Source organism: Candidatus Protochlamydia naegleriophila, assembly GCF_001499655.1.
Taxonomy (GTDB): Bacteria; Chlamydiota; Chlamydiia; order Chlamydiales; family Parachlamydiaceae; genus Protochlamydia; species Protochlamydia naegleriophila.
The window spans coordinates 2,422,195-2,479,865 of record NZ_LN879502.1 but is presented as its reverse complement, the minus strand read 5'-3'; the positions used below and the strand labels follow the sequence as shown (position 1 = coordinate 2,479,865).

The 57,671-nt window shown below is 42.4% G+C and carries 44 protein-coding genes and 3 rRNA genes (2 of these 47 only partly in view); 24 read left to right on the top strand and 23 right to left on the bottom strand.

The window, feature by feature from the left end:
• Both mgtA and PNK_RS10510 read right to left on the bottom strand, forming a co-directional pair.
• Positions 1–657: the beginning of a magnesium-translocating P-type ATPase gene (gene mgtA / locus PNK_RS10515; RefSeq protein WP_059061949.1), read on the bottom strand. The gene continues 1,887 nt to the left of window position 1, outside the view; only the first 657 of its 2,544 coding nucleotides appear in the window; its start codon is at positions 655–657; its stop codon lies beyond the left edge, outside the window.
• A gap of 15 nt (positions 658–672) precedes the next feature.
• A complete protein-coding gene (locus PNK_RS10510; RefSeq protein WP_032124438.1) occupies positions 673–1,203 on the bottom strand; it encodes a hypothetical protein in 531 nt (176 codons plus the stop codon).
• Between PNK_RS10510 and PNK_RS14045 the strand changes: the two genes are divergently transcribed.
• Both PNK_RS14045 and PNK_RS10505 read left to right on the top strand, forming a co-directional pair.
• A complete protein-coding gene (locus PNK_RS14045) occupies positions 1,192–1,347 on the top strand; it encodes a hypothetical protein (RefSeq protein ID WP_158021791.1) in 156 nt (51 codons plus the stop codon). The genes PNK_RS10510 and PNK_RS14045 overlap by 12 nt on opposite strands.
• A 163-nt stretch (positions 1,348–1,510) precedes the next feature.
• On the top strand, positions 1,511–1,870 hold the full coding sequence (locus tag PNK_RS10505) for a hypothetical protein (RefSeq protein WP_032124437.1): 360 nt from the start codon (positions 1,511–1,513) through the stop codon (positions 1,868–1,870).
• A 19-nt stretch (positions 1,871–1,889) separates the two neighbouring features.
• Here PNK_RS10505 and PNK_RS10500 read toward each other — a convergent pair whose 3' ends face one another.
• Positions 1,890–2,804 (bottom strand): hypothetical protein, encoded by a 915-nt coding sequence (locus PNK_RS10500; protein WP_059061948.1) that lies wholly within the window; start codon positions 2,802–2,804, stop codon positions 1,890–1,892.
• A gap of 295 nt (positions 2,805–3,099) precedes the next feature.
• Positions 3,100–3,819: a hypothetical protein gene (locus tag PNK_RS10495; RefSeq protein WP_059061947.1), complete on the bottom strand. Its 720-nt coding sequence runs from the start codon at positions 3,817–3,819 to the stop codon at positions 3,100–3,102.
• Between the two features lie 786 nt (positions 3,820–4,605).
• Here PNK_RS10495 and PNK_RS10490 point away from each other — a divergent pair.
• From PNK_RS10490 to PNK_RS10460, 7 genes are all read left to right on the top strand, one after another.
• Positions 4,606–6,145, top strand: a 16S ribosomal RNA gene (locus PNK_RS10490).
• A gap of 321 nt (positions 6,146–6,466) precedes the next feature.
• Positions 6,467–9,413: ribosomal RNA gene (locus PNK_RS10485) — 23S ribosomal RNA — on the top strand.
• Between the two features lie 156 nt (positions 9,414–9,569).
• Positions 9,570–9,684, top strand: a 5S ribosomal RNA gene (gene rrf, locus PNK_RS10480).
• Together the 16S, 23S and 5S rRNA genes form the textbook arrangement of a ribosomal RNA operon.
• 762 nt (positions 9,685–10,446) lie before the next feature.
• Positions 10,447–12,228, top strand: coding sequence for an ankyrin repeat domain-containing protein (locus PNK_RS10475; RefSeq protein ID WP_059061946.1), 1,782 nt, complete (start codon positions 10,447–10,449; stop codon positions 12,226–12,228).
• A gap of 191 nt (positions 12,229–12,419) precedes the next feature.
• Positions 12,420–12,839: a hypothetical protein gene (locus tag PNK_RS10470; RefSeq protein ID WP_059061945.1), complete on the top strand. Its 420-nt coding sequence runs from the start codon at positions 12,420–12,422 to the stop codon at positions 12,837–12,839.
• 182 nt (positions 12,840–13,021) lie between these two features.
• Entirely contained in the window at positions 13,022–14,413 is a 1,392-nt protein-coding gene (locus PNK_RS10465; protein WP_059061944.1) for a hypothetical protein, read from the top strand.
• A gap of 40 nt (positions 14,414–14,453) precedes the next feature.
• On the top strand, positions 14,454–14,834 hold the full coding sequence (locus PNK_RS10460; protein WP_059061943.1) for a hypothetical protein: 381 nt from the start codon (positions 14,454–14,456) through the stop codon (positions 14,832–14,834).
• A 35-nt stretch (positions 14,835–14,869) separates the two neighbouring features.
• Here the strand turns inward: PNK_RS10460 and PNK_RS10455 are convergent, their stop codons facing one another.
• The 8 genes from PNK_RS10455 to PNK_RS10420 all read right to left on the bottom strand — a co-directional run bounded on the left by PNK_RS10455 (position 14,870) and on the right by PNK_RS10420 (position 22,391).
• Positions 14,870–15,712: a hypothetical protein gene (locus PNK_RS10455; RefSeq protein WP_059061942.1), complete on the bottom strand. Its 843-nt coding sequence runs from the start codon at positions 15,710–15,712 to the stop codon at positions 14,870–14,872.
• A gap of 291 nt (positions 15,713–16,003) precedes the next feature.
• Complete coding sequence (locus tag PNK_RS10450; RefSeq protein WP_032123790.1) at positions 16,004–16,672, bottom strand: DsbA family protein; 669 nt, start codon at positions 16,670–16,672, stop codon at positions 16,004–16,006.
• A gap of 262 nt (positions 16,673–16,934) precedes the next feature.
• Complete coding sequence (locus PNK_RS10445; protein WP_032123791.1) at positions 16,935–17,189, bottom strand: hypothetical protein; 255 nt, start codon at positions 17,187–17,189, stop codon at positions 16,935–16,937.
• A 98-nt stretch (positions 17,190–17,287) separates the two neighbouring features.
• Positions 17,288–17,608, bottom strand: coding sequence for a DMT family transporter (locus tag PNK_RS10440; RefSeq protein WP_032123792.1), 321 nt, complete (start codon positions 17,606–17,608; stop codon positions 17,288–17,290).
• 238 nt (positions 17,609–17,846) lie between these two features.
• Positions 17,847–18,578, bottom strand: a complete 732-nt coding sequence (locus PNK_RS10435) for a hypothetical protein (protein ID WP_059061941.1) — start codon at positions 18,576–18,578, stop codon at positions 17,847–17,849.
• Between the two features lie 3 nt (positions 18,579–18,581).
• Positions 18,582–19,034 (bottom strand): ExbD/TolR family protein, encoded by a 453-nt coding sequence (locus PNK_RS10430; RefSeq protein WP_059061940.1) that lies wholly within the window; start codon positions 19,032–19,034, stop codon positions 18,582–18,584.
• Positions 19,034–19,696, bottom strand: a complete 663-nt coding sequence (locus tag PNK_RS10425; RefSeq protein ID WP_059061939.1) for a MotA/TolQ/ExbB proton channel family protein — start codon at positions 19,694–19,696, stop codon at positions 19,034–19,036. Before PNK_RS10425 ends, PNK_RS10430 begins: the two co-directional genes overlap by 1 nt.
• Positions 19,686–22,391: a tetratricopeptide repeat protein gene (locus PNK_RS10420; protein ID WP_059061938.1), complete on the bottom strand. Its 2,706-nt coding sequence runs from the start codon at positions 22,389–22,391 to the stop codon at positions 19,686–19,688. The genes PNK_RS10425 and PNK_RS10420 overlap by 11 nt, the downstream gene beginning before the upstream one ends.
• Positions 22,392–23,053: 662 nt before the next feature.
• On the opposite strand from PNK_RS10420, the gene hctA reads away from it, so the two are divergent.
• From hctA to PNK_RS10400, 4 genes are all read left to right on the top strand, one after another.
• Positions 23,054–23,461, top strand: coding sequence for a histone H1-like protein HctA (hctA, locus tag PNK_RS10415; RefSeq protein WP_059061936.1), 408 nt, complete (start codon positions 23,054–23,056; stop codon positions 23,459–23,461).
• A gap of 224 nt (positions 23,462–23,685) precedes the next feature.
• On the top strand, positions 23,686–25,107 hold the full coding sequence (gene rlmD, locus PNK_RS10410; RefSeq protein ID WP_059061935.1) for a 23S rRNA (uracil(1939)-C(5))-methyltransferase RlmD: 1,422 nt from the start codon (positions 23,686–23,688) through the stop codon (positions 25,105–25,107).
• Between the two features lie 311 nt (positions 25,108–25,418).
• Positions 25,419–25,817 carry a preprotein translocase subunit YajC gene (gene yajC, locus PNK_RS10405; RefSeq protein ID WP_032123799.1) on the top strand — a complete coding sequence of 133 codons (399 nt, stop codon included), beginning with the start codon at positions 25,419–25,421 and terminating at the stop codon, positions 25,815–25,817.
• Positions 25,818–25,822: 5 nt separating this feature from the next.
• The gene (locus PNK_RS10400; RefSeq protein WP_059061933.1) at positions 25,823–26,500 is read left to right on the top strand and encodes a protein-L-isoaspartate(D-aspartate) O-methyltransferase; all 678 of its coding nucleotides are present in this window, start codon (positions 25,823–25,825) and stop codon (positions 26,498–26,500) included.
• Positions 26,501–26,575: 75 nt separating this feature from the next.
• Here PNK_RS10400 and PNK_RS10395 read toward each other — a convergent pair whose 3' ends face one another.
• The 3 genes from PNK_RS10395 to PNK_RS10385 all read right to left on the bottom strand — a co-directional run bounded on the left by PNK_RS10395 (position 26,576) and on the right by PNK_RS10385 (position 32,146).
• Entirely contained in the window at positions 26,576–28,894 is a 2,319-nt protein-coding gene (locus PNK_RS10395) for a hypothetical protein (RefSeq protein ID WP_059061931.1), read from the bottom strand.
• A gap of 149 nt (positions 28,895–29,043) precedes the next feature.
• A complete protein-coding gene (locus PNK_RS10390; protein WP_059061929.1) occupies positions 29,044–29,586 on the bottom strand; it encodes a hypothetical protein in 543 nt (180 codons plus the stop codon).
• A gap of 19 nt (positions 29,587–29,605) precedes the next feature.
• Positions 29,606–32,146 (bottom strand): hypothetical protein, encoded by a 2,541-nt coding sequence (locus tag PNK_RS10385; protein ID WP_059061927.1) that lies wholly within the window; start codon positions 32,144–32,146, stop codon positions 29,606–29,608.
• Between the two features lie 287 nt (positions 32,147–32,433).
• Here PNK_RS10385 and PNK_RS10380 point away from each other — a divergent pair, with 287 nt between their 5' ends.
• Positions 32,434–35,136, top strand: a complete 2,703-nt coding sequence (locus tag PNK_RS10380; protein WP_059061925.1) for an MGH1-like glycoside hydrolase domain-containing protein — start codon at positions 32,434–32,436, stop codon at positions 35,134–35,136.
• A 110-nt stretch (positions 35,137–35,246) separates the two neighbouring features.
• Here the strand turns inward: PNK_RS10380 and PNK_RS10375 are convergent, their stop codons facing one another.
• The 4 genes from PNK_RS10375 to PNK_RS10360 form a co-directional block, all read right to left on the bottom strand.
• Complete coding sequence (locus PNK_RS10375; RefSeq protein WP_162264043.1) at positions 35,247–37,955, bottom strand: SUMF1/EgtB/PvdO family nonheme iron enzyme; 2,709 nt, start codon at positions 37,953–37,955, stop codon at positions 35,247–35,249.
• Between the two features lie 447 nt (positions 37,956–38,402).
• Complete coding sequence (locus PNK_RS10370) at positions 38,403–39,656, bottom strand: purple acid phosphatase family protein (protein ID WP_059061921.1); 1,254 nt, start codon at positions 39,654–39,656, stop codon at positions 38,403–38,405.
• 172 nt (positions 39,657–39,828) lie between these two features.
• Positions 39,829–41,676 carry a molecular chaperone HtpG gene (gene htpG / locus PNK_RS10365; RefSeq protein ID WP_059061919.1) on the bottom strand — a complete coding sequence of 616 codons (1,848 nt, stop codon included), beginning with the start codon at positions 41,674–41,676 and terminating at the stop codon, positions 39,829–39,831.
• 108 nt (positions 41,677–41,784) lie between these two features.
• Positions 41,785–42,174 carry a Rid family detoxifying hydrolase gene (locus PNK_RS10360; protein ID WP_059061918.1) on the bottom strand — a complete coding sequence of 130 codons (390 nt, stop codon included), beginning with the start codon at positions 42,172–42,174 and terminating at the stop codon, positions 41,785–41,787.
• 247 nt (positions 42,175–42,421) lie between these two features.
• Here PNK_RS10360 and PNK_RS10355 point away from each other — a divergent pair, with 247 nt between their 5' ends.
• From PNK_RS10355 to PNK_RS10330, 6 genes are all read left to right on the top strand, one after another.
• The gene (locus PNK_RS10355) at positions 42,422–42,601 is read left to right on the top strand and encodes a hypothetical protein (protein WP_059061915.1); all 180 of its coding nucleotides are present in this window, start codon (positions 42,422–42,424) and stop codon (positions 42,599–42,601) included.
• A gap of 145 nt (positions 42,602–42,746) precedes the next feature.
• A complete protein-coding gene (gene nqrF / locus PNK_RS10350) occupies positions 42,747–44,087 on the top strand; it encodes an NADH:ubiquinone reductase (Na(+)-transporting) subunit F (protein ID WP_079992903.1) in 1,341 nt (446 codons plus the stop codon).
• Positions 44,088–44,264: 177 nt separating this feature from the next.
• Positions 44,265–45,899 (top strand): NAD+ synthase, encoded by a 1,635-nt coding sequence (locus PNK_RS10345; protein WP_059061912.1) that lies wholly within the window; start codon positions 44,265–44,267, stop codon positions 45,897–45,899.
• Between the two features lie 3 nt (positions 45,900–45,902).
• Positions 45,903–46,466, top strand: coding sequence for a DUF2231 domain-containing protein (locus PNK_RS10340; protein ID WP_059061909.1), 564 nt, complete (start codon positions 45,903–45,905; stop codon positions 46,464–46,466).
• A gap of 205 nt (positions 46,467–46,671) precedes the next feature.
• Positions 46,672–48,234: a hypothetical protein gene (locus tag PNK_RS10335; protein ID WP_059061907.1), complete on the top strand. Its 1,563-nt coding sequence runs from the start codon at positions 46,672–46,674 to the stop codon at positions 48,232–48,234.
• Between the two features lie 330 nt (positions 48,235–48,564).
• Positions 48,565–50,163, top strand: a complete 1,599-nt coding sequence (locus PNK_RS10330) for a hypothetical protein (RefSeq protein WP_059061904.1) — start codon at positions 48,565–48,567, stop codon at positions 50,161–50,163.
• On the opposite strand, the gene epmA is transcribed toward PNK_RS10330, so the two are convergent.
• Positions 50,160–51,113 (bottom strand): EF-P lysine aminoacylase EpmA, encoded by a 954-nt coding sequence (gene epmA, locus PNK_RS10325; RefSeq protein ID WP_032124314.1) that lies wholly within the window; start codon positions 51,111–51,113, stop codon positions 50,160–50,162. The two genes, PNK_RS10330 and epmA, sit on opposite strands and share 4 nt — an antisense overlap.
• Before the next feature lies 1 nt (position 51,114).
• Positions 51,115–51,687 (bottom strand): elongation factor P, encoded by a 573-nt coding sequence (gene efp / locus PNK_RS10320; RefSeq protein ID WP_032123814.1) that lies wholly within the window; start codon positions 51,685–51,687, stop codon positions 51,115–51,117.
• 300 nt (positions 51,688–51,987) lie between these two features.
• Between efp and PNK_RS10315 the strand changes: the two genes are divergently transcribed.
• From PNK_RS10315 to PNK_RS10305, 3 genes are read left to right on the top strand one after another with little or no spacing between them, the layout of a single operon-like run.
• The gene (locus PNK_RS10315; protein WP_032124315.1) at positions 51,988–52,185 is read left to right on the top strand and encodes a hypothetical protein; all 198 of its coding nucleotides are present in this window, start codon (positions 51,988–51,990) and stop codon (positions 52,183–52,185) included.
• Positions 52,178–52,405: an SIR2 family protein gene (locus tag PNK_RS10310; RefSeq protein WP_059061903.1), complete on the top strand. Its 228-nt coding sequence runs from the start codon at positions 52,178–52,180 to the stop codon at positions 52,403–52,405. Before PNK_RS10315 ends, PNK_RS10310 begins: the two co-directional genes overlap by 8 nt.
• Positions 52,406–52,429: 24 nt before the next feature.
• Positions 52,430–53,275: an AMP nucleosidase gene (locus PNK_RS10305; RefSeq protein WP_032123816.1), complete on the top strand. Its 846-nt coding sequence runs from the start codon at positions 52,430–52,432 to the stop codon at positions 53,273–53,275.
• Positions 53,276–53,315: 40 nt separating this feature from the next.
• Here the strand turns inward: PNK_RS10305 and PNK_RS10300 are convergent, their stop codons facing one another.
• Together PNK_RS10300 and PNK_RS10295 are read right to left on the bottom strand one after the other, a co-directional pair.
• Positions 53,316–55,427 carry a hypothetical protein gene (locus tag PNK_RS10300; protein ID WP_059061901.1) on the bottom strand — a complete coding sequence of 704 codons (2,112 nt, stop codon included), beginning with the start codon at positions 55,425–55,427 and terminating at the stop codon, positions 53,316–53,318.
• 79 nt (positions 55,428–55,506) lie between these two features.
• Positions 55,507–56,064, bottom strand: a complete 558-nt coding sequence (locus PNK_RS10295) for a SycD/LcrH family type III secretion system chaperone (RefSeq protein WP_059061899.1) — start codon at positions 56,062–56,064, stop codon at positions 55,507–55,509.
• Between the two features lie 500 nt (positions 56,065–56,564).
• Here PNK_RS10295 and PNK_RS10290 point away from each other — a divergent pair, with 500 nt between their 5' ends.
• Positions 56,565–57,671 carry the 5' portion of a branched-chain amino acid transport system II carrier protein gene (locus PNK_RS10290; protein ID WP_059061898.1) on the top strand. 21 nt of this gene lie beyond the right edge of the window, so 1,107 of the gene's 1,128 nt are visible here — the first part of the coding sequence; it begins with the start codon at positions 56,565–56,567; the stop codon falls past the right edge of the window.

Genomic DNA, 57,671 nt, shown 5'->3' with positions numbered 1-57,671 from the left:
AACTACAACAGCCGTTGCTATTCCGCTTGCAACATGAGTGCTCATGAAGAGAGTATTTGTTCGCTTGGCAATGGGTGCGTCTTCGGCAGTGATTCCGGGGGATTTTTCTGCATAAAAAGTTTCTCCGGTTAAAGTAGCTTCGTCGACGAATAAATTGTTAGATTCAAGGATATAGCAATCTCCTGGAATCACATCGCCAGCACTGAGATAAATAATGTCGCCGGGGATGACTTCCTCGACTGGAATCTCTTTTTTTACTTGATCTCTTAAAACAGTGGCTTTGATCTGAACCAGTTGTAATAACTTGTCGACGGCATCAAGCGCACTTTTTTCCTGAAAGAAGGTTAGCAAGGCGCTTATCACGATGATGCCAAAGATAATGAGGGCATCCGTATTGTCATAGAGCACTAAGGATAGTGCGGCACAAAACAAAAGAAGAAAAATGAGGGGATTATTGAATTGGGAAAGAAATAGCCTGAGCGTGCTTGGATGCTTTTTGACTTTGAGAATGCTTGCTGCGTGTTGTTTTAATCGCTGCTTTGCTTCTTCATTGCTGAGGCCGTTATTCGAATTCGATTGAAGTGCATTGAGAACGTCACTTGAAGAAAGATGCCAAAAGTTTGAAAAGACTTTTGATTTAGCTTCTTGTACGTACATAGACACCTTTAATCATTATTCATCATCTAAGATCCATGCATTCAATTCTTCGAATGAGCGGCGGCTAAAATAAGGGAAAAAGGCATCGGCTTGAGCCTTCTCTGCTTGCTTTTCAAAGGAGCGTAGGTCGAAAGTTGAGCAGGAAATAGTCATTTTAGCTGGCAGGGGACGTTTAAGAGAGACGGCTATTCCAAAGAAACGAGGCTCATCGATAAAACTAAAATGATCGATAGATGAGAGTGTCAGTGATAAAACGGGTTTACCATTTTGATAATACTCGAGCCTCTCAAGTCCAACGCAGTGGAGCTCATTTGGTTTGAATTGCAGGCGTGATAAGCGGCGATAAGGCAGCAGCCCGGCCGTGATAAGGAAAAATCCTCCCAAAAAGATAAGCAATCCCCATGTTTTTAATACGGCGGGCGAGGCAAAGGCGCCTGCATACACGAGAGGAAAAATTCCCAATAAGGCCAAGACAAGCCCTATTTTCAAACTTTGATTCATCCATTGAGTTGGAATGGTCGTACGCAGGATTAAATGCTCTCTCATGAATTTAAGGCTCGTTTCAAAAAAAACTTAATGGAAAAGCTTTTCCTTATTTGGACTTCAGTTGTATACCTTGATACAAGCAAGAATCGACAAGTACTGATTATTTGTGTATACCAATCAACCGACAAAATTTCCATTGATTAAAGTCGATTGGATAAAAGATGAATACTGAGTCGGATAAAGAATGTCTCTAATAGCCCAAAGCAGGCGATCCCCATCTACAAGAGTGCTGGTTTCGCACATGCTGCTTAGAGGATTGCATAAGAGACTATGAAATTGTTTTATCATTATCGAGGAGTTTAAAAATATGGTGTGTCCAGTTTGTCCAACTGCTGGTTTCTTTGGCGGATTGATCGGAGGATATTTGGGAATTCATCCTCCTGCAACATTCAGGGGACGTTGCATTAGTGGTTTGGCTACAGCAGGCTTGGTGAGTGCGACTATTGTGGCGCTTAAAACAATTTTCAAAATTTCACTGTGCTATGGAACGGGCTTTACATTGGCCAATGTATCTGTTGTTTTAGCTAAAACGCTTGCTATGGGGATTGTCTATTCGATAGGAGTGAACTTTTTGCTCAATCGTTTCATTTTTATTGAAAGAACACAGACACAAACCCAGCCAATCCAACCAGCGTCCCAAGAGTGCCCCCACTGCTGCCATCATTAAGGCAAAACTTGTGCCCCACTCATTGAGATGCGGCTTTGCTCATATTTGCCTTTCTCTGCTCAGGCAGAGGAGGGCGATTCATCATCCAGGCAAAGAAGAGATTCCACAGAACATAAAAGGCCAGTAAAATAGGGCTTGCTTTTTCGCGAAAATTGTTCAACCAGGCGGAGCGGGCTTGTCCATGCAAGTGGTGAAGGCGTGCAACCGTGAAAGCAAATTCAGCTTCTTCAGCTTGCTGCTCGAAGCTAAGGCCTGGATTTTTTTGCGGCAGCCAATTCGCAATCAAATAGTGTTCCCAGCCTTTTTTCAATTGAACTTGCTGTTCATCCGGATTGCCATGTAGAGGCTGTTGCAAGTAATCTTTGACGATTATTTCTTCGCTTGGAAATAAGACAAAATCTGGGTTTGACTGAGCCGTAAGGCCTGTCATGCGATTGTCGATTGCATAAGCAAAAGCAATGAGTGGAAGGAGCCAGGCGGCTTGCTTTGCTCCTTCTACTTTTAGTAGAATTAAGATCGAGATCAGGGCTGAAAAAAGCAGCCAGGCTAGTTCGAAAGGGGGGATTCCGACCAGAAGTACACGAAATCCATCAGCAATTTTTATCCAGGCAGATCTTTGCGTATGCTTTTGCAGATTTTTATAATCCTCTGCAATAAGTTGTTTATCGTACACAGGCAAAGAAGCAAATCGCTCGGCCTGCCTTTCCATTTTAGGTATTTGCCCAGGATCTTTCTTTAGCATTTCAGATGTTCCCATGACATATTCATAAATCAGAGAACGGGAGCGCAAGGAAAAATATTCTCCCATAAAGGGTTGAACGGCATACCAGCAGATAAAGCTGAAGGCAAGGCACAGTTGGATGATAGCTAGCAAGCGCTGCGGTGTTGGAATAAATGTTCCTGGAGGAAAAGATTGAGATCGTTTAGAACGCATAGAATTTCGAGGGTTAACTTGCCTTGGGATAATTTAATGCCTTCTTACATTATCACCTTGTCCTATTTAATGAAAATATCTGCGGTAAAAGGATCTGATTCGCCAAATAATTGAGGCTGCTGCAGGTTTCGCCAGCTGGTTTAGCCAGCTGGCGTTTGTTCAAAATCTTTGAATTCGAAATTTTTTTAGAGAAAGTCGATTAATAAGGATCTAGACTTGATACTATTCTTCGATTGGTCTCATTGGTTTCTTGACATTGAACAAGGAATGCCCACATAAGCGGGATTATCCTTGGCTAAAATTGAGTGGAATTCAAGTTCTCAATAATCTTAGCTGGATTGAGGCCAAACACGGTTTGTACCAATCCATCACCCCTCAAAGAAATGAGTAGAACTCCTCTATCATTGAGAGGGCGAAGGGGTGTGTGGCTGCTGTCATTGTGCATTCTTTTATAGGCTGTTTCAATTTCTCTTATACTAGTAGCTGCAAGAGCCAATTTTTTGACGTCAAATGTTTGCTGCCTAGCAATCAATTCATCAATCTCTTCAGAAGAAGTATTGGGAAAAAGATAACCTATCCATTCAGCATTGTCGCGTCTGACTTCCTCTATTTTAACCTTTGCTTTAGGCGCGTATCGAGGAAGCACGAGGCTCGGATTGCCAATAATAGCCGTGTTCGTGGTTGCTAACGCAGAGAAATCTGTCCATGCCGCTTTAAAATGTTCCAAGCCAAGCTTAGAATATTTATTTTTAAGAGCAGGATCGCCGTTTATCAACGCTTTTACCTTATAGATGATCCCTTTCGCAGCATGATAGTTGGTGCCTATAAACCCGACAAAAATAGCCATAGAGGCTTCATTTACTAATCGAGCAACTGCCCTGACTGGCTTGCCAATGAATGTAGAAATAACGCCTTGGCCGCTATTCACTGGATTTAAAAAATCAGCACCGAAAACATACCTATCTAAAGTATAACTAAGAGCAAAAGGCATTTCGTTTAGAGTTAAAACAGTCATTTTTTCTCCATGATTGTAGTTAATTAAAAGTATTATAATAAATTAGTTATAAAAGATCAAACCAAGTATCGTCGTTAACTTTAAAAGATTACTTTCAGCTTTTTTGTAATAGATTTAAAATAATGTAGTTGCAAAAAAATAATTAATATTATAATATTAAGAATAGAGAGCAAGGAGAGGTCATCTCTCCTTCAGCCCTTCAAAGTATCAAACCAGTTAAATGTAATCCCCGTCAAACCAAAATTAATTTTATAAGAGTTGTTGAAGTTTCGAAAACTTCGATTCTTCTTTCATGCCCAAGTCGTCTTGGACTGTTATCCATTCAACTCTTTTTATAAATATATGATCTTTTTCTTTGGAATCGGTTCAGTTTTTGGACCTTTGAAGAAGAGGCGGTGATTTTTTGGGTGCATGTGCTTTTAAGGTGAATTTCAGAATTTGAATTGCATCAATTGTGAATTGAATGCGAAAAAAGAGAAAGAAAAACCAGTTTTGGTGTTGTCTTGAAAGCGAAATTGAAATAAAGCGAAAAAGTATGTTGCGCTAAAAAGCCCATATTTTGTATGTTTGTAGCTTCTTACGAAATGAGCGTAAAAAACGAAACAAAACGTAAGAATAGCAAAAGCCGATGAGCTTATGCGTGAGTGTTTTGACAGTATAAGAGAGACAATGTGCAAGCATAAACAATAGAGCTTGTGTGGGACAGTTTACCTGTCACACATATTAGTATCGCTCAAGAAGCGATACGATTAATATAATCAACTCAATTTTTCAAGAGTTTATTTTTTCTGTGAGAATTTGATCTTGGTTCAGATTGAATGCTGACGGCGTGGATGAGGCATGCAAGTCGAACGGAACCTTCGGGTTCAGTGGCGGAAGGGTTAGTAATACATGGGTAACCTGCCTTTAACTCTGGGATAACGGTTGGAAACGACCGCTAATACCAGATACGGTGAGAATAAGACATCTTTTTCTTATTAAAGTGGGGGATCGCAAGACCTCGCGGTTAAAGAGGGGCCCATGCGATATCAGCTAGTTGGTGTGGTAAAGGCGCACCAAGGCTAAGACGTCTAGGCGGATTGAGAGATTGACCGCCAACACTGGGACTGAGAACTGCCCAGACTCCTACGGGAGGCTGCAGTCGAGAATCATTCGCAATGGGCGAAAGCCTGACGATGCGACGCCGTGTGAGCGAAGAAGGCCTTAGGGTCGTAAAGCTCTTTCGCTTGGGAATAAGATAAACTGGCTAATATCCAGTAAGTTTGAACGTACCAGGTAAAGAAGCACCGGCTAACTCCGTGCCAGCAGCTGCGGTAATACGGAGGGTGCAAGCATTAATCGGATTTATTGGGCGTAAAGGGCGCGTAGGCGGGGATGTAAGTCAGACGTGAAATCCCGGGGCTCAACCTCGGAACAGCATTTGAAACTACATCTCTCGAGGGTAGGCGGAGAAAACGGAATTCCACAAGTAGCGGTGAAATGCGTAGATATGTGGAAGAACACCGGTGGCGAAGGCGGTTTTCTAGCTTATTCCTGACGCTAAAGCGCGAAAGCAAGGGGATCAAACAGGATTAGATACCCTGGTAGTCCTTGCCGTAAACTATGTATACTTGGTGTAACTGGACTCAACCCTAGTTGTGCCGTAGCTAACGCGTTAAGTATACCGCCTGGGGAGTACAGTCGCAAGGCTGAAACTCAAAAGAATTGACGGGGACCCGCACAAGCAGTGGAGCATGTGGTTTAATTCGATGCAACGCGAAGAACCTTACCCAGACTTGACATGCAGTAGACCGGTCTAGAAATAGGCCTTTCCTTCGGGACTGCTGCACAGGTGCTGCATGGCTGTCGTCAGCTCGTGCCGTGAGGTGTTGGGTTAAGTCCCGCAACGAGCGCAACCCTTATCATTAGTTGCCAACATTTAAGGTGGGAACTCTAATGAGACTGCCTGGGTTAACCAGGAGGAAGGTGAGGATGACGTCAAGTCCGCATGGCCCTTATGTCTGGGGCTACACACGTGCTACAATGGTCGGTACAAAAGGCAGCGAAACCGCGAGGTGAAGCAAATCCCGAAAGCCGGCCCCAGTTCAGATTGTAGTCTGCAACTCGACTACATGAAGACGGAATTGCTAGTAATGGCGAGTCAGCAACATCGCCGTGAATACGTTCCCGGGTCTTGTACACACCGCCCGTCACATCATGGGAGTTGGTTTTACCCGAATCCGCTGGCTTAACCGCAAGGAAAGAGGCGTGTAAGGTAAGGCCGATGACTGGGATGAAGTCGTAACAAGGTAGCCCTACCGGAAGGTGGGGCTGGATCACCTCCTTTAAAGGACAGTTTGCTTTAATTAGCAAACAGGTTGGGCAAGCTCTATTAGCTCGTACATTGTCTTACTTATACTGTCAAACACAGACAGTCGTTATTTTGAAAGTCATAAAAGTTTAAGAATCAAGTTTAATCTAAAAACGTTGATTGTTTGGTAACAAACAATGAAACGTGAATACGTAAAGTAGATGTAAATCATCTTATTAAAACAATTCACTGATCAAAATCAGCGCTTGAGAATAATCTTCACACAAAATTTAAGTGACATAAGTAGCAATACTTATGTGAGTCGTACTCATACTTAATTGCTTGAGACTAATTTTTGGTCAAGCTATTAAGGGCTATTGGTGGATGCCTTGGCATTAACAGGCGATGAAGGACGCGAAACCTGCGAAAAGCTTCGGTGAGCTGGATAAAAGCTTTGACCCGGAGATATCCGAATGGGGAAACCCAACCAGAGTAATGTCTGGTTATCCTTAACTGAATACATAGGTTAAGGAAGCGACACCTGCCGAACTGAAACATCTAAGTAGGCAGAGGAAAAGAAATCAAATCAGAGATTCCCATAGTAGCGGCGAGCGAACTGGGAAGAGCCCAAACCGCTATTTCTAATAGCGGGGTTGTAGGACTCATCACAATGGCTAGCAAACTTTAGCAGAACATTTCTGGAAAGTCAGGCGACACAGGGTGAAAGCCCCGTATGCGAAAAAGCAAGCTAGCTAGATGAGCACCTGAGTAGGGCCGGACACGTGAAACCCGGTCTGAATCCGGAGGGACCACCCTCCAAGGCTAAATACTCGTTAATGACCGATAGTGAACCAGTACCGTGAGGGAAAGGTGAAAAGAACCCCTGTTAGGGGAGTGAAATAGAACCTGAAACCAATAGCTTACAAACGGTCGAAGGCCTATGCCCAATTTTTTGGGAATGGCTGACGGCGTGCCTTTTGCATGATGAGCCAGCGAGTTGCGTTAAATGGCAAGGTTAAGGGACATCGTTCCGAAGCCGAAGCGAAAGCAAGTCTTAAAAGGGCGTTAAGTCATTTGGCGCAGACACGAAACCAAGTGATCTATCCATGACCAGGTTGAAGCAAGGGTAACACCTTGTGGAGGACCGAACTAGTAACTGTTGAAAAAGTTTTGGATGAGTTGTGGATAGGGGTGAAAGGCCAATCAAACTTGGAGATATCTTGTTCTCTTCGAAATAACTTTCGGGTTAGCCTCGGACAGCCCTTTACAGGGGTAGAGCACTGAATTCACGCGGGGGTCTACCGACCTACCAAAGGAAATCAAACTCCGAATACTGTAAAGTCGTCCGGGAGATAGACAGCGTGGGATAAGCTACGTTGTCAAAAGGGGAACAGCCCAGATCGCCGATTAAGGCCCCTAATTCTATGCTAAGTGAGTAAGGAAGTGGAGTTTCTAAAACAGTTGGGATGTTGGCTTAGAGGCAGCCATCATTTAAAGAGTGCGTAACAGCTCACCAATCGAGAAACTCTGCGCCGATAATATCCGGGACTAAAGCATAGAGCCGAAATCGCGGGTTTATTCTGTATAAGAATAAGCGGTAGGAGAGCGTAGTATGCAGCGTCGAAGGCGTACCGTAAGGAGCGCTGGAGCGCATACTAGTGATAATGCATGGCATGAGTAAACGATAAAGGAGGTGAAAATCCTCCTCGCCGAAAACCTAAGGTTTCCAGGGTAAAGCTCGTCTTCCCTGGGTTAGCCGGTCCCTAAGCCGAGGCTGAAAAGCGTAGGTGATGGAAAGCAGGTTAAATATTCCTGCGCCGCCTAAAACTATGATGAAGGGTCGACGGAGTACGTCAAGCACGCGGACCATTGGATGTGTCCGTGGAACAATGAGGCCGGTTGGTAGGCAAATCCGCCAACATAACGCCAGGTTGGGACTAAGGGGAATCTTCGGAGGAACCGATAGTGTAGCGCAATGCTTCCAAGAAATAGACTCTAATCGTTGATGGCGACCGTACCAAAACCGACACAGGTGGGTGGGAAGAATATTCTAAGGCGCGCGAGAGAACTCTTGTTAAGGAACTCGGCAAATTATCCTCGTAACTTCGGGAGAAGAGGAGCCACAAGTTGTGACAGCACTTGCTGCTTGAGCATCATGTGGCCGCAGAGAAATGGCCCAGGCGACTGTTTAACAAAAACACAGCACTATGCAAAGACGTCTAAGTCGAAGTATATGGTGTGATGCCTGCCCAATGCCAAAAGGTCAAAAGGAGATGTTAGCCGTAAGGCAACGCATTGAATTTAAGCCCTGGTGAATGGCGGCCGTAACTATAACGGTCCTAAGGTAGCGAAATTCCTTGTCGGGTAAGTTCCGACCTGCACGAATGGTATAACGATCTGGGCACTGTCTCAACAAGAGACTCGGTGAAATTGTAGTAGCAGTGAAGATGCTGTTTACCCGCAATAAGACGGAAAGACCCCGTGAACCTTTACTGTACTCTGATATTGGCTCTTGACTTGTCATGTGTAGAATAACCAGGAGACTAAGAAGGTCTGCCGTCAGGTAGGCTGGAGTCGTCGTTGAAATACTGGTCTTGATAAGTCGGGAATCTAACGAAATCCCATGAAGCTGGGATTCGGACATTGTCAGACGGGCAGTTTTGCTGGGGCGGTATCCTCCTAAAGAGTAACGGAGGAGTCCAAAGTTTGCCTCATCGTGGTTGGCAATCACGAGTAGAGCGTAAAGGTATAAGGCAAATTAACTGTGAGACCTGCAAGTCGAACAGAGACGAAAGTCGGGCTTAGTGATCCGGCGGTGGAATGTGGAATCGCCGTCGCTCAACGGATAAAAGGTACTCCGGGGATAACAGGCTTATCGCCACCAAGAGTTCATATCGACGTGGCGGTTTGGCACCTCGATGTCGACTCATCGCATCCTGGGGCTGAAGAAGGTCCCAAGGGTTTGGCTGTTCGCCAATTAAAGCGGTACGCGAGTTGGGTTCAAAACGTCGTGAGACAGTTTGGTCCCTATCTTTTGTGGGCGTAGGATACTTGAGAGGAGCTGCTTCTAGTACGAGAGGACCGAAGTGGACGAACCAATGGTGAGCCGGTTGTTCTGCCAAGAGCATTGCCGGGTAGCTATGTTCGGAACGGATAAGCGTTGAAAGCATATAAACGCCAAGCCTCCCTCAAGATAAGGTATCCCTATCAGACACCATATAGACGATGTGGTTAATAGGTTGGGTGTGTAAGCGCAGTAATGCGTTGAGCTTACCAATACTAATCGGTCGATCGGCTTGACCACCTTTTTTTTACTGAAGGACGAAGACCATTCCCTTCAGCACAAAGTGTGGTCCAATATACAAAATCAAGCGTGTGAGATTATTTTCAAGCACTGTTTTTGGTTTAGTGAATTTACGATTCAGATTTAAACGACAAGACTAAACTTTTATGATTTTCGCTTGGTGGCATTAGAGAGAGGGAAATACCTGATCCCATTCCGAACTCAGAAGTCAAGCCTCTGATCGCCGATGGTACTGCACACAAGAGTGTGGGAGAGTAGGTCGCCGCCAAGCTTTTTTTTCATGGCCTTAAAACAAACGTTTTAAGGCCTTTTTTTTTGCCCTCAAATAATCCATTTTTTCTAGTCGCCCTCCACGCCCGCATTATCTTCCCCTTACTCATCGTTCGCTCGGTCCTCACTAGAGGTTTTCAGTCGGCCTGTCGTATTCAAAGATATTAAAAATGAGACATAGAACAAGGGTGCAACGCAGAGATTGTTAAATCCAATGCGTCTTTATCTTGCGGATCGTAAAGTAATCGCCCGAGTAAAAACTATGGTGCTAGCTGTAATCAATTTTGGATAGTGCGCTTCAGTTGGGTGGATTAGGATAGTACATGGCTTATCATCCACTCTGCGTCTCTCAGCCTTACCGTCTCTGCGTTGAACTCTTGTTCGCTGTCTTAAATATTTAATTCTATGAAGCATGTAACAAGTGGCTTAGCGAGACAAAATATACTAGACGCATTACACCTAAGGTCAGATTGTGCTTCGATCCGCCAAAGATAACATTCTATTTAAAAAACTTTATTCCTACTCGTTGGATCAGGCTGCAAGATTAGTCTAATCTTTTAAATTTAAATTTTAAATAAAATTAATAATTTCTTTTTGTTTAGTTTAGTTTTTTTATGGTTATTTCTTAGTATATATTATTAATAATTCTTGATTAAATAGAGGGTATTCATGTTTAATTTTTGTATTGTAATTATTGAACATGAGGAAAGATAGATAACTTTAGTTTTTAATAAATAAATGTTTAATTTTAAGGAGTATTTATATGACTAGCCAAAATCTATCCTCTGTTTTTGTTTATCCTCGTGAAATACATGGATTTGTTTGTGAGTTTTTAGATGAGGTGAATTTAACACGCATGGTCTATCTTAGTCGATCGTGGAATGAATTCATTAAAGAAGAGATCGATCCCGCTTGGAAAAGCTTGCATGAAAAAATATGGAATGGGCCATTAGTTACAACAGCGTTTTTTCCAACAGCTTATCAAGCATTTCAGGTGCGTTATAAATGCGTTAAATTGCACTTGCTTTATCAGAATTCCCTTCATACGTTGCCAAATATTGTCAATAACGTTGAAAAAATTAGAAAAATTACCTCGAATGATTACTTTAATTCGCTTATGATCGAAAGGCATCGAGGAATGGTTCTAAATAAAGGACCTCTATCTCAATTCGCGCAGACTGCTTTTCCCTTGAATCTCAAAGCTCTTCCTTTGACAGACAGTGATAAAAAATGCTGGCAAACTGCGTTCAATTGCTATGATAGCTATTCAAATCCCTTGGTTCAAATGAATAGCGTTAGGCCTTTGCTTGACAATCATCTCAAGCAAGCGACTCCTATTTATCGTCCTTCGAGTTTTAGAGAATGTGCTCGCTATATTGTGACCGAAATTAGCATGCTTTGCGATCTCAGAACCCTAATTAATCCAGATGAGAGCGTTGTCGATTCTTGTCTTTCACATACAGTCCAAGGGAATTATCTAGCATCCGAAGTTCAGCTTGTTATGTGGAAAATTCTTTCCCCCCATCTATTCGAAGAGAAAAGTAAAGAGCTTTTATTTGAAGCAGCCAATCGCGGAGCCTTAGACATTATAGGTGCTTTATTACAGGAAAGAGATTGCTCTGTAAAAAAAGCAGGGGAAGGAGATGATAAAAATTGGACAGTGCTTCATTACTTGAGTCTTCGCCAGGATACGCAAATTCCACCTGTGAAGGCTCCTCTATGGCAGGAGATTGCTGATGAACTTATTAAAAGAGGATGTTCACCTCTTCAGCGAGGAGATAATGGGGACTCACCTTTGATTTTAGCGGCGCGTGCAGGAAATGCTTATTTAATGAGCTGTTTCTTAAAACATTTGCAAGATGTATCAATGCTGTCAGAAGGATGGGCACAATTGATTGAAGTCTTGGAAGAAGATAGGGAAGAACTTTTATCAGATTCACAGATCAAAATTATTGGAATGGCTTTAAAACAAGGTTTTTGTGCAGATATTCGTGCGAATGAAAATCTAATAAATAAGATGCTGATTAAAAGTGAATGGAATATTTTGCCATTATTCTTAAATTCATGTTCTCCTGCTCAAATGGAAGCCATATTCTCTCTATTTTTTAAATGGGCTGACATAGATTGCGCATTTGATGACGATGATCTGAGTATAAAAATGGATACTTATTCTGTCTTACTTCCAAACTTGGAAATGTTTTTAGAAATCTCTCAATCAAAGAATCTCGATTTTAATAAAGTTGTCGATTCTGAAGGAAACACGTGTTTGCATCAATGCATCAAATTCTTTGAAGGGGAAATTCAAGCTCTCAAAGAAAATATTTTTGATGATGGAGATGAAGAGGATGAGGGAGAAGAAATTCTCGATATGCTTCAAAAATCTTATATAAACTGCGTTAAAATTTTGGCTACGAATCAAAATAGCGTGCAGGCCAATCGAGATTTGAAGGATCCGTTAGATTTAGTCGATGATCGAGAAGGTGACGTCTATTTGTTTTTATTAGCTAAGCAGAATCCTTCTAAAAAGAGGGGATTAAAAGATTAAATAAGTCATTGCAATTAGCTAGAGTTTTTTTAAGGCCTTAAAACAACGTTTTAAGGCCTTTTTTGTTTATGCTTTTTGAACTATTGCTTATCACTAAAAGGTTAAACGTAACTGAGTAGCTGCTCTATACAAGATGCTTGAATTTTATTTAATTAACTTTATAGTGAGGTTAAATTTAAGACGTATTTGATATGCAAATCCAAACAAGCTTTTATCCTGTTGAAAGAATGGCTGGTTGTCTTAAAATCCAGCAGATAGGTAAATTGGGGCGCTTTTGTGTCCTTGTTCTTAGCCATGCAAAAGCCTCTCTCCAAAATCCCTTTTTAGCCTGTTGTTCCGTTATTGTTTCAAATATTTTTTTTGTGCAATTGGCTTCCAAAGTCTGTCAGATCACCTATCATTTCTTCAATCAAGTTCCTCTCATTCAAGATGAGCTCAGCCAATTCGAACTTTGTGGCTTGGCCTGTGTGTTCGCCTTGGCGATTGGAGGGCTCAATTTTTCTTTAGCCAGCGGATTGAAGCTGCCTCTCTCCCGCTTTGCTGTGGCAACTTTAAGTGCTGCAACGGTCGCGAGTTCACTTTTTATGAATTATTGGAAAAATAATCGCTAGCTCACCCCTTAAAACATTTGATTAAAAAGCTATTGGTAAATAGCGCCAGCTATACACTTTCAAGATTGCTTTCAAAGCCCTTTCATTTTATTTCTTAAGAAAAAGAAATGAGATCTCTCATTTCTACTTCGCTAAATAAATGGAGATTTTAAAGACATCTCAACTGATTAAAGGAATGTATCGTGGTACAAATCGTAGATCTCACTCATTTGACAGGGCGTATAGAGAGTACTTCACAGCCACAAACAAGAGATAAGGGAAGATGGTCTTTTAGAGACCTTAGCGATTCGCTAAAAGCGCTTCTTTCGAAAATCGGTCAAGTCTCTAACAGCTTGTTTGGGCAAGTCGTTACCATTTCGCTTGGCGAGATGGCAGGAGTGCGCCTTGGAAGCCTGGCCATGTCAGACATCTGCCAGCATTTGTTTGTTCCTTTAACCCTTATTGCGAGCGGTGCAGTCATTTACTATAATACCACTCGTCAAACGAACCGATTGGCAAAGGTTGTCATGCTCACATCGGCCGTTGCAGTGACCGTCTTAGTCCTTACTCCTTCCGAAAAGTTTTTAGGTGAGCAGAATTTGGTGGCCGTTGGATGGGGGACAGTTGGAGGATGGGTTGGGACTATTGCAGGAGGCTATATTGGGCAAATTTTTGCCGGGGGAAGGCCTCAAAAAGAATACGCTTTAAGTATGGCAAAATGCATTGGCGCTACAGAGTTTACGCATGCAATTCTCGCGCCACCGCCCGCCTCTTGGATAGGCTATCCTTTCGGCCTTGCTAGAGGCACATTGATTACCTCGCTTGGATTGTGCGCCTATTATTCGCCCCAATGTGTCGAAATCCTCCAAGCTATTGCAAAAAATGAAAAAGATAAAACGCTTTTGACCAGACTTTTCACAAAATTTCTTGAGGAGCGCTGCAGCGGCCGCCAATCAGTAGATGTAGCCCGGAAAATCTCTGATCAGATTATGGCACCGTTGAAAGAAATTTCAAAGTATTTAGTGGAGGAGCTAAAAGCAGAAAGCTGCCACAATCTATTGAGTGCTTTAATAGGCAATGGAATAGAGTGTTTGTTAAATCCCCAAACGACTCCAACCTTTGTTTTGCGTTCTTTTGAGGAATACGTAAAAATTTTGAAAGCATCTGGTATTCAAAAGGCACATGATGCATTTGAACGCGCTTTTTTAGAGGATCCGCAAGGCAAAGCGCGAAAAAGGCAGCAATTAATAGATGCCATTCAGGACAAGATTAAAGGCGTCTATGACGATGCTAAGACGCCTATTGAACTAATGATCGATTTTGTGCTCAGGTCTTTGCTTAACGACAAAAAAGCACAGGATCTTGCAGCGATTATCATTCAAAAAATTCAAGAAGCAGAAGTCGATTTTATCGGCCTTTCTTTGCTTAGCCAAAACCAGGCTCGATTGCTTGAAGAGCTCTTAAGCATTCACATTCAAAACTACTTCATTTTTGCGTTATCGCACTATTACAAGTTTGAAAAGGCTTTAAGTCCTTTGGAAGAGAAGCAGATACTTTTAGACTGCAATCACGCGGCTTTTTGCTCTTTACTTTAAGCACATTGTCCCGTTTTTCATTGCCCACAGTGCTCAGGTCATGACAGGCTCTACTATCCATACAATTTTTAAAGTAAAAGAAAGCGTCCGTACTATTTTAAAAAAGAAATCGCAAAAGAGCTACCTGAAAGCGAATCCGCTCGTTTTAAACACCTATTTTGGCTTAGGTGGCCATCATGAGTCTCATGCAGAAATGGTAGATGCGTGCGAACTTGTGGATGCGGAGGAAACAGAGCAAGAAGATCAATTGGAATTGACAACAGGGGTTAATTTGTCTCAGTCGATGCTGGTTTCGGGATATTTTGACGAATTGGGCACTGGCATTGAGGCGCATGTACAAGAAAAAACAGAGCCGGAGCCGGGAGTGAGCGATGATGACAAGCAGACAATAGGGAGCGTTCTTAACATGAATTATTTTTAGGGGGCCTGCCGAAGTTGTCTAATAGCTCGAATCGATCAGATAGTTTCTAATCGATTCGGCTCCACTTCTTCTAAGCGCTTCTTGCTAAAGATAAGCTGTAGACTAGAAAGGGCAACCATTTGAATGGTAAAATGAGAAAAGTTTTCTACAAAAATATTGGCGAAATCGTAATCAAAACGTCTATGAGTAAACCAATAGAGGGAAGAATCCAGGGTCATTAAAGTTCCAAAAAATTCAACCGATCGAAAGGGTGCGAGCATCATTAATAATCCATATCCTGAGTGATGCCAGCGCACTTCGGTTCCTAGTAAAACCATCTCCGCTAACGTTCCAAGCGCAATGAGAGCTCCTGTTAGTGATGTCAATGCCTTAGGTGATCGCTCCTTTAGCCTCTGCCAGCTTTTATAAAGATTGGCTCCAGCCAAAGCCGTATAGCCAATATAAACAAAAGGCTCTCCGCCAGGAATTGGAAGTCTCCAAATATTCACAGTCCTTGACCAAACGGCAAGCCGTTCAATGATGGATAGCGACTTGAGCCAATTGATAGAAGTTGATGAGACGTAGCCGGTCACTCCCAAACGATACAAAGCGAAGCTGGAGAGTGCAAAAGCAGCTGTCCCAGTCCCAATCACCACCACCTTCCGAATCGAGTGACTATAAGCCTGTAACGCTTTCCTGGGTGCCGTGATTAAATCAAATGAAAATTGCTTCAATGCAAGCGCCGTTTTATCAGCTTCGCTCCAGTAGCGAATTCCTAAAGATAGAATTTCAATGGTAATTGGAGCCAGCAAAGCAAAGTGGGTGACTGCTTGTGTATGCGTGTAACAAATACTTCCCAGCGTTTGCCGAATTGATAATAAAGAGAAGGATTGAATCATTGTAAAACTATGATTTTGATGTTTTAAATAATTATATAAAATAATGTATTTCATATAAATTAGTTTATTGTTTTTGTTGGATTTTATTAGGGTTAGTTAATCGTATCTTAAGAGAGGCGTATTCAAAGAGTTCGTCCGGATATTAGCTGGATTGTCATGTATGATGCTTTGGGAATATTGAAGCGTAGAAGCTTTATAGAGGGATCTGATGGCATAAGAGATGGCTGGCTCTTATGCCTGTGAAGAAATTTGTCAGCTTAAGTCTGCTTGGTGGGCTTAAGCTGTCGTAGACTACTTTTTTTGATCTTGTTTGGCTTGTAATGCAGACTGAATGGCATTTTTTAGTTTGTCATAATCGACCGTATCATCTGTATTTTCGACCTTGATTCCATCGACATAGATGGTAGGTGTAGAAAGATGCCCGCTCATGATGCGATTACCATAAGCGGTATTTTTTTCGATCTGTATTCGATAGTGCTCTTTTTCAAGGCATTCTTTGAGTTGTTCTAAGCGGATAGCTCGGCTTGTATGTGCTGCAAAGTCTTGCAAGGTTGGAATAGTTGCCCAGTTGTCTTTTTCAGGGGGTTGGTGGAGGTAGAGATAGTTGAGGTATTTAAAAAATAGATCGTGATTGGGATAATTTGCATCTTGAAAATCGACGCATAAGAGTGCGATAGCAGCTGTCATGGAATTAGGCAGAAAAGAGACTGGAATAACAGTGTAGCGGATTTTATTGGTGTTGATGAATTCTTCTTCAATTTTTGGAAAGACATTATTGTTATATTTTTTGCTATCGGGACATTTGGGTTCTAAGAAGGCCACCACTTGGACAGGAGCCTTAGGATAGCCGATTGTAGGATGGCCGTCTGTTTCAAGTGAGATGGGTGCTGCGTGGGCTAGAAAAGCAGTGGTGAAAAAAGCCGTTAAGGCAGAAAACATGGAAAGCAAAAAGGGTTTCATGATCGGCTCCTTATTCATTCGCCATTTTGGGTAAGTTTCAACATTATGCTCTTTAGAACGTTCATTTCACCACTAACAGTGCTGAATATAGGGAAAGGGTGTTAAAAAAAGCATGCGGTCACTCGAATGCGGGACGTTGGTTTTGAGAAGAGTGATGCAAAAAGAAGGTTTATAGAAAATAGTTTGATTTGCTGCAAATATAAAAGTTGTAGAAATCTTTTAAGAAACGAGTGGAATGGCTTGCAAGGCAATGGAGAGAAATCTATTGCTTGTTGGGAATTTTGCGATAATGATTTTGCTTATTAAAAAGGCCGCATTGCGGGCAACGATTGAGCTCTTTGATATTTTCTTCCAGATAGGCAAAGTGGCAATATTCACAAACAAACAAGGCCTTTTCGCAAGAAAAAATAATTTGACGTCTTGTGCGATAATGAGAGTAAATCCAAATCCCAAGCACAAAGGCAAGAGTAATGCCTAAGTAGAGCATGAACGCTGTTGTAAAGCTAAGTTCGATCATTCAGTTGCCTGCCAATTGGTCGTTTTATATCTATTATAACGACAGCTTATAATAACGTCACGCTGGCATTTCTTCTAGTTTTAGGTCTTACTTTAGCACTAGCCTGAATAGACGAGCTTGAGTCCAATGATTGAAGAAATCAGGCAGAATAGAAAGAAGAGGCGCCAGAAGTCAGTCGATTCACCAAAATAGAGAATGCCAACCAGTGCTGTTCCAAAAGCTCCAATCCCTGTCCAGATGGCGTAGGCCGTTCCGATAGGAATAGATTTGAGGCTAAGAGAAAGAGAGAAAAAGCTCATTATAGCTAATAAAAAAAAGCCGACAGTTGGCCAAAAGCGTGTAAAATTTTCGGATAGTTTCAGGAAAGTCGTAAAGCCTACTTCAAATAATCCTGCAATCAATAAGTATATCCAGTTCATAAAAATACCTAAAATAAATCCGATTCCTCAGTTTAGAACTTTCTTTACGCAAAGCGGCAACCCGTCTATTTATTATAGACCCTCAACTTTACTGGGGGAGAGGTTATATTAAGTAATGCTTATAGCAATTTGGAACTTTAACAAACAGCTTAAAGCCTGGCTTGTTCCTTAAAACTCACATGAATAGGCCTACCTGTTAATTTAAATGCTAAACATGCCTTGAAAGATTCGGAAAGATTTAGTGAGTTTGTTCATAGACGACAAAATGGAGCCAGCCCGATGCATGGGCAGGCGGCTTAGAAGGAAGAAACTTGGCATCCAAAAGGATTTGCTCCGTCAGATTGTTGGCTTCTTTCGACGCACTGGATTGAATCCTATCGTACCAAAAAACTGTGCCCGATTCGTCTAAACGCACTTGATACGTGATATAAGCTGGCTCTTGAGTGTAAGCCAATAACACGCTTTTTCCAAGTCTTGGATCCTGACTAATAAGTGAGTGAGAAGCTAAATCGCCGGAGGTAAAGAGGCGGATGGCGGCCCTTTCTATCACGGGTGCTAAAGAGGGTGCGGCAATGGGCCAATGGCGCTGCTCTAAGGCGAGGAATGAGGGGGAGGGAATTGGTGTGAGTGCCAGTAGCTGCTCAGATGAGGAGGGCGGGTGTAAAAGGGGGGAATATAATGATTCGATTGAGCTTGGAGGAGGAGAAAAAGAGATTTCCTCTGCAGGAGCTTGCATTACAAACAAGGGCATTGCCAAGAAGGGCTTATTTTCGGTCTCTACTTGTACAGGGGGATATAAAAAAGAAGTGGTTAATTTAAACGGTTGGATGTGGAATATGACGACGGCAACCAAGTGCAGTGTCAGGGCAAAAGCCAGGGATTTAACAAGCAGAGGAGTAAAGAAAGTATCTTTTTCCCTGATGCAGACGTTAATGCGATAGCTGTGGATACATTTTTCTAATTTTAGCATGCTTTAAAACTCTTCTAAGGAATTTTGTAGTCCATCTAAAGGTTTGTAGACGAGTCTTAAGTGAGGGCAGCACTCTTGAGCAATCGCAAAGAGTTTTAAAAACAATCCATATTCCACTCTTTGGTCGACGCTTAAAACGATTGTGGGGATATGCCCCTCATTTTGCCTTTTTAATTCTTCCACTTCTTTCTCCAGATGGGCTTTTAAAGAAGAGAGATCGACAATGGCTTTTTTTGATCCTAAATAAATCACTTGCTGAGCGTCCATGACTAAAAGAAGCTGCGTCGTTAATGGCGCAGAGTCTTTGTCAAGGGTGGGATTTTCTATATTGAGCGATTTCAAGGGCAAAATGTCTGACGTTACGATGAAAAATATGAGCATTAAAAAGATGACGTCGACGAGGGGAGTCAGGTCGATTAAGGAGGTAGAGGTCTTAAGGCGCGTTTTAAATTTCATTAAAATTCCTCTTCACGATCCAAGAGAAGATCGACAATTTCAGCCGAGGCGGTTTGAATTTCTAGTACAAATCCTTCTACGCGGCTGACAAGGTAATTATAGGCAATGACAGAAGGAATAGCCACAACCAAGCCGGCTGCAGTTGTAACAAGCGCGTATTCCATGGCTTCGCCAATGCGAGTAGCAGAAATGTCGACCAGTCCGCTTAAGCGCATTTCTGCAAAGGCCTGAATGAATCCAAGAACCGTTCCTAGCAGACCGATCAAGGGAGCTATATAGGCAATGATCGACAAGATCTTAGCATTTTTTTCCAGACGGGCGATTTCTACCAGTCCTGAAATTTCCATTGCCGATTCAATCTGCTCTTTATTGCGATTATGCTTGACGAGCCCCGCCTTAATAATATTGGCTATGGTACCGCCTGTTTTTTCACAAATTTGAATGGCTTCGACAATATTGCCTTCTTTGATGGTTTTTCTCATGGCAATGATGAATTGATTGGTATCAATTTCAGATTTGTGGAGCTGCATGAGCCGCTCAATAAAAATAGTTGCGCTGATGATCGAACAACCGATGATGATAAAGAGAATGATATTCCAGTTAGAGCCATAAAAAAATAGATTGGCTACATATGCTGGAAAAGTTGAATCGTTAATAAACATAATCTTGTTCCAATTTTTCTTTTGCTTTTTTGCTCCATTCTCCTCCCTTTCTAGAGGTTGCCTCGAGCTGTTTGAGAGCGAGCTCAGGGCGTCCTTGCAGAGCGTATAAATCTGCTCGCAAATACATGGCTTTAACGCGCAGGCTGGATATTGCCTCATCATTAACCACTTTGGAAAGCAGCAGCATTGCTTCATCAAATTGTTTAAGTTCTTTATAGCATTGGCTTTGTTGAATCCAAAGATCAAGTTTTTGATCAGGGCTTAGAAAATTTGTTGCGTTGGCTTGCTCGGCCGCAAGAAAGTAGGATAGGGCTTGTGTGTAATCCTGGCTTTGCTGAGCTAGGCAGCCTTTTTCGTAACAAGCTCTTGATACCAAGTAGCCGTGCTCCATTCCTGCTTGTTTTGAGTCGTGAATCAGTTGATCGTATAAAAGGTTGGCTTGTTCCTGCTTGCCTTTTTTGCAGTAGGTTTGAGCAAGCCAAAATTCGCTTTCTTGGAGGATTCTGGGGTAGATTTGATCTCGAATTAAAAGCGCTTTTACGAGAGGTGAGGGAGAACGCAGGGTCTGAACCAACTCTTTGAATACGTCTTCTGTATATTCCAGGTAAATATGTTTTTTAGCTGGTGGAGAAGCATCGGCAATGGCTAAATTAGCCAAGGCTCTTTCCAAAGTGGCCTGGTAACGTATCTGAATGAAATAGGCAAGTTCTTTTGGCGGCAGTTTTTCTTGCTTTACTAATTCATCAAAAGTTGTTTCTGCCAAGTGTAGGAAGTCGATTGCCGCTATTTTATCCTTGCGCTGCACTAATTCTCCCTCTTCAGATAAACGATCTTTTAAATAATCTAAACCAATCAAGTAGTAGGCGCTGATCAAAAGGGGATGTCCAGGAAAAGAGCGTGGCATGGCTTGTAGGTGTTTAATTGCCTTGCGTTGGCCGCGCATATAGTCACGATAGGTATAGTAACGGAAGTAGGCATAAGGGGCATAAGGGCTGTCGGGGCTTTGCTGGTACAGTTGCTGCAAGTATTGCTTTCTTGCCGTTTCATTTTTCAAGTGAGATGCGCATTCTGCCCGCCAAAAGAGAACTTCGCTTTCTTCAGAGTTTGGATGGTCTTGAAGAAATTGAGCAAAATGGTCATCCGCTTCTTGCCATCGATCCATTTTAGTATAGAGGATTCCCTTGAGTTTAAAGAGCTGCTCATTCCGGGATTGATTAAGGGCTTGATCCAATAGAGTGATGGTTTGCGAAGCAATAGTAGCATCGGGCTCTTCTAGATTTGTGGCTATGAGGCCGACAAGGGTATATAATTCAGTTGGTTCTGCAAACGTTTCTTTTAATGCGGGTTCTTTTATGAGTCTTTGCAGAAGCTCGAGAGCCTGTTTCTTTTTTAAGTCACTTGCTTGGTGATAATAAGCAAGAGCTTGGTATTTTAAAGAAGCCGCCGATTGGGCAGTGTGGGAGGGAGAATAAAATTGATAAGCATTAGCAAAAGATTGCGCTGATAGTTCAAAGAGGTTTGAGGCCGAAGGGAGGAATAGAGGCGTTTTTTGCATCAAGAGCCCCTCTTCTAATTCGTTCATTCCTTTGAAATACCAAGCATCCGCTTGGAGGAGGTTATTCGACTGGGCTTCTTGGATTAATTGCATATATAGCTTAGAGCGTTCTTGATACGTTGGAGTGGCAGCGGCTTGTTTGAGTTTAGCCTGATGCGATCCTTCTTCAGTTTTAATATGTGTTTTGTCATTTAAAATCTGTTGTGCTTGTTCATAGGCTTGTTTGTCTTTTAAGAGGCGCGCTTTTATGAGATAAAAATCGCTTAAGAGCAGGTAGTATGTTTCATCTGCTGCTCGCATGGCCGTTAAAGTCTCTTCTGCTTGAGCTAAAAAAGACAAGGCTTTTTCAGCTTCCAATGCCTGCTCGCTCTGTTTTAGATAGCTTTTAATTAAATGGGCCAAAATATCTTTTTTCCAGCTACAAGGATAGACGGGGCAAGCCTTCTTAAAGCATTCGATGGCCTGCTGTGTAGATCCTTCATGAAAAAAGACAACACCTTCTAAGTAGTTTTTTTCGTATGCAAGAGGATGACTATCTTCAAGTTTGTCGGATAAGTTTTCGATAGGGAGTTTGGCTGCTGGTATGTTATGCTCTGCAAGGGAAAGTTTTATTAGATAGAGTTGGGATAAATAAAAGGGGATCGGATTTGCTTGGTTCCAGGAGACGTTCTTTAGGTATAGGCGAGCCTGTTCGAACTGATTCAGATAAAAGCTGTTAACCCCTTTTTCTAACGCGATGACGCAAGCCAGCTCTTTTTCTTCTTCAGGAGAAATGGAGTTTAAGGCTGTTAAGGCTTCTTCATGCCGTTGCAGGTCGCGATAAGCCAAACTCGCTAGATAAAGGCTGGTTGTGTCATGCGATGATATCAGTGGACTGTTCTTTAATAAATTCAAAGCCTCTTCTGGCTCATTGAGCTCTAAATGACAGGCGGCTTGAGATAGAATCAAGAGCTTTTGCGAATTTGCCAATTGAGATGAAGGCATTTCAGCGAGCTGTCGGTAGTGATTCAAGGCATCTAAATAAAGTCCTTCTGCTCTCAAATTTTCGGCTTGTTGCAGTCTTTGGGCATCTTCTTCAGCTGGCACAGCAGCAGCCCAATAGCAAGTTAAATAAAGAGCAGTCAAAGCCCATTTTTTCATAAATCCTCACGGCAAACGATAGTAGGTTATCAGCTTAACAGATTGACTACAAATTTTCATCATGTCTCATCTATTTGGATATCAGTTAATTTAGAATTTCGATGTTTGAAAAAATACCTTAACAGAAAACTTTGCGGGCTGAAATTTAAAGATGAAAGAATTTGAATTTAGGCGTTTAGCAATTTGAAGACACGCCTACTTAACATTTTTGTTGAAAGCTTTCTAAGAGTTATTCGGAGCAGAAATAGTTGGCGGAAGGGCCTTGACTTTCCAGTTTAAATGCGTGATTGTGCGTAAATCTAGTTTTTTCTTAATGGATTAAAAGACAAAACATCGCTCGTAGTCGCTCATCCGATAGTTGAATATTATCTTTCGCTTCGGGAATGCAAGCAGCATTTCCTTCATCAAAATTGAAAATTTGCCATCATCTACGAGTGGTTACAGATTTGTAGCCAATTGCGGGGATAATGGATCGATTGGACTTGGCTGTGGTTGGGGTTCAAAGAGCATTGATTGGGCGAGAAAAGCGTCTCAAAAGGATTGTTTTTGTAAAAAAGTGCAAAAAAAATACAAAAACATGAAGAAAAATGTTGCACAATATATCCAAAGTTAATATTCACTTAATCGTCAATATATAACTCTAAATAGGAGGAGTTCTAGGCATGTCATTAAAAGACACTTTTAAACAATTGAGAGAGCTATTAGCTAATATTACAACAGATCTCGAGAAATCTGAAAATGGTAACAAGGCAGCTTCTCAGCGCGTTCGTACAGGAACAGTTAAATTAGAAAAGATTGCAAAGTTATTCCGTAAAGAGTCTATTTCTTCAGAAAAGAAAAACAAAGGCCAAAAGAAGCCTGCGAAAGCAGCTCCAAAAGCTGGGAAATCAGTCGCTGCTGCTAAAAGCAAGCCAGCTGCTGCTTCTAAAGCTAAAGCCGCTCCGGCTGCTAAAAAAGCTGCTGCTGTTAAAGCGAAGCCAAAAGCTAAGTCAACAAGCTTCAGACCACGTCAAATGTCTGTTAAGCGTGCGACAGCTAAGCTTCCAACAAAAAGAGTTGGTTCTAGATAGTTTTAAATTATCTATTTCATCCAGTAGGGGAGGCTTTAGAGGTCTTCCCTTTTTTATTTAGGTCTTGCAATCGCCTTTCTTTCGACCGCACTTATCATCCTTTTTCTGGATAAAGATTAAAAGATAACCTAGAATGATTCACGATAAATTTTGCTTGTTATTCACATACAGTCTTGTGAAAAATCTTCCTTTTATTTTTTATTAATTTTTTAGTTGGAAAAGCCATGAAGCAGCGACTTGTTGAGGTGTCCATACAAAAATTCTCTAAAGACGGGTATGGCATTGGATCTGCTTTAACGGCAGATGATCGGCAGATTGAAGTTGAGGTTCCTTTTGCTATTCCAGGCGATCAGGCATCGGCTCTTTTAACCAAGAAAAAAAAAGGGCTTTATCAGAGTCGTTTGCAAGCCATTACGTCCCCGTCTCCGAATCGCATAGAGGCGCGCTGCATTCATTTTGCGGCTTGCGGAGGATGCCGCTGGCAGCAAATGCCTTATGAGCTTCAGCTGCAGCAGAAAGAAGAGTGGATCAAGAGCTATTTAAAGCCTTATTTGCACGACGATGTTAGCTGGCATTCTATTATCCCAAGCGCACCGTGGCATTACCGCAATAAAATGGAGTTGACATTTTCCAGTGACAAGGCTGGCCACCGCTATTTGGGATTGATTTTAGCAGGGACACGGGGGCATGTCTTCCAGATGCAGGAGTGCTACTTGCCAAGTCCCTGGTTTGCAGAAACGGCGCAGGTTGTTAGCCGTTGGTGGAACGAGTCAGGTTTGGAAGCTTATTATAGCGGCAAAGATACGGGGTCTTTGCGAACGTTGACTTTGCGAGAGGGGCAGCGAACGGGAGACCGCATGGTGATGTTAACCGTATCGGGAAATGCACACTATGCGTTAAATAAACAGCAATTGCAATCCTTTGTGCAGGCCTTGCGCGATACGATTGAGCCTAAGGATCCTTTGCAGGAACTTTCGATTTTTTTGCGAATCCAGCAAATTGCTAAAGGCAGGCCTACCAATTTTTATGAGATGCTTTTATATGGCCCAGACCATATTCGCGAGACTCTCTATTTGCCAGTAGAGGGGCAACCACCTCAGCCTCTTCATTTTCGCATTAGTCCTTCGGCTTTTTTTCAACCAAATACCGCTCAGGCCGAGCGCTTATATGAGCGAGCATTAAAGCTTGCCGATCTTACATCGGATTCTCTCGTCTATGACCTTTATTGTGGGACGGGGACGCTTGGGATTTGTGCGGCAAAGCACGTTAAGCAGGTCGTTGGAATTGAATTGAGTCCAGAATCCGTTTTGGATGCGCGCGAGAATTTAAAGGAGAATGGATTGTCCAATGTAGTGATTCGGGCTGGCGATGTTGGACAGGTTTTGGCGAATCTTGCTCAAGAGACCAAGCAGCATCCAGATGTTGTTATGGTAGATCCACCACGTGCAGGTTTGGATCCTAAAGCAATTGAACACGTACTGGCTCTCCAGGCTCCTAAACTGATTTATATTTCTTGCAATCCGGCAACACAGGCGGCGAATTTAGATCCTTTATTGAAGGGGGGATATCGCTTGCAAGCTGTACAGCCAGTGGATCAATTTCCACAAACGGTCCATGTTGAAAACATTGTCGTTTTGACATGTTAATATATGAAGAATTGTTTTTGAATAATCAAACTGCCATTTGTTAATTGATGGAGGTGTTCTCCTTAATTATTCACTCAGTTATAGTATGCAACAAAGACGAATGAGCTGTGGTGCGCGCCTTGAATGAGATTTGAATGCGAATGATTTGATCTATTTAATAGCAGAGAGACTCGGATTATCTATATTATCTTGAGTCAAAATCGTCGAACCTTGCCTATAGCGAGATTCGCAACCACTCAAAGAAAAAGCCTGTTTGCACGTTTAGAGTGCGAAGGGGGCTAGTAATATGTAAAGATCGAAAAGAGGAAAAAATGAAAGTAAAATTATATGGTTTATTGGCTACATTGAGTTTAATGGCGCATGGCCGCTTATTTGCCGAAGGCGAAGAGGGGATTCCTCCACCAGACCAGAGTTTTTGGCAAACGCTCGTCATGATTGGAATCGCCTTTTTATTTTTCTATGTCATTTTATGGAGACCAGAGCAAAAAAGGCGTAAGGCGCTCGAAGATCAAAGATCAGGCCTTAAAAAAGGGGATCGGGTCGTTGCCATGGGCATCATTGGAACAGTTGTGCGCGTTGGCGATCAGACAGTTATCGTCAAGATGTATGATGGTGCTAAATTGGAATTTTATAAGGCAGCAATTACTGATATTTTGCCTGAAGGTGATGAGAGCGATAAAAAAGTTGAGTCCATTTCTGACGATCAATAATTGTCATGACACTAGATGATCATGATACAGCCTTCAAAAGGCAAAAAATGATTGATGAGCAATTGGTGGTGCGGGGCATCACCAATTCGCTTGTTCTAGAGAGTTTTAAGACGGTGCCCCGTCATTTCTTTGTTCCAGACCGATTAAAGTCTTATGCTTACGCTGATACCCCTTTAGCCATTGGCGAAGGGCAAACCATCAGTCAGCCCTATATCGTGGCTTTAATGACTCAAACCGCGCAACTGAATGCAACCTCAAAAGTTTTGGAAATAGGCACTGGTTCGGGCTATGCGGCTGCCATTCTATCCCGTATCGCTGCTGAAGTCTATACAATCGAGCGGCTGCCTTCATTAGCCTATATGGCTCAAGAGCGTTTTCAAAAACTTGGCTATATGAATATTGTAACTCGCATTGGGGATGGGACAATGGGATGGGAAGAATGCAAACCTTTTGATGCCATTCTCGTGACGGCAGGGGCCCCTGTTGCTACTGAGTCCTTATTAAGCCAGCTTAACGTGCATGGGAGATTAGTCATTCCCGTTGGGGATCTTGTGATGCAGGAGTTGCGTTGTTATCAAAAAGTGGATGATAGAAGCTTTAAGTTGGAAGTGATCGAGCGGGTCCGTTTCGTCCCTTTAATTGGTTCAGAAGGTTGGGATGAACGCTTGGGTACAAGAGGATAAAGAGAGGCTTGAGCCATTGCTGGTGCTTTACTTGGGTTTTTAAGCCGGCAATAACATAAGCCTATTAGCTGTTTCTTAATTTTGAATGAAATTGGCGTGGTTTTGCTTGAAGCTTCTAAAAAATTTCGATTCACTTTGAATAAAAAACTTTTCAACTTTTGATTTCAGTTTCTCTTGATCTTGTTCCAAGTTGATGCCAAGATGTTCTTCAAAGAAGTTTTTTGTGCCTTCAGAAATGCAATCTGAATCGATCTCTTCCAAAGCTGCAATCAATTGCTTGAGCGGGCTATAGTCTTCTTCTCCATTTGGTCCGGGAATAGACTGGGGTTGTATGAGGAGATTGATATCTTTAAGTTTTAGGTCATCCAATTGCTTGTCAAGCTGAGCTTGGTAAGCTTTATTATTTAGGATATAGACACTCAATGCATCTCTTAACTCTTGGAAACGGCGATCCACGTCTTGAGAGTCATTTTTAATGCCTAGAACACAATTTTCAATCAGATTGATCTGGATCATTAAGAGTAGCTGCTTGACGCGGTGGTGGTAACTAACCAGCTGGGCCTTAAACTTGGACCATTCTATGCGGAAATGGATCTTATAGCCTTCCAGATTGTATTCATTCGGTTTGTAATATGCACCAATGCAATAGGCGAGGGCGGCAGTAAATAAGGCGTCTATTGTAACGTCTCTGTCGGCTGAAAGAATGGCCAATAAACCCAATCCTGGAAGGGGTAAATTGGAAACAAAATAATTTAAGCAATAGCGCTCTAAATACATGCAGATGCCTGGCAAATAAAGAGCTATCTTTAAACCGATCAGGACGGCCCCAACGACTTGTTCTATGCCGCGAAAAGCCAATAATTTTTTTTCTGTCTGTATTTTGGTCAATAGGCTTGCTCGAGTACCCTGTTCAACTAACTGGCTTGCTGCCTGCTGGTAATTAACCCACTGACTGCAAAGATAGATTCTCAGTACCCCATCGTTGTCTGCAATTTGATCATCCCATTCTACTTTGTTGCGTGGGGCACCTTCGATTAGGCTTAAATCCATGTGATTTTGCTTTAATTTAGCCTGAATCTCCTCAAAGCTTAAACTAGTGCAGCTAGCAAATAAGGGATCGAGTTTGCCCAAGGCGATATGCACACATAGATCAAAGCTTCTTTGCCTTTTTTGTAGCAGGGCATGGATATCTTCCGGGCTGGCTGCAATGACTTTGCCGGTATACGCTTGATAACTAGATTCTAAAAATGCCTTAAATTTTTCAGATTCCAATAGTGCTTGCCAACCTTGCATCTCTTTTGGAAGTTCGCATTCTATTCTGAATCTTTTTAAGATGCGTCTAACCTCATCCATATTTTGGCATTCTGACAAAGAATTCATGAATGCTTGCAGTTCATTCTTGCGTTCTTGTTGAAACTCTTGGTTGTATTGGAGGTCGACAGTTAACTTTGGTTGAAGCTGCTGGGTCCAATTTTTTTGCAAGTGAAAGGCCTTCCAAAATTCAGAGAGAGAGCAGATGTTTTTTTGGATATCGGCGGCCAATTTACAGCACTTCTTCGTTGCTTTTGGTAACAATCCAAGCGTGTCAGAGAGAAAATGTGGAATGATTTGATGAGCGGCCAATTTTGCTAGTTGGTTGGTGCAATCGCGCTGGGCTTTCTCTCGAGCTTCTTCTAGCTCTTTAAAACATTGATCAAAGCATTTTTGTCTTTCTATGGCTATTTTGACATTCGTCGTCTTGGGGCGTTGGAGATAAATCTGATCGAGTTCTTTTTTAGCCTGGTGAATCATAAACCATTTGGCAGCATTTAAAGCGGCATTATCTAGAGGCTTAAAAAATTTAACTCCTTCATGCGCAGCATCTAAATATTCCCAAATGAGAGTGGATTCGTTTGAAGAGAGAAGGCCTTTACAAACACTTTGAAATTCTTCTGCAAACAGGTGAATATTCTTACTGAATTCGAATAAAAATTTGTGCTTTTCAGACTCTGCTTTGCAGTCCAATAAAATATGCTTAAATTTAGTCTTCCATTCATTTAATTCTGCATGAAACCGTTTGTCTAATTCGGCCGATGACTCTTTCTCGCTGGTGTCGTTCGAAGGGGCCTGATTGCTTGGCGGAACAAATGTAACGGGAACAGTTTGGATAGCCTTGACAGAAGGAAGAAAAGTTTTTTGCTGTTGCAATGCTGAAGGATCTAATTTGATTCGCGAATAAAAGGCATTGGACAAATCACAAGAGGCTTTAGCCAAATTCACTTCCATAGTGGAGTTAAACTGATATGTTTTCCCCTCAAAAAGAGATTTTTCAGGCAAAAGATCTTGCAAAATAAAAGTATGAGGATTCGGCATAACTTGCGAATCAGGCAATAATGTGTTAACCGAATGTGTCATCAAGAGGCCTTTAAAAACTAATTAAGATCACATAAAGAAATCAAAGATATTCCATAATAACATGGTTTCTAAAAAAAAGGAATAAAAATATATTATTTAATTATTAATCAAAGATGTTATCCATGAAAAAGAGAGATTTGCATGAGAAGCTAAGAGCCGGTCTCTTTTTGAATGTGTTGGCCAAATTTAACGATGCTTTCTAGCAGTTCATTAAATGTTGAGTGGCCAGAAGCTATTTGTTCAATCGTATCGCTAAACATATCCAGATTTAATAAAATACTTCCTACAATGGTCATTAAAAGGCGCGAGTCAAGAGCTGATTCTTTCATTAACCAATTGTAGCGATAAGAGACTTGATTGGTTAATTCATTTAATTCGAAGCCAGGCCAATCCATTAATTGATTGAGAAAAAGGATCACGCTTCCAGTTTGATTCAAAGCGAGGGGCTCGACTTCGAAGGGAAGCTTTGCATTAAACTGAATGCGGTAGTAATGATCATTAAGCTGTTCTTTAAGCATGTTAGGATCAAATTGCTGCTCGCGTGCGACGATCTCAATGACTTTCTCCCTCTCCTTTTGATCGAGTCCAGCAAAAACGACTAGTTGCTCTAAGGGAGAGGATTCGGAGGCGGGGAAAATCGAACAAGTAAAATTTGCTTGATCTAATACTGCCTGCATATTTTTTAAAATCATGATGGCTCTCGTTTATCCGTTAGGCAAGCGAAGGAATCATACCGGCTTTGATTCGCTCTTCTTGATAGTGAATGAAGTTGACATACCCAGAATCATCCATCATAAAGAATTTTTGCAAAGCTTTTTTTGCGGAGGTGGGATCTTTAGCGGCAGCTTCCTGTAGAGCTTCGACGTTTAAGCCTAATTGGGTTTGCAATAGCGCTTTGGTCTCATCGCTAATGAATCTCAAATCAAGGGCTAATAGGGACTCATTAAAGGCCCGCAAGGTATCGAAGGCTGCTGGATCTTTGTCTATTCTTAAAGCGGCCGATTGCGCAAAATCTTGCCAGTTTGCCTGGTTGACTTGATTTTGAAGATTATTGACGCGCTGCTTCCAGGCATCGGCTTTAGACTGGGTTGTGCTATAATCGAGCTTGGCCTTTTCATACGCAGCAAATGCTTGTTCATACTTTTCTTTCGTTTCATGACTCTTATTTTTATGCAGGTGCTGGAGGATTTCAGCCGTTTTTTGCATTTTTTTCTTTTTAGACAAGCTGCGGTATTCTTGAATAGAGGCCATGACATTGCCAAGCATTAATTTACTGTTAACGCCCTGAAGAGAAGCTTTCAGCCCTGCGGGCTTGTTGCGATAGGCATAATAATAGCTTGCACCGAAAAGGCCTAGGGAGACAGCGGTTGTGACGGCCGATAATCCCAATAAAATAAATCCAGCTCCCGCAACGGGCGTGGTAGCAAGGCCGATAATGGCAAGCGTGATCGATACGACGGCGGAGGCGAGGGCCATTGTGAATAGGGTCGCCGATTCAAAAGTTTTAAACTTGATGAATGATCCTTCGATTTCTAGTTTCTTAGAAACCATTTCTTTTAATGCATTTTTTGTTACTTGCTCGACGGTTTCTTGGTGATCGACGTAAAAATGAAGGAGTTTTTCGGCTGGCGTTGCAGCAATAAAGTCATTGAATAAGGCATCGGGTTTTTCGCTAGCTAAATTTTCCAAGGCAACGATCAGCTTAGAGCGCGATTCGATTTGACTGAGATTGAAAGGCAAGTGAAGCTGGGCCGCTTGCCGTTTAAGTTCCTTTACTGAGACGCGGCTGTCCTTGACAGCGGCTCTAAATTGCGCCAGGTCTCTCTCAAATTGGGGTCGCTTTAACTCTTTGATTTTTGGGAGCAAAGCTTGAAAATGGGGTTTCAAACTAAACACTTTCTTTTCGGCAAGGATTTTGCGCTTTTCCAATAAATCTTGGCTGGCTTGAATCATAAGATCAAAATTTTCGAGTATACCTTTGAACTGGGTATACTGGGTGGTGAGGGTTTGCCTAAAAAGGGGATCGCTTTGCCAGGTTTCAAATAATTGCTCTGTTGTTTTAATGCTTGGATCGAGATCTATGTCGAAGTCCTTTAACTTTTGGCGAATCTCTTCGATTGTACGGTATTTGTGCATGAGGCGAAGAAAGACTTCCTCTTCCGTCTGTAGATGAATAGATATGTCACCGCTTGGCGTGTCCGCTTTGCGAGCAGATTCTTGAGCAACAGGAGAGCCTCTAAGGGCTAGAGGGCGTACAATCCCTTTTTCACCCATTTCAACAACCGGCTGATTAGCCACTTTCCAGTCGTGAAAAGCCTGAGCCCAGCGGTTAAATTTGAGAGCATGACTGACGTTCTTGTGCAGCACAAATCCAGCTAAGATTATTCCAAGAGTGGTTGTAACGGTTGATAATCCTGTAGACACCATTTTAAAGGCTGCAAGTGTTTGGTCGATGGGTAGTAATTTTAGGGGGATCTTGAGGAAAGATAAAAGATTTTTAGTTGTTTTGACCCCGTACCTCATCTTTTGGGTGGAAAGATTGTCTCCCTCAATTTTTACTTTGATGTCCATTTCCTTCATCGCCTTTTCAAGCTTGCGCAACTCCTTGCGCGAAAGCGTCTTCTCCGCTTTTTTAATTTCGGCTTGCCATTCACGAATGTGCTTCTTAACTTCGGGAGAATCTTTTTGCTTGCTATACTCTTGCTTTAACTGGCCTAAAACTTCTTTGGATTTATCCAGGATTTTACCCTTTAAAATCATGGCTAGCCCGCTCATACCCATGTCCAAGGCTGTTAAAAATCGACCTGCATACCCGGCGATTTGATTTAGTTCCTTAAAAGATTTTTCAGTAAAAGTCCCTTGCTGTAAAAGTTCCTGGGGTAAAACGGCTTCCAGAAATTCAATGCCATCCTGGACAATATCTTTTGCGGTATCGGCATACTCATGGGCCCATTTACCAACCTCTATCAATCCCTTTACCATTTTTTGATCTTTAATAGCCTGATTCAACTCATGCATTTGGTCGGTAATTTCAGCCTCTTTCTTTTCGATTAGTAAGTCTAACTCTTGCTCTAAAAGCTTGTCTGTTTGAATTGAATGATCGCTCAAGGGCTGGGCGGAAGAAAGGTCGGGAAGTTGCGGGGGGAGTGGTAAGGATGCCTTACCTATTTTAGGTGGCTGGGAATTGAAGGGATCTATGTGACTTCCATGAATAGATTGAGGTCCGATAGAACCACCAATAGGAGTGCTCATATTGTTCCTCCTGAATACTATTAAAATAAAGTAGTTAATATTCCTAATTAAATTTTACCACTTGTTAATTAATATTGAAACTAAACGTTTAAGTTCTTTGTTTTGTTTATTGCTTTTTAATGTGTTGTGTTTTTATATCGTCCTTAATTGTTAATTAAAATTTAAAATGTAATAATTATAGGTGATTCTTTTGCTTTAATTTTTTATTGAGAGGTTAATTGATAAGGTATTTGTGATGGCATGTCGTTTGCGATTAGTATCAACCTTATTGCAGAGGAGAAGGTATTATGCAGCCATCGGAAGAACACAAGCGATTAGAGGATGAAAGGGAACGTGCAATTTTGTGGAAGTTGTGGGGGCCTTACTTGAGTGAGAGGCAGTGGGGGACGGTTAGAGAAGACTATAGCAAGGAGGGGGATTCTTGGGAGTATTTTACGCATGATCAGGCGAGATCGAGAGCCTATCATTGGGGAGAGGATGGAATTGCTGGAATTTCTGATGTGAACCAAGAACTTTGCTTTGCTTTGGCATTTTGGAATGGGAAAGATCCCATATTAAAGGAGCGTTTATTTGGCTTAACCAATAGTGAAGGAAATCATGGAGAGGATGTCAAAGAGTATTACTTTTATCTAGATAATACGCCTACGCATTCCTATATGAAGTATTTATACAAGTATGCGCAAGAGGCGTATCCCTATTTAGATTTGCTTGAGGAAAATAAGAGGCGTACGCGTTATGAAATGGAGTATGAACTCATTGATACGGGGATATTCGATGAGGATCGTTATTTCGACATTTTTGTCGAATATGCCAAAGCAGCGTGCGACGATATTTTAATTAGCATAACGATCCATAACCGCGGTGCTGAGAGGGCCACTCTGCATCTTCTGCCGACCATTTGGTTTCGCAATACCTGGTCGTGGTGGCAAGAGTCGCCTTATCCGTCGCTTGAAGCTTTAGAGAGCGATGCAGGGATTTCTGTCATTGCGGCTAATTCAATCAATCTTGGCCATTATTTTTTATATGGAGAAGGAAGCGTACCCCTTTTATTTACCGAAAATGAAACGAATAATGAGAGGCTTTTTGGTACCCCTAATCTGGCACCTTACGTCAAAGATGGCATCAATCGTGCGATCGTTGATGGGGAGCAAGAGGCAGTAAATGCTCATCAAGGGACAAAAGCAGCGTTAGACTATCGAATGGATGTAGAGGCTGGAGGATATCAGACTATTCGACTCAGGCTTTCTGCCCAACAGAAAGGGGGAGATCTCTGTTTTGGAAAGGGATTTGATGAGTTAATGAGGCAGAGGAGGGAGGAAGCTGATGCGTTTTACAGCTCTGTTATCCCCGCTTCTTTAAGCGGCGATGCGGCTCTTGTCATGCGTCAAGCCCTTGCCGGTATGCTGTGGTCAAAACAGTATTATTTATTTGATGCGGCGAAGTGGCTGACTGAACGGCATGCGAGCCCTTTTTCCTATCAGAGCATGCCATCGCGGAACAAAGAATGGATCCACCTGGTCAACAATCATATCATCTCCATGCCAGACAAATGGGAATATCCCTGGTATGCGTCATGGGACTTAGCTTTTCATACAATCAGCCTGTCTTTAGTCGATTTGGATTTTGCTAAACAGCAGATCGATCTTATGTTGAGAGAAGATTATCAGCATCCTAGCGGTCAGATCCCAGCTTATGAGTGGAATTTTAGTGATGTCAATCCTCCTGTTCATGCCTGGGCCATTCTTTTTCTTAACCGGATTGAACAGGGCTTGAGAGGGAAGCCAGATCTTGACTTTTTGAAGCGCTCTTTTGCGAAGCTTTCTCTAAACTTTACCTGGTGGGTAAATCGTAAAGATCGATTAGGCAAAAATATATTTGATGGAGGATTTTTAGGGTTAGACAACATAGGAGTATTTGATCGGAGCAAGCCTTTACCTATGGGAGGTTATTTAGAGCAGGCTGATGGTACAGCTTGGATGTCTTTCTTTTGTCAAAATATGCTTGAGCTCAGCATTTTTCTTACAGCTTATGATTCCTCCTATGAGAGCATGGCACTTAAATTTGCAGAGCATTTTTTGTGGATCGCCAATGCGATCAATAAAGTTGGTGAGGAGGGGATGTGGGATGAGGAAGATGGATTCTACTACGATATTTTGCGCTTGCCAAATGGGGAGTCAACCAGATTAAAAGTGCGCTCTATTGTGGGTTTGCTTCCGTTATGTGCAACGACCATCATAGAGCCCAAACAAAGAGAATGCATTCCAAAGACATTGGAAGCGCTTAGAGAACGGGCGAAAAGAATGCCTGAACTTCTGCAAAGCATCCACATGACGGGAAAGGGGCATTATGGCGAAGGAGAAAGGGGGATTTTAGCCCTTATTAATACGGACCGATTGCGCCGCATTCTCAGTCGAATGTTAGACGAGAATGAATTTTTGAGTCCCTATGGAATTAGAGCACTTTCTAAGTACCATTTAGATCATCCCTATTGCTTTAACATTGGAGGGCAGGATTATCGGGTCACCTATCTGCCAGCAGAGTCTGATACTGGAATGTTTGGCGGCAATTCAAATTGGCGGGGGCCCATTTGGATGCCCATAAATCTCTTAATCATCAAAGCGCTTTTGGAATACTATCTCTATTATGGAGACAGCTTGAAATTGGAATTTCCCACGGGTTCGGGGCATTTCTTGAATCTTTTTGATATCAGCCGAGAAATCGCTTTCCGCTTAGCCAGCATTTTCCTGCGCAATGAAAAAGGCATACGGCCCGTATACGGAGGGACGCAAAAATTTCAAGACGATCCTCATTGGCGTGACTACATTCTCTTTTACGAATACTTTCATGGAGATAATGGAGCAGGCCTTGGCGCTAGCCACCAAACAGGCTGGACAGGGGTCGTCGCCAAATTCATTCAGCTCTTTGGAAGTTTGGACGCTCAACGGTTTTTGAAATTTGGCAAGGATGTAATGTTGCATCGAAAAGAATGAGCAGGCATTGCAGCTGTCTCAGAGGCTCTTGCATCTTACGCAAAAAATAAATGAGTGAGTGAACAGTCCATTGATCGCAGTTGAGATAAGGGAAAGAGCCTAGAGATTCTTTAGCTTCTATCCGTGTTTTGTAGCGCTGGTGTAGGCTCTTTTTCCATCTTTGCGGGTGGCGGTGGAGATACAATCGTTTTAGCAACCCGAAAGCCGGTAAAAATATCAGAATGGCCAGGCTGTAGAGGAATGCGTTCCGATACACGTACTCCATCAGCTAGGCTATCGTAACAACCGCCTTTGGCGATTTTGTTGATATCTTGCGTTTCGAGTTCATTCCAACTTGCCACCCATTCCCAGACATTGCCGCTCATGTCATAGGCTCCAGCAGGGCTTTGGGCCGCATGGGTCATTTGTTGCGTGCGGTCCTCAATGGTTAGAGGGAGGGCATTTATACCATTGTAGAAGCCTACAGGTGTCGTCATAACTTGCGATTCATTAGTTGGGTGTTCGCGATAGTTTGCCCATGAGCGATCGATGGTATCTTGGCTAAATCCATATTTATAGCGTTTCAGATGGCCGTTTGATGCCGAAAACTCCATGCCAGCGGCCTTTTCCCATTCAGCTTCTGTTGGCAAGCGCCAGCCTTTATCTTGGCAATAAGCGTGAGCCCCATACCAGGTTACTTCAATGGCAGGATAATTTTCTTTGCCGGGTATTGGGCTGAAAACATTGCCGCTTGCCTGGATTTGAGCCAAGGGATTGGCTTTTAGCGTTTTGCATAGGAGGAATCCTTCAACATCTATGATAAAGCCTGGTCGATTGCTATCCCATTGTGCTCTTTGATTTTTAAAGGCCTGATTGAGCCAATTGGCAAACTGAGCATTTGTGACTTCATAAGCTGCAATGGCAAAGGCTGGGATATAGACCTCTTTTGCCGGTCTTTCATTTTGTCTATTATCCGTAAAAGGATCGCCAATGATAGCCATACCTGCCGGTATTTCCAAAAAAATGGTTTCGGCTTGATAAATGGCTTGAATTGTCGAGCGATCAGCGGCTTTACGCGTTAAAATAATGGGGTCTGGAGTCTCGTAATTTGACGCAGGCAGAAAAATGACTTTGAAGCGCCCTTCCCCTTGAAAGGGGATGAAGGTCGATTTTCCCTTAAATGAAACCGTTTGCCTATCAGACGGGTGTTCAAGCGATTCGATTTCTATCTTTCCTTCTAACAAGTTGCTTACAATCTCGATTCCTGCTTTGCTGCTGCCGTGCTCGCTTCCAGATTGGTTTAAGGGAGCTTTCGTCTCCAAGTCATAAGGCAAAAAGAGGTGCTGAGGGGAGGTTGATTTGATTGTAATAGCCTGGCGTTTTGAAGAGGGGATTTCGGGCGTTAGGGAGTCAAAAGTGACCCAATATCTTCCTTCAGGGAGGACGAGGCTTTTTGAGCGATTTGACACGTTTTCTTTTAAAGGCTTGACTTGAGAATTTTCTGATTCAATGGTGACTGAAAAGAGGTCGATATTGCTGCTAACAGTCAATCTTCCCGATTTTTGATAGTTGACATCGACTTTTGCCTGCTGGTTAGGGGCAATGAATATTTTCTGATCCGAAGGGGCTGCAAATAGTTGCGTATCGGTACTGGAAAATTGCAGGATGTAGTAGCCCGGATCTAAATTGGAAAAGGTATAATGGCTGCCGCGGCCTTGCCCTACTTCTTGTCCTTCTTCGGTTAAGAGGGTGAAAATTGCCTGGGAGAGATCGGTCGAAATATCCAGGCTGCTCTTGCTCATGAAACGGGGAGTTAAAACTGTATAGCGCCCTTTTTCGATGAAGATTTGTTGGCTTGGTACGGGAAGAAGCGTGGCGGGCAGTTGATAAGAGACGATGTAAGGACCGGTTCCAAGAGAGCCGCTTTGCCAGAAAATTTTACCTGCTTGTGCCGTTAAATTGATTTGGAAAGGCGGTTGTTGGATGTCTTGCAGAGGAGTGAGGGTAAGGGTTAAATGCGTTTCTTGAGGAGGTAATGCAGTGTCCAAGCTTACATAGCCAAAATCGCGTTGATAAAATAATTCCACCTTGAGATTATCGCCTGGATTTGCATCGAAAGGAGGCTCAGGAATTATTTTAAGCGTATAGCCCGGAATATCGTCTGCGACAACGTAGTAATCAAATCCAGGCGGGATAGGGAGATTCGAGACTGAGCCAACCGAGGCATTGATTATTCGCCCATCTGCCATGAGTTTCCAGTTTACTGTCCGATTAACGGTTAAGGAAAAATTGGCCAAGCGCAAAGGAAATCCAGGCGGCGGTAAAATGGGTCTTGGGATCGGAGGATAGGGTAGCGGCGGCGGAAGAGGAGTGAGATTGTTAATATAGATCACAGCGCTTGTTTCTTTGAGGCCCGCCATGGCAATCTCATCCGTTTTTTTTTCTGACGGTTTTAAACGGATTGCTTGATCGATCTTGAGGACCGATCCGGCCGTTAAATGAATGTTCCGGATTGGAGGGCGCTCAAAAAAATGATCGGTATTCGGAAGCACAAACTCAATGTTGTAGCGCCCCGGTGGCAAGTGACTAATGACGACCGTTCTTTCTGAACAGGTATGATTATTGGCCACAAATTCATCTTTTTTTGGATACAGGGTCTTTTCTTGCTTTTCATTGATAAGCCAAAAGCGAATGCGATCTAATCGCTGTCCTTGCTGGTCTGTTTGATAGGTGATAATGAGTGTGCCCATCTCGGGTGATAGAAGCTGCGCCGCATTGATGCGCATTAACAGGAAAAAGTGAAATAAAATGATTCCAATGAGTAATTGTACTTTTTTCACTAAAAACATCCTTTGCCTCTTAAAATTTCACTCAAGTGAGATGAAATGGGTCTAGAACGATATCAAATATCATTATTCCTTATACCAGATAGCCCAAAACAAGAAGAAGAATTTTTCTTCAAGTTACCTCTAACCCTCCATCTTTTTATAACTCATCAGAGATGACTTGAATATACATGGTTTTAATGTCTATAGTTTATAAACGGAGTATTTGATTTTTTTCTTTGTTGTTTTAGGATTTGGCTTTGATGTCTACGAATCTATTCACATGAGCATTCGCGACTTCTTGGAAGATATGCTAGCGGATCTTTTCCGAACGAACCCGCTCTTCAAAAGATATGGGAGGTTTTGGAATATCTAAGAGAGCGCTTCGAGCATGTGCTTCGCATCAATCCGTTCCGTCCCGCAACCTCCATCTAGGTGAGTATATAGGCATTCACTAGGGCCTTAGCGAACCTCTTGCAAGTCTTGTTGCTCGCTTTCCTTTGCGGGAAGTAGCGAGCGGTTATATTCGTCAATCATGTGCCCTTGATGATCCACGCACATGAAATGTTGCTCAGCCGGTTGAAGGGTAACGACAATCACATGGCGAGCCGAGGCAAACTTGGCCAGATAAAAAGGCTGCTTTTTGCTCTTCATTTTGCGTACTTTTTCAATGCCCCATGCTCCATCCCCTAAGTAAAGGACCCCTTTTGGATGAATGACATTATTTAAAAGAGGGTGGCTTCTTTTGTAAGCGTGGTCGTGGTGTTCAAAAGCGGCGTGGAGATTGCCGTTTTCGAATGCAGGCACCCAATGAAGGCGGATGGCTTTGCTGTGGGGATTATTAAAGTCGCGTATGGATGGATATGCGGGTACATGATACATGGCGAAGCGGTGCTGCATGTGCTGCCTTGTGTCGAGCGCGCTTTTGATCCAGCTGGCTTGATTGCCGGCAATGGGATTGGCGTGGCCTGAATCGAGAATCAAGAGGCTTAAATAAGAGCTAAAATCCAAAACGTTGTAAATACTTTCGCCTGGCATGGGGAAAAGGGAACTGAAAATTTTTGCCTGGTCGGGCGTTTGGCCGAAGTGGCCTGCCAGGTCATGGTTCCCGATTGCTGCAATGATTGGAATGAGGCGTCCTTCCGGTGTAACCATGGAGCGATGCCAAGCTTGGAGCCACTCGATCCAGCGGTTAATTTTTTGAAAAGGAAGGTGGATCGATCCTACCGAATAGGCAATGTCGCCGCCCACGAGTGCAAAGGATGGATTGACTTTTGCTGCTTGTTGGCACATTTCAATCATCAAATCGATTCCATCGTGATACATATCACCGCCCACAACGAAGCGAAGAGGGCGAAGCAGAGAAGACTGCATGGTACGGAAAAGATAGGTTTTGTCATCATGCAACAATTTGAATAGATAATCGGTATCGGGCTCTAAATTCGTCAGTTCGATCCGGTGAATGAGGTATTGAGACGTTTGTGGAAAATTAAGCCAGGAGCCTTCGACTTCTTGCCAATTCGTTTCATGCCTTGCCCGATAAAGCAGGCGGCTGTCCTTATCACTCGTTGCACTCACCCATTGAACGGTCATGGTGGTTGTGGGGTCTTTTTGCCAGGTTAGATAAACAGTATCGGAGGCCAGGTCTGCTTGGCAAAGAGAGTAGGCTAAGCAAAAAAAGAGGCAAACAAATGAGCGATAAAATCTAATGAACATATGCATTCCTTTTCCCTTACGTTCCGCGGAAAAATCCCGTATCGCGAATTGCAATGCGAGCATAAAGGGAGATTCTTAAACCGTAAAATAATAGCACATGAAGGGATTATACCGAAGTAAAGTAAAACAAAGAAGGCAAAGGGCGTTTGCCCTTTGCCTTAAAAGAGAGCGTTTACAAGTTCTTGAGAGCTTCTTTGGTTAATGCTTCTAGAACGCGGTTGCTGCGGTTGATGAACTCATGCAAAGCATGGGGATCCATTTCTCTTTGAGAGAGGAGCGCAAGCTCATAGACTTCCTGAATGAGTTCTTTAGCTAGCTCTGGGTTCTTGCGATCGAGTTTTTCAATTGATTCAACCAAAGAGTTATTTGTGTTGATGACAAACGTTTTCTTGTTGAATAGATCCATCTGCAGGTTTCTCTCTTCCGGATCTAAACGCATCATGTATTCGCGCATTCTTCTTTGCTTTTCATCGATTAAAATGAAACCCGGTAAAGCATCGGAGGCCAAGCTTTTAGCCTGGACGTCAACTGTTTCGTCATTCAGTTTGGAGCGCACAAAATCTTCCAATTTGACAGCCTCAGTTTTTCCTTCGGCGTCTAAGACTGTTTTCTCGCGGCTCTTATCGACGATGTTGTCATGCACTTCGGCGTCAATGCGCTGGAACGAGACAGGGCTCAGTTTGGTTTCTAGGAAATTGATGAGATAGGGATCGAGGGGAGTATTGGCGCATAAAATTTCAATCCCTTGCTTGCGGTAAATGTCCAGGACATGAGCGGCATGCTTTTCATCGATCGTATAGAAAATTTTATTTTTTGCTTTTTCTTGATTGCGATCTAAGTAGTCGGCAATTGTCGTCCACTCTTTATCTGTATTTTTCCAAATCAAGAATTCCTTGGCGCGTTCGTAGAATTTTTCGTCTTCTAGAATACCCAATTTGACAATGAGAGAGCTGTCTTGCCAGGCTTGAATAAAGCGTTCTCTATCTGTTTTATAGAGGCTTGCCAAGCTATCCGATACCTTTTTCGAGATGTGGTTCGCAAGCTGCCTTACAGTGCGGTCCATTTGTAAGTAGCTTCTAGATACATTCAAAGGGATATCCGGGCTGTCGATGACCCCTTTTAAAACGGTCAAATAGTTAGGGATTAAATCTTTGCAGGTGTCTGATACAAAGACCCGATTGCAATACAGGCTGACGCTGCTCTTGTTCATATCGAAATCGCGCCGTATTTTGGGGAAGTAGAGAATCCCTTTTAAGCGGAAAGGATAGTCAACGTTTAGATGAACCCAAAAAAGCGGATCTTCTTCTAATGGGAAAAGCTCATGATAAAATTTGAGATAGTCTTCTTTCGTACATTCGGATGCTGGCTTAATCCATAGCGGTTCGTATTCATTGATTCGTTTGCCATCGAGGTAGATGGGGTAGGGAAGGAAGGAACAGTAGTGAGTAAGAATTTTTCCAATGAGTTCTGGATCCAGGCATTCGTCGTGTTCTTTACCAATGAAAAGCGTGATTTCAGTTCCTCTTGTTTCACGCGTGCCACGATCGAGCTCATAGTCTGACGAACCATCGCAAGTCCACAAGACTGGTTCAGAATCCGGCTTATAGGATAGGGTATTGATTTCGACCTTGTCTGCGACCATGTAAGCAGAATAAAATCCTAAGCCAAAGTGGCCGATGATTTGGTCATTTTCATTGTTAGACTGGTAATTGCTCAAAAACTCTTCTGCACCAGAAAAGGCAATTTGGGCGATATATTTTTTAACTTCTTCAGCATCCATCCCGATTCCGTTGTCAGTAAACGTTAGGGTATGGGCCTCTTTGTTGATTTGGATGTCGATGCGGAAATCCTCATCTTTGACTTCAACAAGGCCTTGATCGCGCAGGATCTTGACTTTTTGAATGGCGTCACAAGCATTGGAGACGAGTTCACGCACATAGATGTCTTTGTCTGAATACAGCCATTTTTTAATAATGGGTAAAATGTTTTCGCTGTGGATTTGAAGAGATCCTTTTTCCATTCTCTATACCTATTCTAGTTAACAATTTTTGGATTTAATCATTTTTAAATAGAGGAGCAACTGTGCGTTTAATCAAACAATCAGTTGCAAAGCCCCATCAATTAGGAGTCAGGCCTTAATGGCAATGCAGGAAATTTCTACCAAGGCATCTAAGGGAAGGCGGGCAACTTGAATTGTTTGCCTTGCCGGTGGTATGGGTTGGGTAAAGCATTTGCCATAAGCTTCATTGACAACGGCAAAATCATTTAAGTCTTTTAAAAAGACATCGCAGCGAACCACATCTTGAAAGGTACAATCAGCAGTTTTAAGAATTGCTTCTAAATTGCTCAATACCCGTTCGACTTGCAAGCGAATATCCGCCTTTTCGAGTTTGCCCGTTGCTGGATCGATTGGAAGTTGGCCCGAAACGTAAAGGTGTTTATCGGCTAATACTGCTTGTGAGTAAGGTCCGATGGTTTGAGGGGCATGCATGGTTTCAATTTTTTTAAAATTAGCCATCAATCACTCCTAGTTAAATGGGTTTTATGAGGAACATTCTAAAGTGTTTAGCATTTTGGAAGGGAGTTTTTTAAGGATTTTGTATGGAAATATTTGCATAGAGTAGAGATTCCTGATAAGAAAAGAGTGCTTAAGGTGTCGAAACAGGGAATAAGCTGTGTTTTCTGAGGACTAATTTTACAGCTTCAATCAAGAGTCAAATCAATTATTAAGTATACCGCTTTCATGAGGGTATAAGGGAGATCTAATGGCTAACGGAAATGGCTTGGGAAGTTCTGCAGTGATAGCGATTGGCATATTAGTAATCATAGCCGTGATTGCGTTATTTTATTTCTTGGCGGAAACAGGTCATGAGAATGGAAAAAATATGCCTTATGAAGATAAAGCTGAGCAGCCGCTTCCAATGGCTCCTCCTTTATCAAAATAAGCAACTCTTTCTTTTTTAACCAGTTATTGGATGTTTCATTGAGATGGCTTAACCATTTCTATTGCTGGGAAAATAAGAGAGGGGTATACCAGAGACACAATCAAAAAAAATCTTTTGAAAAGTAATTTTTTGCTACAGGGCTGCCATGGTACATCAGACTTTTCTACCGTATATTATTTTAGGTGAAGTGGGAGGATTCGACCCCCTATTGAGTTTGTATGCAATTGCAGCTTTTATTGTCATTGGTGTTGGGTTAGCGGCTTTGATTCTTTTTACCAAAGCGAAGTTTGTCACCTCTGACATGTGTACGATTAAAATTAATGAAGACGATGCACTTACGATTCATACACAAGGTGGCGGAACGCTCCTCAATGCTTTGACCTCGCATGGCATCCCTATTCCGAGCCCATGTGGCGGTAAGGCGACTTGTAAGCAGTGCAAGGTGCAAATCGTCGATGGTGCAAGCGTTCCTCTACAGACAGATATTGACACTTTTTCAAAAAAGCAGCTCAAAGAGGGATGGCGCCTGTCTTGTCAATCGAAGGTTAAAGGAGATATACACGTCCATGTTGATGAACATGCCTTAGGTGTTAAGGAATGGACGGCAACGGTTTTGAGTAATGAGAATGTGGCAACTTTCATTAAAGAATTGATTGTTGAAATCCCGGAAGGAGCAGAAGTTCCTTACCGATCGGGAGGGTATTTACAGTTTCACGTTCCTCCTTTTAAAACCAATACGGAAGATTGGAAAGCAACGATGGATCCCAAATTCTACCAGGATTGGGAAAAATATGGCCTTTTTGGCAAAGAGTTGGATTTTTCCAATTTGCCTGCAAGTCCCAATGAAACGATTCGAGCGTATTCGATGGCCTCTTATCCGGCCGAGGGGCGAAAACTTATTTTCAATATCCGCATTGCAACTCCCCCTTTTATCAATGGAAAGATTCGCGATGATGTGCCTTGGGGAATCTGTTCGTCCTATACCTTCGGGTTAAAACCGGGAGACAAGCTGCGTTTATCCGGCCCTTATGGGGAATCCTTTATGATTAATGATGACCGTGAATTAGTTTTCTTAATCGGAGGGGCAGGCTCTTCATTTGGCCGCAGCCATATCCTTCATCTATTTAATACGGAAAACACACACCGCAAACTCTCGATGTGGTATGGGGCACGCTCTTTAAAAGAAAATATTTATCAAAAAGAATATGAAGAGCTGCAAGCCAAGCATCCTAACTTCAGCTATAAGCTTGTTCTATCCGAGCCCCTGCCAGAGGATCTGGCTGCTGGGTGGCCTGCGAAAGATCCAGTTAAAACGAATTTCCTTTTCAGAGCTTTTGAAGAGGGGCAGCTCAAGAAGATGGATTATCCGGAAGAAAGTCTTTTTTATGTGTGCGGACCTCCTATGCACAACAAGAGTATACTGAAGCTTTTAGATGATTATGGCGTTCCTCGCGAAAACATCATCTTGGATGACTTTGGTAGTTAGATTGTCCTTTTTGTCAAAAGGTGCATGAATCCTATTTAAGTGAATAGGGTTCATGCTTTTTTTATTTCAATTTTTAGCATACACAGATATGTCGACCTCAAAACGATAGATTGACAGGATGGCTGTTAGGGCTTAATCTTATATTTAGAGCAAAAGTAAAGCGGTACTCATTTATCTATGCGTATTTTAGTCGCACAAATTAATCCAACCATTGCAGATCTGGCAGGTAATACTCAGCGCATTTTACAAGCTATTGAAAGGGGGCGCAGGCAAGGAGCTAATTTAATCCTCTTGCCAGAGCTTGCTTTAAGCGGCTATCCTCCAGAAGATTTTCTTTTGCTTCCTCACTTTATGGAAGCTGTTGAAACGCATTTGAATCACATTGTTTCGGCTTCGAGCGGTGTTTGCGTTATTGTTGGTTTGCCTAGGCGCAATCCTCATCATATGGAAAAAATTTTGTACAATAGCGCTGCTATTATTCAGGACCAACAGCTGCTCGGTTATGTCGATAAGGCGCTATTGCCAACCTATGATGTTTTTGATGAGAGGCGCTATTTTGAACCAGGTGAACCTTCTAAAATTTGGACTCTACAGGGCCATAAGGTGGCAATTACTATTTGCGAGGATCTTTGGCAGCATAGCGGTTTTTTGCAATCGACTCATTATCGCAGGGATCCGATTCTCGAGTTTCAAGGGCAAAATCCTTCACTACTGCTCAATTTATCGGCATCTCCCTACAGCGTTTCTAAGTTTCATACCCGTTTACAAGTCTGTTTAACGGCTGCAAAGACCCTCCATTGCCCAGTTATCCTTTGCAATCAAGTCGGCGGCAATGACAGTTTAATTTTTGATGGCTATAGCGTGTTTGTCAATGAGCGAGGCCTCATCCAGTGTGCTAAGGGATTTAAAGAGGATGATTTACTTATTGATCTTGCCAAGCCGGATGCTGGGCAGCTTCACGTCGATCACCACGTCTTAAACGATCTCTATCATGCCCTTGTACTTGGGATGCACGATTATTTTAAAAAACTTGGATTTAAAAAAGCATGTCTTGGACTCTCTGGTGGGATTGATTCTGCGCTTGTGGCTTGCCTTGCAGCCGAAGCCTTAGGGCCAGAAAATGTGCTGGCTGTCTGCATGCCTTCGCGCTATTCTTCTCCTGACAGTGCAAGAGATGCCGCTCTTCTTGCCAAGAGGCTCGGAATAAACTATAAGGAGGTTTCCATAGAATCTCCTTTTGAAAGTTATCTAGAGCTTCTCAAACCAGAGTTTGCCGGGCAGGCTGAGGATATCACTGAAGAAAATTTACAGGCCCGCATCCGGGGAATGCTGCTCATGGCTTTTTCCAATAAATTTGGCTATATCGTCTTGAGCACCAGTAATAAAAGCGAATTTGCCATGGGATATTCCACTCTATATGGTGATATGTGCGGGGGCTTAGCTGTCCTCAGTGATGTGACAAAGCAGCAAATTTATGCCTTGGCCGAGTGGATTAATCGCCATGAAGAGATCATTCCTTGGAATACCATCCGCCGCCCTCCCTCTGCCGAGCTGCGTCATGACCAAAAAGATTCCGACTCCCTTCCCGATTATGCCATTGTCGATCACGTTCTACAAGCTTATGTTGAAGATCATCGCTCTCCTCAATGGATTGCAGATCACTTTCAGTATCCCTTGCCTCTTGTAGAAGAGCTGATTAAAAAAATCCACAATAATGAATATAAACGGAGGCAGGCTCCTCCAGGTCTTCGCGTATCGGAAAAAGCCTTTTCTGTCGGGAGACGCTTTCCAATCGTACAAAGATGGATGTAAATCATGAAGTTTAAATTCTATTTTATCAGCTTGTTTCTTTTGTGCAGCGCAGTCCTCTTTTCCCATGAAGGACATCAGCATGCTGATGCATTAATGCTATCAGCTCCAGAAACAACCATGAACCTGCATGAGGGAGGATTGATTGGATGGATTTTATGGCTCGGACATCTCCATCTTGTCTTTCTTCATTTTCCCATTGCCTTAATCATTATGACAGTCGTGGCTGAGATCCTCTTTTTTTGGCATGACAGTTTCTTATTCGACCATGCAGCTCGCTTTATGATTACGGCAGCTGCCATCCTCGCCCCCATTACAGCTCTGTTTGGCTTTGCTTTGGGATTTGGACAGTTCTACGAGGGATCGATGAACGATATCTATGCTTGGCACCGCTACTTTGGAGTCGTCACGGCCATTCTCGCCCTTTGGGCTGCAACGCTTCGCGAACACTATGCACGCGGCAAAAGCGAAAGCTTAAAGTCTTATTATACCTGCTTGTTTTTTGCTTTTCTCGTTGTCAATTTAACCGGTCTGTTCGGTGGCATTCTGGCTTTTGGCTTCCCGCTTTAGACAAGCCAATAAGACCCTGCTGATCCCTAAGCCCTGATTTTGATCAGGGTCTTAAGCCGCAGCTCTGCCGCTATTCTTGTCATATTATTTCTTTATTTATTTCATCTTGATTTTAAATAACTCTATTTTTTTAATTAACGCATTGCTTTTTTTGTTTTTAGTATTATTGATAATTTAAAGTTTATTTAAATAAAAGATTTTTATAATGATGATAAGTTTTACGCAAACAATGGATGACTATTTTAATTGCGAAGCTGGTCGCTATTTAAGCAATTTCCATTCTTTTGAGCAGTCTTTAATTTCTAATAGGGAATCTTTTCCTTTTTTATGCACATTATTTAATGAAATGTTGGGTAAAACGAAAGTTTTCATTGCCAATGCCAAGCCTTATTTGGTTGCGACTGCGCAAAAGAACGCGGTTAAGAGTATAAGACATGTGGTTGCAGTGAGGGAATTGGAAAGAAAAGCGAATGCCATTATGGGACGGATTTGCCCCGCAACTCAGAGCGCTCTATTGCCAAATTTGCCGCTATTTTTTTTGAGTGAATGTCAAGAAACGATTGTGGCTCATCTTAAAAGCGCCAATCGTTTGCCGTTTTACTCCATCAATGCATTGATTGAATATCACGCTGAGATTGAAAGTGAGCTAGAAGGGGAAATAGAGGACCTTTACCAGGCGACAGTCAAACTTCGTTTCGCTTATCACTTATTAGCAGATCGTCTGGATGAAGATGATCTATTGGAAAAGAGCGAATTAGAGCTGTGCTTTGGGGGGAGTTCTGAGTTTAAAGGTGCATTGAGCTATGCAAAAATCCTTCACGAGCTTTATTTATCGGCCTCTTTAGAACGCAAAGAGCTTTTCAAGTTTTTACTCGACCGCATCATGTGGGTCAAGGCTACAGCTCTTAAGACATGCTTTTTTTTGACGATGGAAAAAAATAATTCCTTGGATGCTCAACAAACTTATTTTGCAGATTTACTCGACGTACTTGAACAAAGAAAGCCAGTGGAAGATTTCTACCGCTTTTATCAGCTAGCCACGTTTGAGTGTCCTGTAGTCGAATGGGTGATTTTGAATGAGATCTGTCATGATGTCTTGGATATGATTAAGGGAATTGCTAAAGGAGATAAGGGCATTTTTTGCGCTGGAACAAAAGATCACTTCGTCCTTGCCCAAGTGGAGCGTAGTGAAGAGGATGAGATTGTCTATACTCTTTTCAACACGGGAGAGGGAAGTGATCTTTTTATGCGTTTATCTGGGGCATTGGAAACATTTGTACGTCCAGTGAGATTTAGAGGATTGAGTCGAGATGTCTTTACCTACGACTTTATTGAAAAATTGCTCAAATTTAGCATAGACAAAGAGACGACGATCGAATCATTTTATGCTTTTCATTTAGAAAGATTTAAAGAGGTGGGATATATCGATTGTGAAAGCGCTGAGCTGATTCGATCGACTCCGCTCGGCACCTGTGCCTATAATACCTTTGATGCGTGGATAGATTCCTATCTAACACCCTCAGAGATTATCAAAAAAGAAAAAACTAAAGTCCAAACGGCTTTAGAGAAACAAAATCAGGTTATTGACTTCTTGCAAAAAAAAGTATGGAAGAGCGCTGACTCAAGCGAATCGGACTATTTGCTCAAAAAAGCTCTTCAATTAAAGGATCTCTATGAAATTTACCAAGCCAAGCTGGCTGATGGATCGCAGTTAAAAGAGCTCGAACAAAGACGCACCACGATTCAGGCTTTTGAACAGTCTAAATAATCAAGAACTTTACACCACAGGTTTAGTCTGGTTCTTTCAATCAGAATCAGGCTAACGGTTAGGTGAAGTTCCCTTCCCGCAGATTTAAAGCAGCTCCATCATCTTGAAGCGTAATAGTTATCATTAATCGCCTTCATTTAACAGATTATTGCTTCAATGCCTTCCCATTCAGACATAAGTCTTTAAGCCAGGTTTTAATTGGATATTAATTTAATCTTTAGTTTTTTGATATTTACTTTGAATTTAAATGAAAATAATAATCACTTAACAAAATAACAATAAAAACCTGTATAAATTTATTATTATTTTAATTTAAACATGGTTTTGTTAATGAATTATTTAGTTTCAGTTGTAGAAGGCGAATGTTTTAATAATACAGCTAAATCCATTATGGATCATTTGAATAGGGTGGAATATTGTTTAGAATTTGAGAGAAAATTTGAAAACAAAACAAAAACAGATTTAGATCAAGCTTTGTTAATGATCCCCCTCATGATCGAGCATTTATCAAGTGCGCCTCTTTATCAATCAGAAAACTTTTTAGGAATGTGTATTGGGCGAATTATCTTGCTCGGGAAAATCGAACAAAAAGTGCAGGCGATTCGAGAGTTCATGCATCCAGTCATCTCTTATCCTGTAAAAAAGAAAGAGTGTGTATTGAGAAAGCTAGATGACACTCTTCCTGCCTTAAAGACTCGTATTCAAAAGCTCGTTTCAGGTTTGATCGGCTCTTATCGGTTACCTTTTGGATCCTTTGATGCTTGGAATAGCTATTATCATTCGGTGGAAACTAGTTTGAATGGGGAAACGAAAAGCTTGCGGCAAGCCAAGGTTAAGCAAGTAGAAATTTTTCATTTATTAGCCGATAAATTTGGTGAAGAGGATGTTGAAATTGCAGGTTCAAATACATTAGGTGGGAGTGATGAGCTGCATGCAGCCATCAGCTATTCTCGCATTCTGAGCGAACTTTTACTTGTCCCTGGCATTCGCAAAGAGGTTGTCCAATTTTTACTCGAACGGGTGAATCAGGCCAAGCAGATTGCTTTGAAAACAACCTATATTACGCACATGGAAAAAAATAAGTCTGCGCATGCTCGGCAAGCCTATTTCTCCGATTTACTCAAGCTTGTTTATGATGGAAAATACTTTACCTTAGATAAATTGAATCAGATTTATAAATTGTCATTGAGTAATTGTCCTATACCAGCTGAGGTTGTTTTAGGAGACGTTTGTCATGATTTAGTAAAGATGATAGCGGATCTGAAGGTAGGCGATAAACGGATTTTTTGTGCAGGGACCACTTCCCATCAAGTTCTTATTGAAATAGAGTGTAATCAAGAGCAAGAGTTCTTCTATACGATTCTTAACACTGGCGAAGGAAGTGATATTAATTTGGAAGATGATGACAATTCAGATGATCAAGAGTTTGCAAAGCCAATAACGTATGGGCATTTAAAACGTGAAACATTTACCCATGAATTTTTTACGAAATTAATGGGATATAGCTATAACAAGAGGGCCACAATTGAAGACTTTTATGAATTTCATTGGTCGCAATTGATAACAAAAGCTAAAGGAGTAATTGATTACGAGTATTCTCCTATGGTAAGGTCGCAATATTTCGAGATCTGTACTTATGCGATTTTTGATGAATGGGTAGATTCTCATTTACTAGAAACAGAAATCACTGAAAAAGAACGTATTAAAGTACGCAATGCATTAAGCAAGCAAGCTCAGGCAATTGAAACCATTTACAGCCAAGCTATTAAGAAAAAGTCTGCGACTCAAAAGGTCAGCGAAATGCCGAAAAGAATACCTAATATGCTAAAACAAGCCTTTAGATTGAGGCGTCTATGCGAAAAATATCAAAATAATTTAGATAAGGAGGATGGTGAAGAGAGTGAAGATATTGAGATGAATATGGTTTAGGCTTCTTCCCATCCCCAAGCGATGACATCGGAAATTTGAGTACCTGGATGGCGCAGCATCATGAGGCGGTCGAAGCCGACGGCTACGCCGCAGCAGTCGGGGAGCCCCTTTTCTAGAGCATGTAAAAAGTTGTCATCGATTGGAAGGGGTACCTTTCCAAGGGTTTGCCTTGCTGCATTCGAATCAATAAAGCGCGCTTTTTGCTCACTTGAGTCGGTCAGTTCATGGTACCCATTGGCCAATTCAACGCCTTTATAGTAGATTTCAAAGCGTTCTGCGACTTGCTCTGTTCCATGCCACTGCTTGCAGGCAAGTGCTGCTTGGCTTGCAGGATAATAGGCCAGTACCGAGAGTTCGTCTTGACCAAGGGTTGGCTCAATTGTTGTTCCGAGGATTAGATTGAGTAGTGCATCTTTGCCTTCCTCTTGAATTGACGCATAAAAGGGAATATTATTGGCTTGGATATAGGCAAAGAGTTCTTGTTCTGTTGCCTTAGAATAGTCAATTCCCGTCTCTTTTAAAAAGAGCTCTCGGTAAGAGATGATCTGGTAGGGTAGATTGCCCGTAAACAAACGGATGAAATCGACCGTTTCAGCGATCATCTTTTCCAAACTAAAGCCCAAGCGGTACCACTCTGCCATGGTAAACTCGGGATTATGCTTGTGACTCAGTTCACCATCGCGAAAAACGTGTGAAAGTTGATAGCAATCTCCCATTCCTTCCGCCAAAAGCCTTTTCATGCCGTATTCTGGAGAAGAGTGAAGGTAGCAGCGAGCTGTGCCGTGATAGGTGGCTGGAATTAAGTCGATATGGGCATCGATGGCTGCACGCACACTTAAGCTTGGGCAATCGACTTCTAAGACATGGCGCTTCGCGAAAAATTCACGGGCTTTGTGAAGCATAAAAGCGCGATCATGTAGTCGCGCTATTTTGGGGGAGGGCAAGGCCATTTTACTCGGATACGCGAGAGACATATTCGCCAGTACGAGTATCAACCTTAATTTTTTCACCTTGGTCAACGAAAATAGGCACCTGAACTTTTGCACCGCTTTCTAAAATGGCAGGCTTCATGACGCGGCCAGAAGCTGTGTCTCCGCGAACGCCAGGCGATGTTTCGGTGATGACCATGTCCATGAAAGTTGGAGGCTCAACGTTGACCGGATTGCCGTTGTAGAAGATCACTTCGTAAAGATGATCATCCATGAGCCACTGAATTGTTTCACCGATGCTCTCTAAAGGAATTTTAATTTGTTCGAATGTTTTTTCATCCATGAAAATGACGCCATCGCTTTCTTTGTAAAGCATGCGCATTTGCTCTTCAGCCACATCCGCTAAATCTAATTTCTCACCCGACTTAAATGTGCGTTCAATCACACGGCCAGTTAATAAGTGTTTCATTCTCATGCGGTTAAAGGCTTGCCCTTTACCTGGTTTAACGAACTCGTTGCTGATAATTGTATAAGGCTGACCTTCAACGACGAGTTTGACGCCGCCTCTGATATCACTAGTGCTCATTTGTGCCATAGATTCATAATCCTTCTCTTAAATCTGGTGTATAAAGTGCTAACTATACTCTAAAAAGGCTTGATAAGTCCAGAAATTCCATCGCTTTGTCCATTGCCCAATTGTCATTATAAACAGTTTCTTGTGAAAAGAGTGTTGAGTAAAAAAAGGTTTGAGGATACTTTCAGTCAAATCTTATTTTCCAAAAACAGCAAGGATTTGTCGTTTGGCAAACATTTAAATAACCAGCCAAAAATAGACTATCACCTGGCTTTGGTTCATAAGGTAAAAAGCAAATGGTCAAATAAAACGAGGTTATACATGTGGTTCAAACGCTACAGGGATTACCCAATTGACAAGCCTCTCATCAAGGAGCAAGTCGAGCCGGGCAAGGGCATCATCGGTTGCGAGATGCATGACTTAAATGGATGGGGACTCGAAAATCATCGGATGAGGCCTAAAAAAAGAGGAGTGCTTGCTACTTTGCTGATTTATTTTTTTGGAGACAAGCATGAGTGATCCTAGACAGCAGCACGGCAATCATACGTGGGACTTAGTTTTGCACTATTATCGTTGCCCGAAATGCGGGTATATTATAGAAAATCGCGATAAATATGAGCGTGGCATGGCCTCGCTGCAAAAAGAGGTGAGCTGCGCCCGTTGTGAGCATATCTTTACGGTTACGAAAGAAACGAAGCCCACATTTGGACCTTTATTTGGCAATCACGAGTCATTTTAAGACACTTACCCTGAAGGAATCGTTATGAATAATATCACACTGCAAACAGAAGAAGAACGCCTTTTGCAAGAGAAAATAGCCAGGGATACGTTGGAGCGCTATTCCGGTTCACCAGTTGATGATTTTCAACCCTATGTCATGCTGACAAATTTCTCAAGATATGTCCACTATTTTGCCGAAAGCCGCGACGTTCCTGTGATCGAGGGATCGACCTTCAAAGTGGCTCATTCTCCAAAAGAGCGCGTGACGATTTTAGATTTCAAAATCGGTTCTCCAGCCGCTGCCTTAGTCGTTGATTTATGCGCTTTTTTGCCAATTCGAGCGGCCCTTCTGCTGGGCATGTGCGGCGGTTTGCGCAGACATTACACAATTGGAGAATACTTTGTACCGATCGCCAGCATTCGAGGAGAGGGGACCTCTGACTTCTATTTTCCATCCGAAGTTCCGTCTTTGGCTAACTTTTTGGTGCAAAAAATTGTGACTAACGTTCTGGACGAAACGCAGACGCCTTATCATATTGGTATTACGCATACTACGAATAAGCGTTTTTGGGAATTTGACCAAGACTTCCGCACGCGCCTTAAAGTAACCCGTCCGCAGGCAATTGAAATGGAATGCGCCACATTATTTATGGGCGGATATAGCCATAAATTACCGCTTGGTGCACTGCTTTTGATTTCAGATCTTCCCTTGAATCACGATGGAATCAAAACGAAAAAAAGCTCTGAAAATGTTTTCAACACCTATACGGGTGAGCATGTCGAAAAGGGCATCCAAGTCATGCATGCTTTAGATATCGCTTTGAAGCATGAAGCTAAAGGGATTTTTAGAGGTAGCCGCCGCAGATTTGAAAGTACGATCACAGACTAGTAATGAGTATCTGCCAGAAGAGATCTCTTCTGGCAGCTTTTTAACCTTGAAGGAAGAACGCACTATCATCTGTCGTTTCAGGATTGGCTTCAATAGGTTCTATTCCTGCTATGCTTGGAAGCTGCATCAATTTTTTCATAATTTCTAGCAAAAGCTTTTGTAGCAAACGGAGCTTTTCTAGCTGATCATCATCCTGCTCAATTTTAGCAGTCAGCGCTCTAATGAATTGCCTGATAGATTTATTGGGATCATCGCTTTGGCATCCTTCTACGAGAATATCTGCAGCATTGGCATACAAGGCGTGATCAGAATTTTCGCTCTTAGCTGCAATCGCTTTTAAAACTTGTCTGACAGTGGAGTTGGAAGGAGCGGTTTGCTGTGCATGAGCCAGCGAAAGAATCAATGCAAAAGAAATAAGGCTTTGCTTTATTAGATCGCGTTCGAGAGCGTCTGCTTTGGCGTATTCATCTAAGTCGTTGACCATCAAACTGGCCAAGTCAGCAACAATCCAGCGATTAAGCATTTGCAGTCCGAAGTCGAAAGGATTGAGGAGAGGATTGGTTTGATAGAACATGGCAAATCCAAGCGCTTGATGGATCACGACTTTGATTAATAATAAATCGAGCATTTGATTCGGCCGGATCCATCCCCTTGAAATGCCAGGTGTCGTTTGAAAATGCTGTGTTTCATTCTTTAAGCGCTGAGTGTCGGTGCCTGAATCGTTTGCTTCCTCTGCTTCCAAGTTTTCGATCCAGTTGCTTAAGATAGGAGGTGTAACAGATGGAAACAAAAGGGCATTCAAAGAGGCGGAGATGAGAGGCTGGAAGTCTTTCGCCCTTTTACGGCCCCATGTCGATTCAATTCTTGTAAGAGAAGGCCCGTTGCTTGTTAGAAAGCGGTCCAATTTGGCATCTATTTGGGCGATAATTAGATCGAGTTCTCTTTCAGAAAGCTCTTCCCAACCGCTTGGAAGGGATTGAGCCATGGCAGCATAAAGAGGATTGCCATAAGGTCCTTCTTTCACCTCTGCCTGCCTTTTGGCCATTCCAGCGTTTGGGCCATCCTCAATGATTGGAGGAGTGATGCCAAGAGTTAGCAATTGCATCATGATGTGCGGATGATGGCCTAATACTAATCCAGGTCCGCTGCTAAGCAGTTCGAAATTGTTCGATTTCAAAAAAGTGAGTTGATTTCTCAAGTCGAGAAGCTGCAATAGGGAGGGTTGCTCAAAAACCGTCGGAAAGGAAAGGCCTGCCATGGTTAGCGTGATGAGAGGAGTAAAAATAACTGGCTGGAGAAAAGGCACATGCCTTAGATCTGCATCAATTGAGGCTTGCACTTGGTCAATGACACCATCCATTTCGGCTCCCGATAATTCTTCCCATCCAGAGGGTATTGTTTGAGCCAGGGGTGCAAAGAGAGGATTATCGTAAGGCTTTAGTCTTTCTGCGATGGCTTTTGCCGCCATTCCATCGAAAGGACCCCCTCCTGCGGAGGAAGGGATGATGCCTTGTTGGAGCAGTCGAAGCATTAAATCGGGTCTTCTGCCTAAAATGATGCGCTGACCCGTACTAATCAGCTCCATTCCATTTGCTCTCAACTCTTTGAGCTGAGTCAAAAGATCTATTTTTCCCATTAGGCCCAGCAGGCTGGGTTCATGAATTTCAGAGAGATTTAATAAAGCCTGGGTCAAGGCCCGCCTATCGCTTGCTTCTAATAGTTCAATATCTCGTTGCGTTTGCCTAAGCTGCATTAAAGCTTTGCTCAATGTACTCAAAAACGTTGAAAGAGAGTCTTGGTTGCTATCGTGAAGGCTAGCCTCCGGCCCCTGTTTTGCCTGCTTGGCTATGGGAATCTTTGTATGCAATAGGGATAGACTTTCATGCAGGATCTCATCGACTGCATGGAAGGTGTTCTCGATGTCCTTCTTGATTGGAAGTTTACGGAAAAGAAGTTCTCCAGGTGCTGTTAAAAAAGGCTGATCGAGAGAGTGTGTGGTTCCATACTCTTCGGCCGATGAAATGATAGAAGCCCCTTCATCTATAGGCTCAGATTTTTTAGCAGCATCTGGCTTGGGCAAGGGAGAGAGCTTTTCATCGATCGGAAATGAATCAGAGCGGTTTGACCACTGTGGATTAGTGTCAATTGTCATAGATCCCTCATACAGTTGATGATCATCTGACGCAGTATGTGCCGTTAGTCAGGTGATTGAATATTGTTTACAAGGCAACTCAACTTGTGCGCGCTACTCCTGGTTTGGATGACTTGTTTGTTGAAGGCGCTAAAGCATCTAAGGTGAGTTGGGTTCGATGGGTTATTTCGACGTACTCGGGCTTGCCCTGCGCTCTTTTGATGACAATTCGCAAGGCGACACAGGCTGAAATCCAATCGTTATTGTGTAAATAGCAGTCAGCTGCGTAAAAATAAGGCATTGGATTTTGCGCATCTACAATGCCGCACTGAATATAGCCGCGCGCTGCTTCACCATATTCTTTAAGCATTAAACAACAAGTTGCCATTCCATAAATAAAATTATAGTCGGTCGAATCGAGTAAGAGTAAAATGGCAAACAAACCCTTTGCTTCCCGATACTTACCCGCCGAATATAATTGATAGGCCCTCTCATAAAGCTTCTTCGCATTTTCTTCGTCCAAATGGAGCGATTCTCTCGAAATAATGCCCTGTTCCAGCAAATATAAAATGAGCTGCTGCTTTATCGACTCAAATCGTTCTCTCTGTAAAACGGACTGTTTATCTTGACCGCCTGAAAGAGCTTTTTTCCTCGCCATAGTCCTACCTTCCTGTTTTGAAAGTGAGTCATGCGATTAAATCTTCTTATTATAATTATAATTTATAAAATGAATTTAAACTATCTTTATAGTCTTTTGCGAGTTTGTATTTTTTATTTAGCTTTTGCCGTAAATAGAAAAAAGGAATAGGGCCATTTAATTGAGGGCAGGAATTGGGAAACTTGGGACGAATAAAGGAAAGGCTTAAGAAAGATCTTACCCTTGATTGCTTTTTAAGCCACGGTGATGGCTGTTTAGCAATTGATTAGAGTCCTTGATTCTATTTAATTCTTGCGGATAATAATAAAAAAAGATAAAATTAGTTTAATTATTTTTAATGGAATATCATGTCATCTTTAAGCGCTTCCACCTCTGATTGTTCTTTGGCAAGCGCTTGTGTCTGCTTACAGACTGTCGTCGTCGTGCGCAGCTAGCGCACATTATTTTTTATTTCCCCCTTACTCTTATCCTAATTAATACTTACAGAGACGGAGTCTACGATGACAATTTTAAAAAAATCCGACCTTTATGCGACCGGACTGGCCATTTTTGCCATGTTTTTCGGGGCTGGAAACATCATTTTTCCCTTAGCCTTAGGCCATCTGGCACTCGATCAAACACCTTATGCAATGGCTGGCCTTCTTATTACAGCCGTTTTTTTGCCCTTTGCTGGCCTTTTAACCATGTTTTTATATAATGGCGACATTAGAGCTTTTTTTGGCCGCTTAGGGCGTTTGCCCGGGCTTGCGTTGGCTTTTTTAATCATCGCTCTTTTGGGACCGTTTGGTTCGACCCCCCGCTGCATAGCGCTTGCCTACTCGACGTTTAAGCTCTCTTTTTCAGAGACTTCTCTTCCTCTTTTTAGTGCCATTTCCTGTTTAACTGTCTTTTTATTGGCTTATAAAAAGAGTCGCTTACTGGACATATTGGGCTATTTATTAACTCCTCTTTTATTAGGGCTGCTTGCTCTGATTGTGGTCTTGGGAATGATCTATGCTCCTTCTTCTGCACCGATTGCATCGAGTAGCGGGAGTGAGATGTTTTGGCATGGCTTGACAGAAGGGTATAATACGATGGATCTTTTAGCCGCCATTTTTTTTGCGCCGATCATCATCGCCTTTACCCAGCAAAAGACGGCCATGCTCGCGAATTCACAAGACAGATTGAAGTTTATTCTGAAAGCGAGTGGAATTGGTGCCTTTCTTCTTTCTATCGTTTACCTGGGTTTTAGTTTCATCGCTTTTTCCCACGCAAGCGAGATGCCGGGCGTTCCAGCCGATCAGCTATTAGCTGCCTTGGCCTTGAAAATTTTAGGGCCGCAAGGGGGGGTAATTGTTTGCTTAACAGTTGTTTTGGCGTGTTTGACAACAGCGATTGCCTTGATTACAGCTTTTGCTGAGTTTACAAAAAAAGACATTCTAAAAGACAGACTGGGCTATTTTCCCGTTTTGATTGGTTCGTTGGCATTGACCTTTTGCATTTCAATTTTTGAGTTTCAGGGCATTTCGCAGTTTTTATCTCCCGTTTTGGAGATTTGCTACCCTGTTTTAATTGCCCTCACGGCCTTTAATTTATATGGAAACCTTTATCGGTTGCAGCTCTTGACT

What these genes read in the sequence shown, in the direction of transcription:
- PNK_RS10380 (WP_059061925.1), top strand. Translation starts at nt 32,434, where the DNA reads ATGCAGCCATCGGAAGAACACAAGCGATTAGAGGATGAAAGGGAACGT.
- PNK_RS10335 (WP_059061907.1), top strand. Translation starts at nt 46,672, where the DNA reads ATGATGATAAGTTTTACGCAAACAATGGATGACTATTTTAATTGCGAA.
- PNK_RS10440 (WP_032123792.1), bottom strand. Translation starts at nt 17,608, where the DNA reads ATGAACTGGATATACTTATTGATTGCAGGATTATTTGAAGTAGGCTTT.
- PNK_RS10310 (WP_059061903.1), top strand. Translation starts at nt 52,178, where the DNA reads ATGAGTGATCCTAGACAGCAGCACGGCAATCATACGTGGGACTTAGTT.
- PNK_RS10460 (WP_059061943.1), top strand. Translation starts at nt 14,454, where the DNA reads ATGACAGGCTCTACTATCCATACAATTTTTAAAGTAAAAGAAAGCGTC.
- PNK_RS10425 (WP_059061939.1), bottom strand. Translation starts at nt 19,696, where the DNA reads ATGTTTATTAACGATTCAACTTTTCCAGCATATGTAGCCAATCTATTT.
- PNK_RS10370 (WP_059061921.1), bottom strand. Translation starts at nt 39,656, where the DNA reads ATGTTCATTAGATTTTATCGCTCATTTGTTTGCCTCTTTTTTTGCTTA.
- PNK_RS10430 (WP_059061940.1), bottom strand. Translation starts at nt 19,034, where the DNA reads ATGAAATTTAAAACGCGCCTTAAGACCTCTACCTCCTTAATCGACCTG.
- PNK_RS10390 (WP_059061929.1), bottom strand. Translation starts at nt 29,586, where the DNA reads ATGATTTTAAAAAATATGCAGGCAGTATTAGATCAAGCAAATTTTACT.
- epmA (WP_032124314.1), bottom strand. Translation starts at nt 51,113, where the DNA reads ATGGCCTTGCCCTCCCCCAAAATAGCGCGACTACATGATCGCGCTTTT.
- PNK_RS14045 (WP_158021791.1), top strand. Translation starts at nt 1,192, where the DNA reads ATGCTCTCTCATGAATTTAAGGCTCGTTTCAAAAAAAACTTAATGGAA.
- PNK_RS10420 (WP_059061938.1), bottom strand. Translation starts at nt 22,391, where the DNA reads ATGAAAAAATGGGCTTTGACTGCTCTTTATTTAACTTGCTATTGGGCT.
- PNK_RS10455 (WP_059061942.1), bottom strand. Translation starts at nt 15,712, where the DNA reads ATGATTCAATCCTTCTCTTTATTATCAATTCGGCAAACGCTGGGAAGT.
- PNK_RS10435 (WP_059061941.1), bottom strand. Translation starts at nt 18,578, where the DNA reads ATGCTAAAATTAGAAAAATGTATCCACAGCTATCGCATTAACGTCTGC.
- PNK_RS10295 (WP_059061899.1), bottom strand. Translation starts at nt 56,064, where the DNA reads ATGGCGAGGAAAAAAGCTCTTTCAGGCGGTCAAGATAAACAGTCCGTT.
- PNK_RS10445 (WP_032123791.1), bottom strand. Translation starts at nt 17,189, where the DNA reads ATGATCGAACTTAGCTTTACAACAGCGTTCATGCTCTACTTAGGCATT.
- PNK_RS10450 (WP_032123790.1), bottom strand. Translation starts at nt 16,672, where the DNA reads ATGAAACCCTTTTTGCTTTCCATGTTTTCTGCCTTAACGGCTTTTTTC.
- PNK_RS10330 (WP_059061904.1), top strand. Translation starts at nt 48,565, where the DNA reads ATGAATTATTTAGTTTCAGTTGTAGAAGGCGAATGTTTTAATAATACA.
- PNK_RS10315 (WP_032124315.1), top strand. Translation starts at nt 51,988, where the DNA reads ATGTGGTTCAAACGCTACAGGGATTACCCAATTGACAAGCCTCTCATC.
- PNK_RS10300 (WP_059061901.1), bottom strand. Translation starts at nt 55,427, where the DNA reads ATGACAATTGACACTAATCCACAGTGGTCAAACCGCTCTGATTCATTT.
- PNK_RS10505 (WP_032124437.1), top strand. Translation starts at nt 1,511, where the DNA reads ATGGTGTGTCCAGTTTGTCCAACTGCTGGTTTCTTTGGCGGATTGATC.
- PNK_RS10360 (WP_059061918.1), bottom strand. Translation starts at nt 42,174, where the DNA reads ATGGCTAATTTTAAAAAAATTGAAACCATGCATGCCCCTCAAACCATC.
- PNK_RS10510 (WP_032124438.1), bottom strand. Translation starts at nt 1,203, where the DNA reads ATGAGAGAGCATTTAATCCTGCGTACGACCATTCCAACTCAATGGATG.
- PNK_RS10470 (WP_059061945.1), top strand. Translation starts at nt 12,420, where the DNA reads ATGCAAATCCAAACAAGCTTTTATCCTGTTGAAAGAATGGCTGGTTGT.
- efp (WP_032123814.1), bottom strand. Translation starts at nt 51,687, where the DNA reads ATGGCACAAATGAGCACTAGTGATATCAGAGGCGGCGTCAAACTCGTC.
- nqrF (WP_079992903.1), top strand. Translation starts at nt 42,747, where the DNA reads ATGGTACATCAGACTTTTCTACCGTATATTATTTTAGGTGAAGTGGGA.
- PNK_RS10305 (WP_032123816.1), top strand. Translation starts at nt 52,430, where the DNA reads ATGAATAATATCACACTGCAAACAGAAGAAGAACGCCTTTTGCAAGAG.
- PNK_RS10475 (WP_059061946.1), top strand. Translation starts at nt 10,447, where the DNA reads ATGACTAGCCAAAATCTATCCTCTGTTTTTGTTTATCCTCGTGAAATA.
- PNK_RS10345 (WP_059061912.1), top strand. Translation starts at nt 44,265, where the DNA reads ATGCGTATTTTAGTCGCACAAATTAATCCAACCATTGCAGATCTGGCA.
- PNK_RS10400 (WP_059061933.1), top strand. Translation starts at nt 25,823, where the DNA reads ATGACACTAGATGATCATGATACAGCCTTCAAAAGGCAAAAAATGATT.
- PNK_RS10340 (WP_059061909.1), top strand. Translation starts at nt 45,903, where the DNA reads ATGAAGTTTAAATTCTATTTTATCAGCTTGTTTCTTTTGTGCAGCGCA.
- htpG (WP_059061919.1), bottom strand. Translation starts at nt 41,676, where the DNA reads ATGGAAAAAGGATCTCTTCAAATCCACAGCGAAAACATTTTACCCATT.
- hctA (WP_059061936.1), top strand. Translation starts at nt 23,054, where the DNA reads ATGTCATTAAAAGACACTTTTAAACAATTGAGAGAGCTATTAGCTAAT.
- PNK_RS10355 (WP_059061915.1), top strand. Translation starts at nt 42,422, where the DNA reads ATGGCTAACGGAAATGGCTTGGGAAGTTCTGCAGTGATAGCGATTGGC.
- PNK_RS10395 (WP_059061931.1), bottom strand. Translation starts at nt 28,894, where the DNA reads ATGACACATTCGGTTAACACATTATTGCCTGATTCGCAAGTTATGCCG.
- yajC (WP_032123799.1), top strand. Translation starts at nt 25,419, where the DNA reads ATGAAAGTAAAATTATATGGTTTATTGGCTACATTGAGTTTAATGGCG.
- PNK_RS10385 (WP_059061927.1), bottom strand. Translation starts at nt 32,146, where the DNA reads ATGAGCACTCCTATTGGTGGTTCTATCGGACCTCAATCTATTCATGGA.
- rlmD (WP_059061935.1), top strand. Translation starts at nt 23,686, where the DNA reads ATGAAGCAGCGACTTGTTGAGGTGTCCATACAAAAATTCTCTAAAGAC.
- PNK_RS10500 (WP_059061948.1), bottom strand. Translation starts at nt 2,804, where the DNA reads ATGCGTTCTAAACGATCTCAATCTTTTCCTCCAGGAACATTTATTCCA.
- PNK_RS10495 (WP_059061947.1), bottom strand. Translation starts at nt 3,819, where the DNA reads ATGACTGTTTTAACTCTAAACGAAATGCCTTTTGCTCTTAGTTATACT.